Origin of the sequence: Paenibacillus sp. 1-18 (genome assembly GCF_000520755.1) — a bacterium.
Taxonomy (GTDB): Bacteria; Bacillota; Bacilli; order Paenibacillales; family Paenibacillaceae; genus Paenibacillus; species Paenibacillus brasilensis.
In genome coordinates this window covers 1-42,313 of record NZ_ASSB01000308.1, presented here as the reverse complement: position 1 = coordinate 42,313, position 42,313 = coordinate 1, and the positions used below count along the sequence as shown (strand labels likewise).

Genomic DNA, 42,313 nt, shown 5'->3' with positions numbered 1-42,313 from the left:
CTATGCCGATCTATACAATAGCCAGTTTGAACATGCATCCTGAAAATAGCGTAGTCCCTATTTGAAAGCAGGATAGTAGCACTAATAGCATATCAGAGTAAAAGATAGACGTGTCTGGATGATCGCTGCGAAGGGCGATCCAGACACGTTTTTGGTGTGCTCAAAAGCTGTCCGATGTTTGATGAATTAGCTTAGCCTATTTTATAGGGGATATTTGTATTAGGGGGTAAACATCCAAGCACAGGCCACTCCCTCTTAATATGCTGTATTAATTCACCGAAAGGAGTTGCACATTATGAGTCATTGCCCTTACGACCCGATCGTGTGTCCGCCGATCCAATTTGTAAATCATCAATTTTTCCCACAAGTCGTACCTGTGGTTCATCCGATTGAAATTGTTAATCAAACGCACATTGTACCTATACCTCACCACGTATTTCCAGTGAGTGTAAAGGATCCTGGAGATCCCTGCTGTCATACTCGCAGTCTTGGCAAGCGTCCCGTTCGCAGCAGCTCCAAGCGTTAAAAAAGACTAAAAAAAGCAGTCATGCTGTACACATGGCTGCTTTTTCCGAAAAGAAATTGTTACATTTCCAGCTTCTTCAAAATAGATTTTAATTTGTCGCTCAGATGCTGTGGATACAATTGTAAAGGAACATATGGGCGTTGTGCTGCTTTTAACGCTTTATATACATCAATTTGACCATATCCGAAATATTTATCATGTCCTGGTGTGCCTAAATCAATTACGCTACTTCTCATTAAATCCATAACCTCTTTATTGGTTAGATCGGGGTTGATTGACCGAATCAGGGCAGCGAGCGCTGACACATGTGGACTGGCCATCGAAGTGCCCGACAGAGCGGCATATTGATTCCCTGGATACGTGCTGGCTATACTTGCACCTGGAGCCATGACGTCCACATAATCCCCATAATTGGAAAAAGCGGCACGGTGCATGGAGGAATCTGTAGCAGAAACGGCCAGCACTTCTGGGTATGCTGCCGGATAACCGGGACGTTCCGTATTATCATTGCCCGTAGCTGCAACCAGCACGACGTCTTTGTCATAGGCGTATTTGATTGCATCATGCAAAAATTCAGCTTGTGCATAATTGCCCAGACTCAAATTGATGACCTTGGCCCCGTGATCGGCCGCCCATATGATACCTTCTGCTACAGAATAGGTCGTACCGGAGCCGGATTGGTCGAGTACCTTGACCGGCATGACCTTGTTGTACCACGTCATGCCTGCCACCCCCTCGCCATTATTCACGAGTGCAGAAATAATTCCGGCCACATGCGTACCGTGACCAACGTCGTCATAAGGCTTTTCAGACGGTTTGACGACGTTATGGCCTGAAATAATTTGCCCCTTTAGATCGGGATGATCCATATCCACTCCTGTATCCACGACGGCAACGACTACATTCTTGCTGCCTTTGCTTAATCCCCAACCCCGGTTGGTTTCGGTGGCTGGCAGATTCCATTGATACCGTGAAAAGAGCAAATCATTAGGAATATTTCCATCTGAATTGAATAGCTTCTTTTCATTAGTTAGATACATATAGTGAGGTTCTGTATAAAGGGGTTTCCATCTTCTTGAAAAGTATTGCTTTAACTCCTTGTAGCTCATGTTGTCTGAATGAAACACGTAGGTGTAACCAAGCTTGCGACCAGGCTTACAGTGCAAATCTTTTGCGATTTGTCGCAGCTGCTGTTGATCGGGATTGTGACGGAAGCGAACGACGATTTCATTTTCAAAATAATGGCTCGCATTTTCGTTGTCATGGCCGGTTTTTACGGTAACATCGTGCAGGGTGTCGGGATGTACGGATTCGACCTTGTAGCTTCCTTCCTTTGGATAGGGAATCAAACGCAGATTCTTGCGCTGATGCTTCTCCACATCACGCAATACTTGCTGGCTGACCAGGGCGGCGACGCCATAAGTTCCGTCTGTCGATGGTTCGGCCATGACAAAATATTTTCCGCCATCGACCTCGAAAGCAGCGGATTCGTAGGATTTATTTTGCATGACGGAATGACGAGCCGCAGCAAGACTACTTTTGATTTGAGGATGACTCAGCAGACGGGTTTGTGCTTTGCTGCCTGTATAGGTAGTACTTTTCCCGTCACGCGTATGAATCCACTGTAACGTATGAAGATGGTTGTGCGATTGCTGCAGCTTGCGGGTAAAGCGTCTTTTCTGATCAGTGGTTTTGCCATGAAGCTCCCGCATGACGTATTGAATATCCTGTCTTGCATCCATGCGAGTGAGTGAATCCGTAGCGGATACGTCCAAAGCAAGTATTCCCTTTTTGAGTTGTTTCTCTTGCTGTGGTACCATTTTAGTCGAATAACTGGGCTGAGGTGTATGGCGGTGATCACGGGAAGGCAGCATTAGTGTGATGACAAGCACTCCGGCAGCTGCACCGAGCAGGGGCTTTAACCATTTTCGCCGAGACATGGGACCGTCCTCCTTAAGTGTTTATAATTTTATGGTTTAGCGTGAGGAGGTTGGCATGTTTTTATACCTTTCAGTGCTTATTTGTGGTAGGATAAATACTGAAAATTACAGCTCTTTCGGTTAGAAGGGACTATTTTCGGGTAACCAAATTGATGAACAAGCAACAAATAAGGGGGAGCTGCCTTGATGTCAGCAGTCAACGTACAAAAATTATGTGAGTCGGCGCAGGAGAAACTGAAAACTGTCGTGAAACGTGTGGAAACATTCCTCAATGAGCATGCCCTGCCGGAGCTGGCTGTGGATGGAAATGAGGAGTCCGTACTTTTTTATAAAGGCTTTTTGTCGGACCTCCGCTATATCCTTGTTTTTTCCGAAGTATCTTATGAAAAGCTGGGTGTGGCTTTGCGCCGTGCCAACTTTGATGTCGATTTTGCGGAAAAGGCATTGTATAACGTTTACCATGACTGCGTGAACAGCTTTTTTTATCCCAAAAATGAATCTTACGCAGAGGATGGACGCTATGCTTATACGGGACAAGATGCTATTCGCTTCCGTAAAACGCCTGTGCCTTCCGCACGCGAAGTGATCATGGACATCACAAAAAATTTTGAAGAGCTGCGTGATGATTTGACTTATTATGAAAGTGATTATCTGACGCAGCGCCGTATGCAGACTCGCCGTACTCATGCTTAAGCATTTCACGGGTGGGTCGTTTTTAATCGAAAACTAAAACAAGACAAGCAAGCCGTTTTCTCTTGCTTCCTGCCAATTTGGAGGAGGTGAAGAAAGCGGCTTTTTTCGTATGTCACCAACTGCCATATGACAGATACGCATAGGCGCGAGTAAGTGAGGGGAAAATGAATCCGAGGTGATGATCATGAGCCAAGAGGCCAAGCCAATAGTTAAGTGCAGCGTAGCCAATTGCCATTATTGGGGAGAAAACAACTTTTGCAAGGCGGATTTGATCATGATTGAAGTTGATGGTCATGCCGGTAAGAAATTTAAGGAAGAATACGCAGGAGAAAGCTTCAGCTCAGAAGAACGCGATAAAGCTGATACGTCTGCCGCCACTTGTTGCCATACTTTTAAGCCGAAGTCTTTGTAAAAACTCATAACGTCAATCATTCGCATTTGGAGGTGCAGTGTATTATGGAGGATCATAAAACGGAAAAACATCAAAATGAAGAGCATATTAGCCGTGAACGAGTAGATTACCCACGTCATATTGATAAGCACTCCACCAAGCGACGTAAACACAATGAAGAATATGCCGCAGAAGTGGCTCCCGGGTCGGCAGTCGCAACTCGAGATCATGACAAGGGTGAACAGAAGGCTATAAATAACAGTGGTCGTATTTCCGGTTACATTGGTATAGCCGCAGGAATAGCGTCCCTGTTTATGTGGTCTATTGTATTGGGGCCAATTGCTGCAGTTTTAGGTTTTTTTGCTTATGTAAATGGCAGCAAAACGACAGGGATTTGGTCGATTGGACTTGGTGCCCTCGCGACATTGAGTTATTTCGCTTTTATCCCGTTCGTTCGTTGATCCTGTAGAGGTACAAGAAAGGTCTAATTATAAAAGCTCCACTGTCTTTTCGACAGTTCAGGAGCTTTTTTTCGTTAAAAGGTATGGCAGTACATAGCAAAAAGTTGTATCATTAGCAGTAACGACTATTTTGGGATACAACAACTACAGAAAGTTGGGAACACTACATGCAAATTGATCCGCGCGTGTCCAAATCCATGTTAGACATGCAGCTGTTAAATAATATGAGTGCTACAACCCAAACGGGCACAACGGATGCTTTTTCCGGATTGCTGGAGCAAGTAGGTCAGTTGGATACAGATGACGCCGCAACTCGTGAGAATTCTAGCGATGTTACCCGAGATGAAAATGGGTTGCTTTGGCTCCAATTGGGACCTTCGAAGGGAGCGGCTTCTCCTTTCGCGGTATACCCTGCCCCTTCCAGTACAGCAAGCGACGGACCTACAAAGCCTACTGCGTATGACGATTTGATTAACGAGGCTAGCCAAAAATACGGGGTTCCGGTAGCTTTGATTAAAGCGGTTATTGATACGGAATCTTCATTTAATCCATCGGTCACTTCTTCGGCTGGAGCCAAAGGGCTTATGCAGCTTATGGATGCTACAGCTCAAGGTTTGGGAGTTAGTGACCCATATGATCCTGCACAAAACATTGATGCTGGCGTTCGTTATTTGTCTTACCAGATTAAACGTTTTAATGGACAGGAAAATATGGCTTTGGCAGCATATAATGCAGGCCCTGGACGGGTGCAGCGTCTTGGTGTAAGCACTGATGAGCAATTGATGGCTATGCTGGATAAGCTTCCATTAGAAACTCAAAAATATATTACCAAAATACAGAACGCACGTGAAAAATATACGATTTAAGTCCTATAGCTATTAAATAAATGTGCATAATTTCAATTAGATCAGGTCCGCAGACAGGATCAATATGGGGAAAGGGTGTCGCTGGAATATAGCGGTCTTTCCCTGTTTTGGTCTTTTTTTGTTGCAGTAGTTGTAGGAAAGAAAGGGGAGCTCTATGAGATATTTTGATTATGCCGCGACAACTCCGCCTTTTGAAGAGGTAATTACAACAATTACCGAGGTCATGAGACGCCATTATGGCAATCCGTCTTCGATGCATCGTTATGGAGAGGATGCGGATAAGTTGCTTAAGCGCTCACGGGAAGTGTGTGCTATGGCTTTGGGAGTGCGTCCGGCGGAGATTGTATTTACATCCGGGGCAACTGAAAGCAATAATCTGGCCATTAAGGGAGCAGCTATACAATATCAAGCCAGAGGCAAACATATCGTTACTGTATCGACAGAGCATCCGTCTGTATATGAGGCTTGCAAACAGTTGAGGGATCAGGGCTTTGAAGTTACGTACTTGCCCGTTGATGCGGAAGGGCATGTCAGTGCTAAACAGGTATGTGACGCTGTTCGTAAAGATACGATTTTAGTCAGTATCATGCATGTTAATAATGAGACGGGAAGGGTACAACCGTTGCAAGACATCGGGGTTGCACTGAAGAAACAGTTTCCCCGTGTATTATTTCATGTTGACGGTGTACAGGGCTATGGAAAGCTTCCGGTTGATATCCGGGGCTGGCAGGCTGATCTGTACAGTCTCTCTGCGCATAAGCTGCGCGGACCCAAGGGTGCTGGACTGCTGTTCGTTCGGGAAGGTGTAAAGCTTTCGCCACTGCTGAGTGGCGGCTCTCAGGAGCAGGGCTTGCGTGCAGGTACCGAAAATGTACCTCTGCTTGTTGGCATGTCCAAGGCAATACGGCTGGCGGTTGAACGGCAAGCTGAGACAGCTCGTCGTATGACCGAGTGGAGGGATCGGGTAGTCGCAGAAGTGGAGACGATTCCTCAGTTGCGGCTAAACAGTGGGAATGAAGCGCCGCATATTGTCCATTTTTCGTATCCGGGTATGAAGGCTGAGGTGCTGTTGCATACGCTGGAGCAATTGGGCGTGGCGGTATCAACCAAATCGGCCTGTTCCTCGAAATTGGCCGAGCCCAGCCGGGTGCTGCTGGCGATGGGATGCAGTGAGCTGGAAGCATCCGGCGGCATTCGTATCAGCTTCGGAGACGAGCATACGGAACAGGATATCGACGAGCTTATCCTTGCGTTGCGGCAGGCTGTAGCCAAGTTGGAATCCCTTGAAAGGTGGAAACATTAAAATGCATTATGATATGCTGTTACTTCGCTTCGGTGAATTTACATTAAAAGGGAAAAATCGCACCCGTTTTGAAAAGGCGGTATTAAATCACGTGAAGCTGCTGCTCAAGCCGTTTCCTGGTGCTTCTTTGCGGAAGGAATTTGGACGAATTTATGTGGTTCTCGGAGGAGAGCCTTATGAGCAGATCATTCAGGTGTTGAAAAAAGTGTTTGGTATCACTACGATTAGCCCTGTCAAAATGGCTCCTGCCCAGCTTGATGCAATAGTTAAGACTGCTGTAGCTTTGATGCGTGAGCTGAATGTGGCAGAAGGTACAACTTTCAAGGTAAATGCCCGTAGAGTGTGGAAGGAGTTTGCTCATTCTTCCCATGAGATGAACCACATGATTGGTTCCCCTATATTGCGAGAGTTTCCGGCGCTGAAGGTCGATGTGCATCAACCGGATATCGAGCTGCGTGTGGAGGTCAGAGAACAGGCAGCTTATATATTTAGCGATATTATTACGGCGGTAGGGGGCTTTCCGCTAGGTACGAACGGCAAGGCCATGCTGCTCCTGTCCGGTGGAATTGATAGCCCTGTGGCAGGCTGGTCTTCCATGCGCAGAGGTTTGGAAATCGAATGTGTTCATTTTTATAGCTATCCGTTTACAAGTGAGCGCGCGAAAGAAAAGGTTATTGATTTGGCAAGGGTATTGGCTGGCTATGCAGGGCAGATTAAGATCCATCTTGTGCCATTCACGGAGGTGCAGACGGCTTTTACACGCACTGGCCAGGATAATCTAATTATTACTCTCATGAGGCGATCTATGCTGCGAATTGCAACGATGCTGGCTGAGCGTGAAGGGGCGCTGGCACTTGTGACGGGTGACAGTCTGGGTCAAGTAGCCAGCCAAACATTATCCAGCATGAATGTGATTGGCCGTTCAACGGAGCTGCCTTTGTTGCGGCCTCTCGTCATGATGGACAAACAGGAAATTACGGAAATCGCGAAGCAAATTGGTACCTACGATCTATCCATTCTCCCTTATGAGGATTGCTGCACATTGTTTGTTCCCAAATCCCCGACGACCAACCCCAATTTGTGGGTTGTTCAAAAAATTGAAGCCTCAATTCGGGATTTGAATGCTCTGATCGAGCAGGCTGTGGCTGCAACCGAGACGGTCGTTCTTGAGGCAGGTGGGTCTATGGAGGGCCGCAAGGAAGAAGTTGTGCAGGAAGATTGGTTTTAAGGCATAAAAAAGGCAGACCATCAGTGATGCGTGGTCTGCCTTTTTTGATTTGAAATATGAAGGATTTTAATTATTTTAAAACGGCTTTTTCACGGTTGGATATGGCTCTGCGGTTTTGAAGATACCCTGTGAGTAAAATGCCAACCGTAATAAAGGCAATAAACAGGATACGCAACGCAGGGTGCGCAGTAAAGTACGGCTCAAGCTTACGTTCTTCGGTCATCATATTAGAGGCCGTATAACCAAGCACGGCTGATCCCAAATAGATAATCCAAGGGAATTTATTAATAAGCTTGATAAAAAGAGTGCTTCCCCATACAACGATCGGCACGCTGATCAGCAGACCAAGCACCACGAGCACCAAATGCTGCTGGGCAGCGCCAGCAACAGCAATCACGTTGTCCAGACCCATAGCCGCGTCGGCTATAATAATGGTGCGAATAGCACCCCATAAAGTGGTTCCGGCTTTGACCTCGGTGTGATCCTCCTGATCTACCAGCAGCTTATATGCGATCCAGATTAGCATTACACCGCCGATCAATAATAACCACGGTATTTGAAGTAACCAAAGTACTACAATGGTAGCTGCTATGCGAATGAGCAGGGCACCTCCGGTACCATACAGAATCGCTTTTTTTTGCGTTGCAAGCGGTAGCTTCCTGGCGGCAAGTCCAATGACTATTGCATTATCTCCTGCGAGCAGAAGGTCAATGAATACCACATTAAGCAGCAGCCAAAAAAACTGAAATCCGGACATGTCAATTGTTCTCATCTCCCTGATTTGGCATCCCAAAATCATTACTCTGAGTATATTAATACCCGTTTTTCGGAAATACGATTAATTATATTGCTGTTCACTGCCGATTTCAAGGCTTTTACTCAGCAAATTGACAAGCATAGCCTTCTCCTGTTTCGCATACAAGTAGGATGGGGGTGTTTGTACACATGGAGCATATCATTTTGCTGCTAAAAATATTAATGATCAATTTGGTGTTAAGCGGTGATAATGCGGTTGTTATAGCTATGGCGAGCAAAAACTTGCCTGAAAAACAGCGGAGCCAAGCTATATGGTGGGGGGCGATTGGCGCCGTTGGCCTGCGCTGTGTCCTGACTTTTGTAGCTGTCTTATTGCTGCGCATACCCTTTATTCAAGCAGCGGGTGGCCTACTTCTGTTATGGATTGCGTTTAAACTGCTTTACGACAATGAGGATCATGTTGGAATAAGAGCTGAAACCAGCATATGGAAGGCTATACAGGTGATCCTGGTAGCAGATTTTGTAATGAGTCTGGATAACGTATTAGCTATCGCAGCGCTTGCGAATGGAGATATCGCTATTATTGTCATCGGCATTGCGATTAGCATTCCAATTGTCGTCTGGGGCAGCAATATTATTGCGATCTGGCTTCACCGTGTCCCTGTACTTGTTTTGCTTGGGTCTGCAATTTTAGCCTTCACGGCAGGAGAAATGCTGCTGCGTGATTCCAGATTGGGCGTATGGTTAGCGAGTGCAGGGGAAGTTTTACATGCAGGGTTACCGGGACTGTTGGCCGCAGTAGTTATCGTTGTTGGCACCTATCGCCAGTTGCGAGCCCGCCACATTTGAACGTAGTTTTTTTGGAAAACATCGGCTAAACTATACATAGGGTTTTGCAGATGCCGGGGATTTTGCTCGGTTTTTGTAAATACGCTATATTCATAAAAATACACTTAAAAACAATCACATTAAAAAACACAAACAAATTCAGCAAGCAAAGGAGACCGCGATGAATTCCAGAAAAGAGCGTATGATCGGAGTGGGCATTGTTGCCGTAGGACTGATTATTTTGTTGGGAAAACTGGGGGCATTCTCCTTTTTGGGACGAACCTTTTGGCCCTTGCTGATTCTAATCCCAGGAATTGTACTGCATGCGATGTACATGATGCGTAAAGTATCCCCTTTTATGCTGCTGCCGGCAGGAATTTTGACGATTTATGGCCTGTTATTTTCTCTTTGCAACACCTGGGGCTGGCATTTAATGGCCTACCTGTGGCCTTTGTTACTTCTTGGTGTGGCGATCGGATTGTGGGAATACGCCATTAATGATTTATCTCTGTCTCGTAACGTACACACAGGTGGTATCATTTTAGGCTTGGTTTCGGTGATTTTATTGATGATTAGCCTGTTAAGAACAGGCATTATTTATATTATTGCAGTTTTACTGATCGGGGCTGGAGTCTGGCTGGTCGTGAACAACCGTGGCAGACGCAAATAGTAGCACGCCAAGCGGTGCAGATTTCATGGCGGTAAATTACGGAACAGGGAAGAATGTCTTGCTTTATGACATATTTCAACTATAATATAATGGATATGATAAAAGCGTCGGAATGATTTCTGACGCTTATTTTAAGGTTTTCACGCGAATCGGAGAGAGAAGCTGTCTGTATAAGGCCTAAAACATATAGGAGGCTGGCAGAGAGTGGGCCTGAAGAACGATTGTTAGCCTTGAATCAGCATTACTTCAGGATAGAGACACTATTTTGATATACGGAAAGGATATGGATACAAACCATGCATGCAAGAGAAAACATTCGCAATATTGCGATTATTGCCCACGTCGACCACGGTAAAACGACGCTTGTCGACAAGCTGCTTCAACAGTCTGGAACCTTTAGAGAGCACGAGGCTGTTCAGGAGCGCGCCATGGACTCCAACGATCTGGAGCGTGAACGCGGTATTACGATTTTGGCTAAAAATACAGCTATCACTTACAAAGATTATCTGATTAACATTGTAGATACACCGGGACACGCCGACTTTGGCGGTGAAGTGGAACGGATTATGAAAATGGTTGACGGCGTTTTGCTGGTTGTTGATGCTTATGAAGGCTGCATGCCGCAAACGAAATTCGTACTGCGTAAAGCGCTGGAACAAAATCTGACGCCTATCGTTGTCGTGAACAAAATTGACCGTCCAGCAGCTCGCCCAGCAGAAGTCATTGACGAAGTGCTGGATCTGTTCATCGAGCTGGGTGCGAACGACGAGCAGCTGGAATTCCCTGTTGTGTACGCTTCGGCGCTGAACGGAACTTCAAGTCTGGATGCTGAAAAACAAGACGATAACATGCAGGCATTGTACGAAACCGTTGTAGATCATATTCCAGCTCCAACTGAAAAAGTAGATGAGCCTCTTCAATTCCTCGTAACTCTGATGGACTATAACGAATACCTTGGTCGGATTGCCGTAGGTCGTGTAAACCGCGGTATCATCAAGCAGGGACAAGCGGTTACCGTGATGCAGCGTGACGGCAGCAGCAAATCAGCACGTATTGAGAAGCTGTTCGGCTTCCAAGGCCTGAAACGCATCGAAACCGATCAAGCGGGTGCTGGTGACATTGTGGCGATTGCAGGTATTAAGGATATTAATATCGGTGAAACCATCGCTGATCCGAATCATCCCGAAGCGTTGCCTGTACTGAAAATTGATGAGCCTACGCTGCAAATGACCTTCCTGGTTAACAACAGCCCATTCGCAGGTCGCGATGGTAAGTGGATAACATCCCGTAAATTACGTGAACGTCTTCTGAAAGAGCTTGAAACAGATGTCAGCTTGCGTGTGGATGAAACGGACAGCCCGGACGCTTTCATTGTTTCCGGACGTGGTGAGCTGCATCTGGGTATCCTGATTGAAAACATGCGTCGTGAAGGTTACGAACTGCAAGTGTCCAAACCGGAAGTTATCGTTAAGGAAATTGACGGTAAGAAAATGGAGCCAATCGAGCGTCTCCTCATTGATATTCCGGAAGAAAGCATGGGCGCAGTTATGGAAAGCTTGGGTTCCCGTAAAGCTGAAATGGTTAACATGATCAACAATGGTACCGGACAGGTTCGCTTGGAATTCCTGATTCCTGCTCGTGGTCTGATCGGTTACACTACAAACTTCCTGACATTGACTCGTGGTTACGGCGTAATGAACCATGCATTTGATAACTATGGCCCATATGTTGGTGGTCAAGTTGGTGGTCGTCACCAAGGTGTTCTCATTTCTACCGAAAATGGTTCTTCCACATTTTACGGAATGCTGGGTGTAGAGGATCGCGGTATTTTGTTCCTGGAGCCGGGCACTGAAATTTATGAGGGTATGATCGTTGGGGAACACACACGTGATAACGACATTGTCGTTAACATTTGTAAAGAAAAACAATTGACCAACGTTCGCTCTGCAACAAAAGACGATACAGTTAAACTGAAAACACCTCGTATTTTCTCTTTGGAGCAGGCGCTTGAATATCTGAATGATGATGAGTATTGTGAAATTACACCTAATGCCATTCGTTTGCGTAAAAAGATCCTGAACAAAGGTGAGCGCGAGCGTGCGGAAAAACAACGTAAAACAGCACAAGCAAATGCGTAATTAACTGGATTGGTTATGGCCACAGCGGCGACGCCCGGGAATGGGATGCGCCGCTGTATGTTTTTTAGGATTATTAACTCGGAGTATTTCTCAAAACGCAGGAAAAGGTGTTGAAGCATGAGTAATCTTTCGAACGGATTGCCTCCCCGGACACAAAGCGGGAAAAAATCCCCCAAACAGAAAAAAACGAAAAAGAAAAAAAGTTTTTTCAGATCGTTTATGAAGTTTGTCTTGTTTCTGCTCATTATAGGTATCTTGGCAGCAGGTGGTTATACCTACTATATTTATAATCAGGTAGAGGAAGTTTTGGATACGGGGATCAACAGAGAAGTACCCCAAACGGAATTGGCAGAAGCCAAGCCTCTGACCATTTTATTGCTCGGAACCGATTACCGCCCTGATCATCCGACGTATTTGTCAGATGTTATTATGGTAGCCACATTGAATCCCAATACTAAATCGTCTACCATCGTATCCTTGCCGCGTGATACACGTCTGGAAATGGACGGATATAAGCCACGCAAGCTGAATGAATATTATCCGGTATTTAAGGCCAGAGAGAAGGAATCTGGTGAGGTTGCTGAAGAGCAAATGAAGAAGATGATCGGCAAATATTTGAATATTAATATTGATTATGTAACGGTTATTAACTTCCAGGGCTTTAGAGATGTTGTGGACAACTTGGGTGGCGTAGATGTTACGGTTGATAAAAACATGTGTTATCGCGATCGTGCAGATGGTACTGATATTAACCTGACCGTTGGAGCCAAGCACTTGGATGGTAAACAGGCTCTTGATTTTGTGCGTTACCGCAAATCGAATTGTCGTCCGAGAACGGCTGAATCTGACGATTTTGATCGCAACCGTCGACAAAACCAGGTTCTTCATTCCCTGATTGACCAAATGCAATCCTTTAATGCTTTGACCAAATTTAGCGCAATTATTAAATCCGTTGATAAAAATATGACGACAGATATCGAGTCACAGCAAATGAAAAATATCGTACAAACCTATTGGAATATTTCCAAGCAAAATGTGAAATATAATCCGGTAGCGGGAACATGGCGCAGTCCTTATGTATATATTGATGAGCAACAGCTCAATGTGGCCAGACAAGCGTTGCAAGATGAATTGGCAAAAAAATCAAGTGATAATACTGCGACTTCTTCCAATTCCTGAGTATGTATCTTTCTTCCCTCTTATGTTATAATCGCAGCGAGTAAAAGCACTTATATGACATAAGGGGGTTGGAGTATGTCTGAATGTGTTGTGTACCAAGTATGCCGTTTGGATATGGGCAACTGTTTGGAATCAAATATCGTCCCTTGTTTCTGTGTGGAAATGAGAGGAATAAGTTAGGTCCAGTGATGATCACTGGGCCTTTTGTGTTTATCTTGAGGTGTACAGGCTCTGAGACTACGCTGAACTGCAAGCTTTTCGCTGCTTCTTACTCCTGAGGGGGTCTTTTTTCAGGGAATCAGCAAGTATTGGGGCACCTGTGAATAGGTATAGGTATGAAACACGAGATTGTCCACGCCGCTTTGGAGGGGATTTAAATGAAGAAAATTTTTGTGCTGGATACGAATGTGCTATTGCATGATCCGAAAGCCATTTTTACCTTCAAAGAACATGAGGTTGTTATTCCAGCTGTTGTTCTGGAAGAAATCGACTCCAAAAAACGCAACGCGGATGAGATTGGACGTAATGCCCGCAATGTATCACGATTGTTGGACGGGTTGAGAGAAGTAGGTCATCTGCATAGTGGTGTTCCACTTCCCCAAGGTGGAAGGCTTAAGGTGGAGTTAAACCATCGAAGCTTTTTGAAAGTTCAGGAGATGTTTGGGGAAATTTCGAATGATAATCGGATTCTGGCAGTCGCCTTGAACTATCATCTGGAAGAGCAGGAGCAGACTGAACCGCGTTCGGTCGTATTGGTCAGTAAAGACGTACTGGTCAGAATCAAGGCAGATGTGTTGGGACTGCTGACCGAAGATTATTTATCCGATAGAACAGGTGATCTAAGCGAGCTATACCCCGGCTATTCAGCCATCCAGGTGCATCCGTCCATCATAGATGAATTTTACTCCAATCGGTTCTTATCAATCAGATCACTGAATTTACCTTATACGCTGTATCCGCATGAATTTGTGATTCTGAAAGATCAAATGGGAACTGGAAAATCGGCTTTATTGAAAGTGAACCAGGATGCAGAGCGATTGGAGCCTTTGTATTTAAGTAATGAGTCGGTGTGGGGAATTAGCGCGCGTAATGCTCAACAGCGGATGGCGTTGGAGCTTTTACTTAATGACGACATTCCGCTTGTGACGATTACCGGGAAAGCGGGTACAGGCAAAACGTTGCTGGCGCTGGCAGCAGGTTTGCTTAAGGTTGAGGATGAGCATCGTTTCAAGAAACTGCTGATTGCCAGGCCGGTTGTTCCTATGGGCAAGGATATCGGGTATTTACCGGGTGAAAAGGATGAAAAGCTTCGCCCATGGATGCAACCGATCTACGATAATCTGGAGTACCTGTTTGATGCCAAAAAATCAGGCGATATTGATAAGATTTTGATGGGCTTGGGCAGCATTCAGGTAGAGGCGCTCACTTATATTCGCGGGCGTTCAATACCAGGACAATTTATTATTATCGACGAGGCTCAGAACCTATCCCGCCATGAAATCAAGACGATTGTGTCTCGGGTAGGTGAGGGAAGCAAAATCATTTTGATGGGCGATCCGGAGCAGATTGATCACCCATATCTGGATGCTGCCAGTAACGGTTTGACCTATGTGGTAGAACGGTTCAAGCAGGAAGGGATTAGCGGGCATATTATGTTGGAAAAAGGAGAACGCTCCAAGCTCGCACAGCTGGCTGCCGATCTGCTATAAGATTCATAGTGTGATACAACATAAAGACCTCGGGAACATCCCGGGGTCTTCTATTATTTGTCTTACTTAAGGCTTAATTCGAGCTTAACCTCAAGTACTCCCGCTATGGTGCGTACCTCTGTGGCCTTTACATACGAAATGAGTTGCTGCGGATAGAAGCCCAGATCAAAATCCTTTTCCAGCTTGTTACGGGTCGTATCCGGTAGTTCCAGCCCATTAAATACTAGATGATCCACATGAAATAAAATTGCATTTTGCGGTTCATTCTCTACGGTATAGTGTCCTTCTACCTTCAATTTCATCGTTCCCTGTTGGCCTTCTACCACAATACGGTCCTGCTTGAAAGAAAAGTTGAAGTGATTGAATAATTCATTTTCAGACTTCAAAAAACGGTTAAAATCTTCCTCGCGAATATTTATCGTAATGGTTTTGCCGTTCGTTATCATGGCTCCTTGCTGTTGCTGAATAAATTGAGGTAGATCCTGCATAGCCTGAGCCAGTGCTTTAAAGTGTCTATTTACCTCATAGACGCCTACATTCTCCCAGTAAGCTGTCATTTCACTGATCAGCTTGCGTAGAGTATCCGGGTCTTTACTAGCGCTAACACCTTCGTTTACTCGCGACTGAAGCATGACAATACGTTTACGCTGCTCCAGTAAGCTTGTTTTGACCGTCTCCAATTCCAACGAGGCCTGAGTGACCTGTTGTTCTGTTTTCCGCATAGTCTGAACATTGGATTCGTATTCCTGAAGAACATCCTGATCGTGACTAATCAATAACAAGTAGTAATCGTACAGGGAGAGAAGCTGTTTTAGGTTTTTGGCTCCCAGCACTACACTGAGCAGCTTGTCCCGTTCTCCCATATAATAAGAGCGCAACACAGAACCGGCACGGTTTCGTTGCAAGGTCATCTGCTCTTGCTGTGTGATGAGATTACTTCGTAGTTCCTGTTGACGCTGTATAAGAGCTTCTTGTTCCTGGCTGATACGCTCAATTTCATGGTCTATTTCAATAATGGAAAGGCTATCTTGTAAAATCTGATTTGCCTCTTGGGAGGGCGCAGCCAGAATAGGACACACATATGTTGAGGTTAGCATCATAATGATGATCAGCAGGGTACAGCATTTTATTGGTTTGTTCATTTAGTTTCCCCTTTTATGTATTCCCCGAAAGAGACTAATGATAATGTATATGATCCTTTTTCATTCTTTAACATTCATTTATTGTACAGCAGTCGGTGCATGCTTGAAACCCAAAACTGTTTGCGTTCACGTATGAGTTCTTGCAGAAATGGAAATACAATTTAGTATCAAATAGATTCTATGAACTCTACGAGAGGCATAGGAATGAATAAACAGCTTTTATACCCTATTCAAATACCGGCAAGATCGGTTCATGAAGACGGTTATTTCAGGATGTTGTTAGGAGGGCTAGAAGCATGACTGCAATAAGACAAGATGCATGGAGTGCAGAAGATGATTTGATATTGGCGGAGGTGACCTTGCGTCATATCCGGGAAGGCGGTACACAGCTCGCTGCGTTTGAGGAGGTTGGACAAAAAATTGGAAGGACCTCCGCCGCATGCGGCTTCCGTTGGAACAGCTGCGTGCGCAAACGTTATGATGAAGCAATTAGCATTGCCAAGGCTCAGCGCCAAAAACGCAGTTATATCCGCAAGCAGAACCCAGTGGGGGTATCACAGGTGGCGGCCTTTGCCACACTTGAATCGGTCGAAGGGGGATACAGGACGGATGGAACGAATGAGGATACGTTATCCATTGATGCGGTGATTCGCTTTTTGCGTCAATGGAAAGGAACTGTGCAGGAAACTAACCGACAAATTAAAATGCTGGAAAAAGATTTGCGGGAAAAGGAAGAAGAATTGAATCAGCTCCGCTCCATTAATGACCGGCTGTCCAAGGAAGTCAACGAGGTGCAAACCGACTATCGTGTCGTAAATGATGATTATAAAGCCCTGATTCAGATTATGGACCGAGCACGGCGCTTGGCTTTAATCACGGAGGATGAGGATGAGCTTAAATCCAGATTCAAAATGGACGCCAATGGGAATCTGGAGCGCATTGAGTAACAAGATTACAACAGCAAATTTGTATAAACGTCAACTCGTGCTTTGCCGTAGTTGGCGTTTTTTGTATTTCTTTGGAGTGCATATGATATAGTAGAAAAAAAGATGGAAGCGAGACGATACAAACGTGATTGATATTATTGGAGCGGGTTCGCTGGGATTGTTGTTCGCTGGGAGACTGGCTTCTTCAGGTACCGAAGTGAGATTGTGGACACGAACACTTGAACAGGCACGCATGATTGCTTGTGAAGGAATTACTGTGTTTGACAAAAAAGGGCGTACAGCCGTCCATGTGCCTGGAGATAGATTGCAGGTAGCTCCATTGGCAGATTGGCAACGCTTAAATTCGCATACTGCCGTACAATGGATTTTACTAATGACCAAACAGGGGGGTGTTGACGAAGTATTAAAGCAGATTCTGCCTGTGGCTAAGACGGAAAGAGCAACGGGAATTGTTTGTTTACAGAATGGCATAGGACATATAGAACGGATTAGACGGGCTTGGCCCGAGGCTGTGTTATACCCTGCGGTGACGACCGAAGGAGCCAAGAGGCAGGGAGCCGCATCTGTTGTACATGCCGGAGCGGGTATTACTGAAATTGGCTGGCCTGAGGAACAGGAGAAGGCGCAGGACAGGAATTTCAAACAATACGTGCTAAATCGGCTGCTGGCAGCAGGATTTGATGTTTGCTTGTCGAAAGAAATCGAGAATGGTATGTATCGCAAGTTGCTAATTAATGCCGTGATCAATCCACTAACGGCGATATGGCGAATTCGTAATGGCGAGCTGCTTTCGGACCCTGTTCGTTTACATATGATGCGCAAGCTTTATGATGAAGGCATACAAGTGTATGAAGCACACGGTATTCACTGGGAGAGCGGTTGGTGGGATCAAATTATGAATGTGTGCCAGGCAACGGCAGAAAACCATTCATCCATGCTGGCCGATGTGCTTGCACAGTCCATGACAGAAGTTGCTTCTATTAACGGGCAGCTGGTGCAGATGGCAGAGCTGGCTGGGGTTACTGCACCAACTCATGAGGTATTGTGGCAATTAATTGAAGGCATGCGGCTAAAAGAGGAGTGATCAGTTGAGTATTATACAAGGTACCATTAGCACATTCAGTATTCTTCCCTTTTTTCCGTTTCTGATCGTATTTGTGGTTTGTCGCTACATTCTTAAAATGGAAAAGAAGAAATCGTTGCTTTCATCGATGGATATTACCACAGCTTTTCTAATCCTTTCCGTCGCGGCACTTTTTAACGTCATTTTTACATCTCGTTTCGGTTTTTATCTGATTTTACTTCTTTTATTATTGGCGCTGGGTTTAATTGGGGGTGCCCAAAATCGTCTAAAAGGCAAGGTCGATGGTAAAAGATTATGTAGAGCGGTCTGGAGATTAACTTTTATAGCTATGACATTGGCGTATGCTTTGTTGACTGTTGTTGGTATATTTAAGAATATATTCAATACCATGTGATATAATATGACATAAAAAGCTTGAATAATATGAAATAATCATGTTTTTTCGAAAAAAAGCTCAATTTGAAGAAATGTAATGTAGATTTTTTTGACCGCTGGTTGTATAATCTATAAACATATACCACTTTAGAACTAGGGGGAAAACGCTAGATGAAAAGGAAAAGCTTTTTAGTCCTTTTGACAATCGTTCTTGCAGTTGGCGCACTGCTCGCAGGTTGTGGCTCCGCCAAGAACGATACCAATGGTAAGGGCGCACAAGAAAATGCATCAACTACGCCGGCTCCGGCCGACAAACAAAATTTGCGCATTAACCTTTCTTCCGAACCGCCAACCTTCGACCCGGCACAAGCTCAGGATAGTCAAACTAACACGGTTCTGAAAACTTTGTATGAAGGTCTCGTACGTATGGGTCCTGATGGCAAAGAAATCCCTGGCGTAGCTGAGTCTTGGAAAATTTCCGATGACGGCAAAACCTATACGTTCAAGCTTCGTGATAATGCAAAATGGAGCAATGGCGACCCAGTCAAAGCAAGTGACTTCGTATTTGCTTGGCAACGGGTATTGGATCCTTCTACAGCCCCTGCACCTCCATATGCTTACCAATTGTATTATATTAAAAATGCTGAGGGCTACAACCTGAGCACTTCGAAATCCTTTAAAGGCACTAAAATTACAGACTTCAAAGATGTAGGTGTCAAAGCAGTTGATGACCATACATTGCAAGTAGAGCTGGATCACCCAACTCCTTACTTCCTGGGATTGACTTCTTTTTACACCTTCTACCCTGTACATCCTTCTGTTAAAGGAAATGATAAGTGGGCTGTTCAGAAAGATAGCATGATTACTAACGGACCTTTCACATTAACGACTTGGGACAGCGGTCAAAAGATCGAAGTGACCAAGAGCGAAAACTATTGGGGTAAAGACCAAATCAAACTGAACAAAATCACGATGTCCCTGGTAAACAGCGGCGCAACAGAGCTGGCTTCTTACAGAAGTGGACAACTTGATTATGCTGGTTTGCCAAACGGTGAAATTCCTACTGACCAAATTCCGGCTGTGAAAAAAGAATTGCCGAACGAATTTCAGGCAAAAGGGATTGCAAGTACGTATTACTATTTGTTTAATGTAACTGAAAAACCATTTAACAATGTTAAAATCCGTAAAGCGTTTGCGATGGCTATTCAACGCCAACCAATCGTTGAAAGAGTAACATTGGGCGGTCAAATTCCTGCATACGGCTTTGTACCTCCAGGTATCAAAGGAGTATCTCAAGAATTCCGTACTGAGCATAAAGACGATTACTTCAAAGAAGACTTTACTGAAGCGAAAAAATTGCTTCAAGAAGGTATGAAAGAAGAAGGGATAACTTCACTTCCTCCGGTAACTTTTCTGTATAACTCTTTAGAAAGTCACCAAAAGATTGCTTTGGCAATTGCTGACATGTGGAAGAAAAACCTTGGTGTGGACGTTAAAATCCAAAATCAAGAGTGGGGCGTATTTATCCAAACACGTAACAAGTTGAATTTCCAAATCGCTCGTGGTGGTTGGACTGCAGACTATAATGATCCGATGACATTCTTGGATATGTGGACAACAGGCAACACTAACAACAATGCGGGTTACGCTAACCCTGCATACGATGCTTTGATTCAAGCTGCTAAGACAGAAACTGATCCAGCAAAACGCATGGAAGATTTTGCGAAAGCGGAGAAAATTCTGGTTCAAGATGATATGGTAATGCTTCCGATCTACTACTATACAAATCCTTCTTTAACGAAACCGAATGTAAAAGGCATCGCACTTGACTTTAGTGGATCAATTGATTTCACAAGAGCGTATATTACACAGTAACTAAGCTCCATTCTGAAGTTTGATAGTTACTTCGGGATATTTATGTGGACTAGCCATATATATCCCGTTTTTTTTTGTGTCCTAGTCTTTTCCATCATCATGTAACCATGCAAATAAGTAGGTTGGACAGTCCAATTCTATTTCGATAAAAATCGAATGGTGTCGAAAAATTATGGGGGGTGTAAACGGGCAATGACGCGTTATTTGATCAGTAAATTTTTCTACATGCTGCTATCTTTGTTCATTCTGATCTCTGCGACGTTTTTTCTCATGAAAGCAATTCCAGGTAACCCCTTCATGAGTGAAAAAGCGACTTCTCCTGAGATTCAAGCCCGGTTAATGGAGCAATATGGGCTGGATAAGCCTGTATATGTCCAATATTTTAAATACTTAGGTGATATTGCTTCAGGTGATTTTGGTATTTCCATGAAAAAGCTGAATCAAAGTGTAACTGACATTATCGGGCAAACTTTCACGGTTTCGCTTAAATTAGGTTTTGTTGCTATAATCGTGTCGATTATTGTCGGTATCTTGCTAGGTATGCTAGCTGCGCTATACCATCGCAGGCTAATTGATAACATAGCGATGATCTTGGCAATTATGGGGATTGCGGTTCCCAGCTTTGTCCTGGCGTCTCTGATTCAGTATTATTTCGCTCAGAATTTGGGTTGGTTTAATGTTATGGGATTTGATGGTCCACTGGACTATGTCCTGCCTGTAGCTGCGTTGTCAGCTCAGCCGATTGCGTTTATCGCTAGATTGACACGCTCCAGCATGCTTGAAGTGCTTCATGCAGACTACATCAAGACTGCCAAAGCTAAAGGCTTGCAGCCTGTTACGATTATGTTTAAGCATGTAGTGCGGAATGCCATCTTGCCGGTCGTTACCTATGTTGGTCCAATGACTGCAAATATCATTACCGGTTCAGTTGTTATTGAACGGATTTTCGGAATCGGCGGTATTGGTAAGGTTTTTGTGGATAGTATTACAACCCGTGATTATACGATGATTATGGGAGTAACTATTTTTTACGGTATCCTATTGATGGTAGCGCGTTTTATTACAGATATTGCATATGGATTTATTGATCCGCGGATTAAGCTTACTGGCGGGAAGGAGGGATAACTTTATGCCTGTGAAAGATAATGCTGTGAACTTGGAAAAGCTTCAGGTAAAACCGGAAGACTTTCAGAGAATCGGAGCGGATGAAAAGCAGTTTGAAGTTATTCAGCGTGAAAGCTTATCCGCTTGGCGTGATGCTTGGGAACGGCTTCGTAAAAACAAACTGGCAATGACAAGCCTAAGCATTCTGTTTCTTATTGTACTTAGTTCGATAGTTGGTCCGATTCTTTCGCCATACGATGACCACACGAATGATTTGTTGAGCACCAATCTTCCTCCTTCGGCGGAGCATTGGTTCGGAACAGATGATCTGGGTCGTGATATGTTTGTCCGTACTTGGATGGGCGCTCGGATTTCCTTGATTATTGGTTTGGTAGCAGCAATGATTGATTTGCTGATTGGTGTTATTTATGGTGGAATTATGGGTTACTTTGGTGGCCGCGTTGATGAAATCATGAATAAATTTTCTGAAATCTTGTATTCCATTCCTTACTTGCTTGTTACAATCCTGTTGCTCGTTGTGCTAGAGCCAAGTATTACCACCATTATTATTGCGCTCTGTGTAACGGGGTGGATTAACATGTCGTGGATTGTACGCGGTGAGATGCTACAACTTAAAAACCGGGAATTTGTTCTTGCTTCCCGTTCAATGGGTGCTAGTGCAGGCCGCTTGCTGTTCCGTCATTTGCTGCCTAATGCCGTGGGACCAATCATTGTCACATTGACTTTGACAGTTCCAAGTGCTATTTTTTCCGAGGCATTCCTGAGCTTCCTTGGATTAGGGGTACAGGCTCCTCGGGCGTCGCTGGGTTCAATGATTGAAGCAGCTCTGACAGGATGGATGTACTATCCATGGCGTATGCTTTTCCCGGCAGGCTTGATCAGTTTGATTATGCTTGCGTTCAACCTTTTTGGCGACGGCTTGCGGGATGCGCTTGATCCGAAGCTGAAGAAATAGGAGGTGAAATCATGGTGAGTAGCAACAATTTAATTGAGGTTGAAGGTCTTAAAAAGTATTTTAATGTTGGCAAAAACCGTGTGCTCAAAGCGGTGGATAACCTGAATTTCTATATTCGCGAAGGTGAAACACTTGGTATGGTAGGCGAATCCGGTTGTGGTAAATCTACAGCGGGTCGTACCATTCTGCGCTTATATGAACCTACAGCAGGTAGCGTACGTTTTAACGGTACAGATATTTACAAATTATCACCGAGTAAAATGAAAGCCATGCGCCGCGATATGCAAATGATCTTCCAAGATCCATATGCATCCTTGAACCCGCGCTTTACGGTTTCTGATATCATCGGCGAGGCATTGGATATTCATCATATGGCAGGTAGCCGTGCAGAACGTAAAAAACGGATTGAAGAGTTGTTGGATCTGGTTGGTTTGAACCCGGACCATGCAACCCGCTATCCGCATGAGTTCTCTGGTGGACAACGTCAACGGATCGGTATTGCCCGCGCGCTGGCGGTTAATCCGAAATTCATTATTTGTGATGAGCCGATTTCAGCTCTTGACGTGTCCATTCAGGCTCAGGTTGTCAACCTGTTAAAAGAGCTTCAAGAACGTTTGGGTTTGACATACTTGTTTATTGCGCATGATCTGTCGATGGTCAAGCACATCAGTGACCGGGTAGCAGTTATGTACATGGGTAGAATGGTTGAGCTTGCTGAAAGTTCTGAATTGTATGCCAACCCGATTCATCCATATACGAAAATGCTTTTGTCGGCGATTCCACTTCCTGATCCGGAAGTTGAAGCCAACAAAAAACGGATTATTATGCCTGGCGATCAAGCTGGCCCGATTCATGATGCATCTGGCAATAAAACAGGGGCTTATAACTTGGAAAATGCCACGTTGATCGAAGTGTCCAAGGGACATTTTGTAGCTGAGCCTTACGCCTGATCCTGCTTCACACACGAACTGCCGAGTTGCTCGGCGGTTTTTTTATAGGAAGCTTTGACGCGGAGAGGGGCTTTCGGTACAATCAAGCAGTAAGGCTTTGGTGAAGACAGGAGGCAGACCCATGAAAATTATCCCTGAAACGCTTCGCGGAGGGTCGGCTTTAGCAGAGGATTATACACAGGGTACAGGGCGCGCGCGCGATTTGTATGAGTACGATGTTCTGCATGCCGATGCATATGCCCAACGGGCGAAGTGGCTGGATGAGACGGAGCATCTGCGATTAAGCCGTAAGGAAGTCGTAGCATGTCTTCGTATATACAATGAGCAATACAATTCGTATGAGGCAGTTCAGGCTTCATTGGATCGTCTGGAAAATCCAGACGCCTTAGTTGTAGTTGGCGGACAACAGAGCGGACTGTTCACAGGTCCGATGCTGGTCATTTACAAAGCGGTCACGATCATTAAGGCGGCCAGGGAAGCAGAGGAGAAGCTTGGACGTCCGGTAATTCCCGTCTTTTGGGTTGCTGGTGAAGATCATGACTGGGATGAGGTCAATCATACATACGTACTGGCAAATGACCCGCAAGCAGTCAAAATCAAGCTGAAAAAGCAGCCTGTCCGCCGTTCCTCGGTCAGTGACATTAAAGTGGATGCTGTAGAGTGGAAGCAAGTAATGGCGGATATAGAGCAAAACTTGCCTGATTCAGAGCATAAGGCTGATATTTTGCGTATGATTGAGCACGGCTTGACGGATTCATATGGACTAAGTGAGGCCTTTGCTAAGCTGCTGGGCCTTTTATTTGGCCATTATGGATTAGTGCTGCTGGATTCAGCGGATCCTTCGCTGCGCAAGCTGGAAGCATCTGTTTTTCGTCGGTTGGTTCAGCACAATGATGAGCTGGAGCAGGCTTACCAGACGGCCGCTGCGCGAATCGTGGATTACGGCTATCATTTACAAGCGGATGTACACGAAGATGGCGCGAATCTTTTTTATATCCATGAAGATGAACGTTTGCTGCTTTTCAAGCAAGGTGGACTATTCACGGATCGGCGCGGCCTGGTAGCCTTTACAATGGAAGAACTGCTTGAGGAGATAGAACTACACCCGGAACGTTTTAGTAATAATGTACTAACCCGTCCTCTGATGCAGGATTCATTGTTTCCAGTGCTGGCATCTGTGCTGGGCCTAGGAGAAATTGCCTACTGGGCGATTACCCGGGACGCTTTCGGGGTTTTAGAGATGCAGATGCCGATACTGCTGCCCCGAATGTCCTTTACGTTGGTAGAGCCGGGTGTAGAGAAGTATATGGTTAAGCACGAATTAAGTTTTGGACAGGTTAGGGACGGGCTTGAGGAGTCGAAGAAACAATGGCTTGCAGCCCAAGATCAGCTTGGAATTCAGGATCAGTTTTCCGGGGTGAAAGAAGCCTTTGCCCGTCTATACGAGCCGCTTGTACAGCAGACAGGCTTGATTGAAAAAGGTTTGCTTCGGCTTGGAGAAACCAACAGCAGGAAAATTCTGGGGCAGATCGCTTATCTGGAGACAAAAGTCCAGGAGGCGCTCCTTCGACAAAATGAAACGGCACTTCGTCAGTGGGATCGTATCGAGTGGTCGCTTTTTCCATTTGGTCAGCCACAGGAGCGGGTGTACACAGTTTATCATTTTCTTAACCGTCACGGTCTTAGTCTCATTGATACGATTATGAACATACCAACGGATCTGAAGGGTGCGCATCGCGTGATTTATTTATGATTTACGTGTGATTTTTTACGTATCGCATGATTTTACCGTGTTAGCAGATCCAACCTATATTAAGGAGGAAACAACGTAATGACTTCCCATTCCCTGCAAAACAGCATTATTCACGATCTTAAACTGGCCCCTGAAGGCCATCTGAAAATTGATTGGGTGGAAGCCCATATGCCGGTATTGAACCGGATACGTCAACAGTTCGAGCAGGAGCAGCCTTTTGCAGGTTTGAAGGTAACTATCTGCCTGCATCTGGAGGCTAAAACAGCTTATTTGGCTAAAGTAGTACAGGCAGGTGGAGCGCAGGTCACAATTACCGGTAGTAATCCATTGTCCACACAAGATGATGTTTGCGCGGCATTGGTTGAAGATGGGATTACAGTCTTGGCTAAATACAATCCGGAGCCAGAAGAGTTCAAAAGTTTGCAAATTAAGGCGCTCGAAACGAAGCCGGATCTCATTATTGATGATGGTGGTGATCTTGTCACTCTGTTGCAATCCGAACGGCCTGATCTGATTTCTACCATCCGTGGGGGAGCAGAGGAGACAACAACAGGGATTATTCGTTTGAAGGCATTGGAAAAGGAAGGACAGCTTCACTTTCCAATGGTGGCCGTGAATGATGCATACTGCAAATATTTGTTCGACAACCGCTACGGTACAGGACAGTCAGCTTTCGACGGCATTATTCGTACAACGAACCTGGTTGTCGCAGGCAGTACAGTAGTTGTAGTAGGCTATGGCTGGTGTGGCAAAGGGGTTGCAATGCGAGCAAAAGGCCTAGGAGCCAATGTTGTTGTAACTGAAGTTGATCCAATCAAGGCAGTAGAGGCCCATATGGATGGTTTCCATGTATTGCCAATGGTAGAAGCGGCTAAGCTTGGCGACTTCTTTATTACAGTCACTGGAAACAAAGCTGTAATTACAGGGGAGCACTTTGATGTTATGAAAGATGGGGCTGTGCTTTGCAACGCAGGGCATTTTGATGTTGAAGTTAGTAAGCCTGAGCTTGCCAAACGCTCTGAGTCCATTCGGACGGTCCGTCGCAACATTGAGGAGTATCGCTTTAAAGATGGACGGAAAATGTATTTGCTGGCAGAGGGACGTCTAGTGAATTTGGCTGCCGCGGATGGTCACCCTGCAGAGATTATGGATACTACATTTGCGCTTCAGGCGCTTGGCTTGAAATATGTGAATGATCGTTACAACGAGTTGGGCAAAGCTGTTATTAATGTACCTTATGAAATTGATGAGCAAGTTGCCCGCTTCAAGCTCGATAGCTTGGGAATCAAGATTGATGCTTTAACAGAAGAACAAAAAATCTATCTGGACAGCTGGAACGCGTAATTAGAGCATTTGCAGTCGCAATAATGGCTGTAAGGCATTCAGCTTTTAAACCAGATGCTTGTATAGGTTGACATTTGGATTGGAGATTAAGCCCTTTATTTCATGTTGTTTCGAAACCTGATGCATATTGTCGGGGATTCGGCTTCATGGAGTAAGGGGCTTTTTGGCATCTTGTGACAGAGGGCTACAATAACAGACACAATCGTATTGATCTGTCGTTTATCACTTTTTAGTAATGAAAAAGAGGTCTTTGATTTTTTAAAGCGAATCTATTATGCTTAGGTGGTGGAAAGTGGGCCAAAGTGGGAGAATGGGGTAAGGGGTGACGAAACCAATGTTTATGGGGGAGTTCCAACATAGCATTGATGAGAAAGGTCGGCTTACAGTTCCGGCCAAGTTTCGTGAACTTCTCGGCGCCTCGTTCGTGGTTACCCGCGGGCTGGACCAATGCCTCTTCGTGTATCCCATGGACGAGTGGGCTGTCATGGAGAAAAAATTGAAAGCACTGCCTCTGATGAAAGCTGATGCACGGGCATTTACCCGATTTTTTTTCTCGGGAGCGACTGAATGCGAATTGGACAAACAGGGCAGGGTAAATTTACCGGGAAATTTGTGCGAATACGCCAAGCTTACTAAAGAGTGCGTCGTATTGGGAGTGTCCACCCGGGTAGAGATTTGGAGCAAGCACACTTGGGAGCAATATTTCAACCAATCAGAAGAAGCATTTAACGACATTGCTGAGAAATTGGTTGATTTCAACTTTGAATTGTAATTTAGGAGGTCAGTCGTTTGTTTCACCACATTACCGTACTCAAGGAAGAAGCAACACAGGCACTGAACATCAGGCAGGACGGGATCTATGTGGACTGCACGCTGGGAGGGGCAGGACACAGTTCCGTCATTGCGTCACAGCTCGGCCCTGAGGGGAGGCTCATCGCCTTTGATCAGGACGATTGGGCATTGAACAATGCGCGTGAGAAGCTGTCGGCCTATCAAGGAAAGATTTCATTAGTGAAATCCAACTTCCGCCACCTGCAGGACAAGCTGGCCGAACTGGGATTGCCCGAAAAAGACGGCATCCCGCAGGTCCAAGGCATACTATTCGATCTGGGCGTATCCTCTCCACAGTTCGATGAGGGGGAACGGGGATTCAGCTACAACCATGATGCACCACTTGATATGCGGATGGATCAGAGTAGCTCGCTTACGGCTTACGAAATTGTCAATGAATGGCCGGAAGCGGAGATTGCGCGTATCCTGTTTCAATACGGAGAAGAGAAGTTCTCACGGCGGATCGCAAAGATCATGATTGAACGTCGAATGAACAAGCCTATTCATACAACGGGGGAACTTGTCGATATTATCAAAGAAGGAATTCCGGCTGCGGCACGCAGAACCGGGGGACATCCGGCTAAACGCAGCTTTCAGGCTTTGCGGATTGCTGTGAATGATGAGCTCCGTGCACTGGAAGATACTTTGCATCAGGCAATAAAATGTCTGGCTCCAGGGGGCAGAATTTCGGTTATTACGTTTCATTCCTTGGAAGACCGGATATGCAAACATATTTTCAAAGAGTATTTGGCGAAAAGCATCTATCCGTCTGATTTACCCATTTTGGATGACAAAATGGTAGGCGATCTAAAGCTGGTGAATCGTAAGCCGATTGTGGCATCAGAGCAGGAATTGGAGCTTAATCCACGGTCCCGGTCGGCCAAGCTGAGAGTTGCCGAAAAATTGTAAATTTAATGGAGAAGGAGAGGCGACATGGCTTATACACGGGGTAATTTGGCTGTAAAAGAAAGAGCCCGTCAGGAACAGGTTCAGCAACAACGGTATCGTGAGACGACCAAAGTTGTTACACGCCGCAGAGAGCTGCCGATTCGGGAAAAGCTGCTGTATCTGTTGACACTTGTAGCGTCCATTGTCATTGCTGGTATGTTGATCGGCAGGTACGCTCACATTTATCAAATTAATTATGCGATTAATACGGCCAGCAAGGACATCTCCAAATTACAGACCAATATCGCCCAACTGAAGATTCAAAAGGAACGGCTCGAAAATCAGATTGTACCAACTGCAAAGCAACAGGGATATATCGAGCCAACAAAAGAGCCCATTCATGTGGAAAAGCAGGCTGCCAAATAGTTCAGCATTTTGCATAATTTGATTCCCAACGCTCGTAAGTACAATATATAGACGAACTAAACCGTTTCGAGCTATATATTGCTGAATTGAAAACGCACTTGGGATTTATGCAAAATGCTCATTTAAGAGCATAGCATCAAGCTATGCTCTAATGTACATTTTTTGCAGAGAGGTTTGAGCTATGGTTAAGAGAATAAAGCTTCGCACACTGCTGATAGGGGGATGTATTACCCTCTTTTTTCTTGTTCTGCTACTAAAGGTATTTTGGATTCAGGTTGTAAGCGGGGAATATTGGCATAAACAGGTAGTTGAGCAGGTGGAAAAAGATCAGGTGATTCTGCCGAAGCGCGGAACCATTACGGACCGTAAAGGAAACGTATTGGCAACGGATGCACCTGCGTATACGGTAGTGGTCAATCCGAGTATCATTCAGGAATTTGATTTGGAAAATGAGGTTGTAGCCAAGCTGCATCAATTACTTAAAACGCCTGAGGATGAGTTGAGAAAACATCTTTCGGCTAAGGACAGCAAGGGGAACTACTTAGTAAATCGCGAGATCCGTAATGGTGGCTGGAAGGCAGATCCTGAGGTCAAGGCACAGGTGGATACGTTCAAAAAATATTTGAAGGATAAGTATGGAGTGATTGGGGCTGTGGACACGGCTCAGGAGTCCAAACGCTATTATCCCGAAAATAAACTGGCTTCTCATGTCCTGGGCTACCAACGAAAAGACGGTACAGCAGGCATGGGGCTGGAAGCTTATTATAATAAAGAGCTGTCAGGTACGGCTGGCAAGCTTCTTTATCAGCGCGATCTGAAGGGTGTCCCTCTTCAGGGATCGGAAAGTATCTATGATCCGGCACAAAATGGAAAAAATTTGAGGCTGACGATTGATGATACGATTCAGTATTATATAGAGGATGCCATGCAGGAAGCTATTGCAACCTACAATCCGAAAACGATGACTGTTGTAGCGGCAGATCCCCAAACGATGGATGTTCTCGGTATGGCGAGTTATCCTAATTTTAATCCCAATACATATGGGAGTGCACCATTGGAATCTTTTCGTAATAATGCTACTCAATCTATCTACGAGCCGGGTTCTACGTTTAAGATTGTAACCTTGGCTGCTGCGGTTCAAGAAAAGGTATTTAATCCGAATGAAACCTACCAGTCAGGCATAGTTAGGGTCGGAGGCTGGGATATTCGCGACGTGAGTCGTAACTGGGGAACGTTAACCTATCTCCAAGGTGTCAAGCGTTCAAGTAACGTCGGTTTCGTCCATCTGGGGCTGGATAAGCTGGGCGGCGAAAAGCTCAAAAAATATATTAATAACTTTGGATTTGGTGTGAAAACAGGTATTGATCTTCCGAGTGAGTCTGCAGGAGCTATTACATTCCACACCCAATATAAATCCGAAGTCGCAACAGCTTCCTTTGGACATGGACGTGTTCAGGTGACACCAATCCAGCAGGTAGCTGCGATTTCGGCCATTGCTAATGGGGGGAAGCTAATGCAGCCTCATCTAGTGAAGGAAATTGTGAATCCAGATACGGGCGAAGTGCAGACGATTCAACCGAAGGAAGTTCGTCAGGTGATTTCGAAGGAATCGGCAGTCCAGACAAGCAGCTATCTGGAGCAGGTCGTATCTGACCAGGAAATTGGTACAGGACGCCTTGCTTATATTGACGGATACCGTGTGGCTGGTAAAACAGGTACAGCGACGAAAGTCGTCGGCAAAGTATACGACCATTCGAAGGATGTCGTGTCCTTTATTGGATTTGCACCGGTAAATGATCCGAAAATAGCTGTATTGGTCGTTATGGACGAACCCAACAAATCGGTAGGCGGTGGTACGGCAGCGGCGCCTGTATTTAAAAAAATCGTATCCCAGTCACTGCAATATATGGGAGTTCCCAAAACAGGAACCAAAGCGAGTAAATCAGATGGCTCTGCTGTGAGAACGGTCGATTTGCCCACGGTACCACAATTAACCGGTCAGGTGAAAAAGGATGCACAAAACGCATTGCTCAAACAGGGAATTGCCTATGAAACGGTCGGCAAAGGCTCCAAAATCGTTCGCCAGTATCCTGAGGCAGGCGTCAAAATGAAGCCGGGACAGCGCATTTATTTGCTAACCGAGGATAGTGCCAACATGACCATTCCTGACTTTACTGGTGTTTCATTGCGGGACACACTTCAGGTTTTGACGCTTATGAAGGTTGGTGTTCAGGTGAGTGGCGAAGGTTATGTTGTCTCTCAAAAGGCACAAATGGTGAATGGCAAGCGGATCGTCAGTGTGAAGCTCCAGCCGGCCAAGGAAACTGTAACCGGGGTGATCCCGGAGGAAACAGCGGACTCAACCACAGATGTTGCTGCGAACCAATCAGGCAGTGAAGCGAGAACAGATGCCAATCTCAAAACCGACACTGATACGGATACTGCTGCGAATGCAGGTACAAGCGTCAGATCTACCAATGGAGGAATCTCTGCTATAGCAGATGAAAAAAGTGCTGCCGCCATTAAAGGCAAGGATAATTGATAGCTTGTTCTAACGTCCGTTTTTTTGAATATTCATGAGGTAAGACATGTCATGAGTATCTGGAGGAACGGAGGGGAGCACGTTTGAAAAAATCTAACGTGATCATGCGGCGCAGGTTGGTATGGGGGCTGCTGGGATTGCTTGTACTTTTCATCGCCTTGTCGATCCGGCTCGCCTATGTTCAATTGGGTAAAGGAGGCGAGCTCTCGGCCAAGGCTGAGGAATCGTGGCGCCGCAATATTCCTTTTGCCGCCAAGCGTGGCGAAATTTTGGATCGGCAGGGTACGGCACTGACTTATAATGTCAGCTCGCCAACAGTCATGGCGATACCCGTACAAATTAAGGAGCCGGAGGAAACGGCACGCAAGCTGGCGCCCTTGCTGAATATGAGCGAGGATAAAGTGCTCAAGCTGATTACCAAACGAACTGCAAGCCAAAAACTTCAGCCCGGCGGACGGAAAATTACGATGGAGAAAGCGCAGCAAATTCGTGATTTGAAGCTGCCGGGTATCGTTGTTGCTGAAGATAACAAACGATATTATCCTTATGGTGATCTAGCAGCTCATATTCTTGGATTTACGGGAATTGATAATCAAGGACTGACAGGCGTAGAGAAGCAGCAAAACAGCAAGCTTCGGGGGATTGACGGAAGTATTGCGTATTTATCCGATGCAGGTGGACGGTTGATGCCCGGTTCCTCTGAAAAGTACATTGAACCGAAGGATGGTCTGAATTTACAGTTGACCATTGATAAGTCTGTGCAGTCCATTATGGAACGGGAGCTTGACCAGGCCATGGTTAAGTTTCAGGCTAACTCAGCATTATCCATAGCGATGAATCCCAAGACGGGTGAGATTTTGGGCATGGCTGGACGACCAAGCTATGAGCCAGCTCTATACAAGCAATATGCGCCTGAAATTTACAATCGGAATTTGCCGATCTGGATGACGTACGAACCTGGTTCTACATTTAAAATCATAACATTGGCCGCTGCGCTGGAAGAAAAGAAAGTGGATCTCAAAAATGATCGTTTTTTTGATCCGGGATATATTGAAGTCGGCGGAGCGCGTCTGCGCTGTTGGAAAAAAGGCGGTCATGGCAGCGAGACTTTTCTTCAGGTAGTGGAAAATTCCTGCAATCCTGGTTTTGTAACTTTAGGGCAGCGTTTAGGCAAAGAAACACTGTTCAAGTACATTCGCAATTTCGGCTTTGGCAGCAAAACGGGCATCGACATGATTGGGGAGGGGAATGGTATTTTGTTTAAACTTCCCCAGGTTGGGCCGGTAGAGCTGGCGACAACTGCCTTTGGTCAAGGGGTTTCTGTCACTCCGATCCAGCAGGTGACGGCGGTATCCGCCGCCATTAATGGTGGCAACCTTTATAAACCTCACATTACAAAGGGCTGGATTCAGCCAGGAACAGGCAAGGTGCTGGAAAAAGTAGAGCCGGAGCTAGTGCGAAGGGTTGTTTCAGAGGATACCTCCCGACAAGTGAGGGAAGCGCTGGAGAGCGTCGTTGCCAAAGGCACAGGTCGTCCTGCCTTTATTGAGGGCTACCGGGTGGGTGGTAAAACAGGTACAGCGCAGAAGGTAATTAATGGACGTTACTCTTCCTCGGAGCATATTGTATCTTTTATCGGTTTTGCTCCTGCGGATGATCCGCAGATTGTTGTTTACACCGCTGTAGATAACCCGAAAGGCATTCAATTCGGCGGGGTAGTTGCTGCGCCAATTGTACAAAAAATTTTAAAAGATGCGCTGATTGCTTTGAAGGTCCCACCTCGCACCAATCAAATTGCCAAAGAGTACAAGTACGGAGAAAATCCGATTGAAACAGTACCTGATCTGGTAGGTGCCGGCGTGGCTGATTTGTACGAAGATATGAATATGAACTTTATGCTTGTAAAATCCGGGTCAGGCAAGACGGTTGTCAGTCAGGCACCGAAGCCGGGCTCCAGATTGGAACGAGGATCAACGATCCGTATTTATATGGGGGATTGATAGGTTCTTTATTTACCATACTATGAATAACGAGAGAGCAATGGAGGAATGAAAGATGGAGCTTCAACATTTGGCTTCACTGCTGGCTGTCTCACGCATTGTGGGAGACGGTACAGTGGATTGCGGAGGGATCGGGGCGGATTCACGTCGGGTACAGCAGGGAGATCTGTTTCTGTGCTTGCCCGGTTTTACAGTGGACGGACATGACTATGCCGGGCAGGCCATTGCGTCGGGTGCGGCAGCCTTAGTGGTAGAACGGGAGCTGGATGTGCCTGTTCCACAGCTTGTGGTTAAGGATGCCCGTTATGCCATGGCTGTTCTGTCGGATTATATGTTTGATTCACCGAGCCGCCGATTGCGCATGATCGGCATCACCGGAACTAACGGCAAAACCACGATCACTTATCTAATTGAAAAAATTATGAATGATGCAGGAGTGAACACCGGACTGATAGGCACGATTCAAATGCGTTACGGTGGCCAGTCTTACCCTATGTCAGGCACTACGCCCGAAGCAGTAGAACTACAACGTTATCTCGGAAATATGGCAGAGCAAGGTGTCAAATGCTGTGTCATGGAGGTATCTTCGCATGCGTTGGAGCAGGGCCGCGTCAAAGGAACTGATTTTCGTACTGCTATATTTACAAACCTGACGCAGGATCACCTGGATTATCACAATACAATGGAGGAGTACCGTGCTGCCAAAGGACTTTTGTTTTCCAGATTGGGAAATGCCTTCTCGCGGGATGTGTCGGACAGTAAATATGCTGTTCTGAACGCGGATGATCCGGCCACTTCCTACTTCCAGGCTCAAACTGCGGCCCAAGTCATTACATACGGCGTGGAAAAGGAATCGGATGTGCAGGCATCCCGTATCTCGATCGGTGCTAAGGGAACCTCCTTCCATGTATCCACTTTTAAAGGGGATACGGATATTGAGCTTCGAATGGTAGGCAAGTTTAATGTGTACAACGCGTTGGCCGCCATCACGGCTGCTTTACTGGAAGGGATTTCGCTCGCTGATATCAAGCACAGTCTGGAGTCTATAGCAGGCGTAGACGGGCGGGTAGAGCCTGTAGATGCGGGTCAGCCATTTGCTGTCATTGTAGATTATGCTCATACACCGGACGGATTGGAAAATGTCCTTCGTACCGTTAAGGAATTTGCGGTCGGTAAAATATGGTGTGTATTTGGATGTGGCGGAGACCGGGATCGTACCAAACGTCCTTTGATGGGGAAAATTGCTGCGCGATATAGCGATCATTCGTTTATTACTTCCGACAATCCCCGAACAGAGGACCCGGAAGTTATCTTGAAAGACATCGAGCAGGGGCTGATCGACGAAGGAGTAGCTGCAGAACGATACGAGCTGATCGTAGATCGTAGAGCTGCTATTCATAAAGCTATTGAAATGGCAAGCCCTGACGATGTAGTATTGATTGCGGGAAAAGGTCACGAGACCTACCAGTTGATCGGAAAAACGGTGCATGAATTCGATGACCGCATCGTAGCCAAAGAAGCGATAAGGGGTTTATCCAAGTGATGAAAAGAACAATCGGTCAAATTGCCTCCATGTGTGGGGGAACACTTCACAGAGAAGCGGACGCTGAACGGATGGTTGAGGGCGTTTTTACAGATTCGCGCAAGCCGCAAAGCCATGGGCTGTTCATTCCACTTTCCGGTGAGCGATTTGACGGGCATAATTATGTGCAGCAAATCATGAGCGAGGCAGGTGTAGCGGCTTTTTTATGGCAAAAGGATCACGGAGCGCCTCCAGCCGGCAACGCCATTGAAGTAGAGGATACCTTAGAAGCCCTTCAGCAGCTAGCAGCTGCATATTTGCGTGAAACCGGCGTTTCTGTCGTCGGAATCACAGGAAGCAACGGCAAGACGACGACAAAAGATATCGTGACGGCTCTGCTGGGCACGACTTTTAAAGTACACAAAACCGAAGGAAATTATAACAATCATATCGGGTTGCCTTTAACGGTACTGTCCATGCCGCAGGATACAGATATTCTTGTGCTTGAGATGGGCATGAGCGGACGCGGTGAAATCCGCCTGCTGGCTAATATTGCAAAGCCTGATGTTGCCGTCATTACTAATATAGGCGAATCACACTTGCTCCAGCTCGGTTCCCGTGCGGAGATTGCTCGTGCAAAGCTGGAAATCGCCAGTGGCCTCAAGCCTGGTGGCTTGCTGATCTACAATGGTGATGAGCCACTATTGCCACAAGTGCTGGCGGAGCCTGCAACGGTCAAGCCTGAAGGCTTAAAAGGTTTTACGTTCGGGATCTCTAAGGATAATGATGACTATCCAACAGAAATTTCCTCGGATGGAGAAGGCAGTTTATTTACAACAGCCCAATCCGGTAATGAGGCTTTCCGACTTCCTTTACTTGGACAGCACAATGTTGTGAACGGGTTGGCAGCGCTGGCGGTTGCTCGTCATTTCAATGTCGATGCAGACCATATACGCAAAGGGCTGTCGTCTTTGAAGCTGACAGGCATGCGCATTGAGGTTGTGAACTGCTCTGACGGACTTACTGTGCTGAACGATGCTTATAACGCCAGTCCTGCTTCAATGAAGGCTGCACTACAGACATTATCCGGGTACAAAACGGGCGGACGTAAAATTGCCGTGCTTGGTGACATGTTGGAGTTGGGACCAGAGGAAAAGAAATTCCATAAGGAAATCGGTCTTTTTGCAGCTAAGCACGACGTAGAGGAACTGTTTACCTACGGTGAGTTGGGGCTGTCTATTGCGCAGGGAGCTTCAGGACTAATGCCAACTGAACATGTACACGCTTATACGGATAAGGAAAAGCTGATCCAGCATTTGCGGACTTATCTCCATGCCAATGATATTGTACTGGTTAAGGCATCCAGAGGGATGCGATTGGAAGAAATTGTGGATGCGCTGAAAAACGGTCCGCTACAGAACTGATGTTGACGAGAGGAAGACTCCCATGGATATTCAATTATTACTGCTGACGATCGTCGTATCGTTTATACTGGCGGTCATTGCCGCTCCACTGCTTATTCCGCTGCTGCGGCGTATGAAATTCGGCCAGCAGGTCCGGGATGACGGGCCACAAAGCCATCTTAAAAAGATAGGTACGCCTACAATGGGCGGTATCGTGATTTTGCTGGCTTTTACGCTGACCTTTCTTAAGTTTTCAGCTATCAAAAATACAGACTTTTACGTTCTGCTGGTCGCTACGCTCGGTTTTGGGCTGATCGGCTTTTTGGATGACTATATCAAAATTGTATTCAAACGCTCATTAGGTCTGACGGCGCGCCAAAAGCTGTTCGGGCAATTATTGTTTGGCGGGATTATGTGCTGGCTTTTGCTCAGCAATGACCATAGTACTGCCATCGGCATTCCGGGGACCTCATGGTCCTTTGACTGGGGCGGCTGGTTTTACTATCCGTTCATCATTATCATGATGCTGGCGATCAGCAACGCTGTCAATTTCACAGATGGGCTGGACGGGCTGCTGTCCGGTACTAGTGCGATTGCCTTCGCTGCTTATGCCATTGTCGCGATTCAAGCTACCTCGCTCCCGGCTGCGGTATGCTCAGCGGCGATGATTGGTGCTGTGCTTGGTTTTCTTGTGTACAATGCACACCCTGCCAAGGTATTTATGGGTGACACGGGCTCGCTGGGCATCGGCGGTGCGATTGGTGCCATCGCTATCGTTACGAAAAGCGAAATTTTATTCATTATTATTGGTGGCGTATTCGTGATTGAAATGCTGTCCGTGGTTTTGCAGGTAGCCTCCTTTAAAACACGTGGCAAACGCATTTTCAAAATGAGCCCAATTCATCATCATTTCGAGCTGTCCGGCTGGTCCGAATGGCGCGTAGTTATTACATTCTGGGCTGTAGGCCTGCTGCTGGCAGGACTCGGACTTTATCTCAACAAGGGGTTGTAGCAAATGAATCATCCAGACGCATACCGAGATCAGGAAGTTGTCATTATAGGCCTAGCCAAAAGCGGTGTACAGGTTGCAAAGGTGCTGCATCAGGCAGGAGCAAGACTGACAGTCAATGATAAAAAAGACAGGGAACAATGTCCCGAAGCTTCTGAATTAGAGGCTTTGGGAATTTCCGTTTTATGCGGGGGGCACCCGGAGGGACTGATTCATTCTGGTGTGAAGCTGGTTGTCAAAAATCCTGGCATCCCTTATACCGCCCCGCCCGTACAGAAAGCTGTCGAGCTCGGCATTGAGGTTGTAACCGAAGTTGAGGTAGCCTACCATCTATGTAAAGCCCCGATCATCGGAATTACCGGCTCCAATGGAAAGACAACCACGACCACGTGGGTGGGCAAGTTGTTGGAGTCTTCTGGCATGAATCCGATCGTGGCTGGTAATATCGGCACTCCATTATGTGAGGCGGCTGTGGACGCCAAGACGGATGAGTGGATGGTTGTGGAGCTGAGCAGCTTTCAGTTAAAGGGAACAAAGGATTTTAAGCCCGCTGTGGCATGCTTGCTCAATGTAGCTGAGACCCATCTGGACTACCATGGGGGCATGGAGGATTATGTTGCATCCAAGGCACGTCTGTTTGCCAACCAAACATCTACTGATACAGCGGTGGTGAACTGGGATGATCCAGTCTGCCGGGAGCTTGTGCCTTATATTAAGGCAAAGCTGCTTCCGTTCTCGATGACGGAACGCTTGCAGGAAGGGGTGTTTGCTGACCCGCCATACATATCGGATGTGACGGATGACATCAAACGAAGCATCGTATATCGCGATAGCCATGGGGTGGTGCGTCCCATTATAGGTGTAGCCGAGATTGGCCTGCCGGGCCATTTTAACGTGGAAAATGCTCTCGCTGCTTGCGCAATAGCCATTGCCGCAGGTGTAGAGCCTGCGAAGCTGGCAGAACCCTTAAGTGCTTTTCGAGGTGTAGAGCATCGTCTTGAATATGTCTTAGAGCATGCCGGAGCAGCTTATTATAATAATTCCAAAGCAACCAATTCCAAAGCGACCATGATGGCCTTATCTTCCTTCAGGCAACCCATTATACTGATTGCCGGAGGGTTGGATCGCGGCTCAGATTATGCGGAGCTTGTACCATCCCTGCAGGAACGTGTAAAGGCCGTTGTGCTTCTGGGTGAAACACGGCATAAGCTGGCAGATCGGGCCCGTCAGGCCGGAATAGAGTATGTCGAGGTCGTCGATAATGGGGAGGACGCCGCCGCTACGCTCGTGGAGGCTGTGAACAAGGCGGCAGAATTTGCTGAGCCGGGAGATGTGGTATTACTCTCACCCGCTTGCGCCAGCTGGGATATGTTCCGATCCTATGAAGAGCGTGGACGTATTTTTAAAGAGGCGGCGCATAAATTGTAAGTAGGGGGGTTGGATAAGCCCCTACTATTATGCAAGGGGTGGCCTCCTGATGAAGCAATCTCGTCCGGCGCCGGATATATGGCTTTTTGTCTGTATTGTAAGCTTGTTAGCCATCGGCATGGTTATGGTATACAGCGCGGGCGCCGTCCTCGCTTTTCACGAGTACGGGGACTCCTACTATTTTGTAAAACGGCAATTGCTTTTTGCGGGGCTTGGTCTTGTAGCGATGTATTTTACTGCCCGAACGGACTATCGAATCTGGCAGAAATATGCCAAGGTCGTGCTGTTAATCTGTCTCGCGTTGCTGATTGCTGTATTAATTCCCGGCATTGGCGTAGTTAGAGGCGGAGCTCGAAGCTGGCTGGGTATCAGCTCTTTCGGCATTCAGCCTTCCGAGTTTATGAAGCTGGGTATGATCCTTTATCTTTCACAATGGCTTAGTCGTGCGGATTATGACATTAGCTCTTTTACTCGCGGCCTATTGCCCCCGCTTGGACTCATGGGTCTGGCCTTCGGCCTGATTATGCTGCAGCCCGATTTGGGGACAGGTACAGTAATGATGGGGGCGTCCATGCTGATCGTATTTACAGCAGGTGCACGCATGAAGCATCTTGGCCTGCTGGCCTTGTCGGGGGCAGCAGGTTTTGCTGCACTGATCGCAGCTGCACCTTATCGACTCCAGCGAATTACGGCTTTTCTGGACCCTTGGTCTGATCCGCTTGGTGCAGGCTATCAAATTATTCAATCGCTATATGCCATTGGACCAGGTGGGCTGGCGGGTTTGGGGCTTGGTATGAGTCGGCAGAAATACAGTTATGTTCCTGAGCCGCAGACGGATTTTATCTTTTCTATTTTGGCGGAGGAGCTTGGTTTTATCGGTGGAATGACGGTGCTGGGACTCTTTCTGGTACTTGTGTGGAGAGGAATGCGTGTCGCTATTACCATACCGGACACCTATGGCAGCCTGCTTGCGGTAGGCATTGTCGGAATGGTTGCCGTACAGGTTGTCATTAACATTGGTGTCGTCATCGGCTTGATGCCGGTGACAGGAATAACATTGCCCTTAATCAGCTATGGAGGTTCTTCTCTGACGTTGATGCTAACTGCGTTGGGCATTTTACTGAATTTATCACGTTATGCGAGGTGAACGTTTATGCGCGTCGTGTTGAGCGGCGGCGGTACCGGAGGGCATATTTATCCGGCACTGGCCGTAGCCAGACAGTGCGAAGAGATGGATCCGGACGCTGAATTTTTATATATTGGCGGTCAGCGAGGACTCGAAAGCAAGCTGGTTCCTCAGGAGAAAATTCCATTTGAGGCTATTGATATCACAGGATTTCGTCGCAGCTTGTCCTTGGAAAATATAAAAACGATTATGCGTTTTTTCCAAGGGGTTCGAAGATCCAAAGCGTTATTAAAAAAATTCAAGCCAGATATCGTCATAGGCACTGGGGGATATGTATGCGGCCCTGTCGTCTATGCAGCTTCCAAATTAGGCATACCCAGCATGATTCATGAGCAAAATGCGATTCCGGGTCTGACCAATGCATTTCTGAGCCGCTATGTGGATACGGTGGCTGTTAGCTTTGAAGGCTCCGAAGGTGCTTTCCCCAAAGCTAAAAATGTATTGTATACCGGGAATCCACGCGCTACGACAGTTCGTTTGGCTAACCGGGATCGTGGCTTTGCTACCATTGGGGTTCCCATGAACAGCTCGGTTGTACTTGTGGTAGGTGGCAGCAGGGGAGCGAAAGCAATCAATGACGCTATGATTGCCATGGCCCCGCAACTTTCGCAACTGAAAGACGTCCATTTTGTATATGTGACTGGTGAATCTTATTATGAACAGACGTTGGACAGCATAAGGAATCAGATTGGCTCATTGCCCAACCATCTTCACGTGCTCCCCTATATTCATAATATGCCGGAGGTGCTGGCTTGTACCTCTTTAATCGTTAATCGCGCAGGTGCGTCTTTTTTGGCCGAGATTACATCCTTGGGTATTCCGTCCATTTTGATTCCATCACCTAATGTGACGAATAATCATCAGGAGGCCAATGCCCGTACGCTTGAAAAGGCAGGCGCTTCGGTAATGATCGTGGAAAAGGATTTGAGCGGTTCTTCTCTGTTTCACTCCATTGCGAGAATTATGGAGGATGACGCATTGCGTAACCGGATGTCAGAGTCAGCGTCTGCACTTGGCAAGCCTGACTCGGCAGATATTTTAGTAAAAGAAATGGAGCGCCTTGCCCGTAAAAGGTAGTCCGCAGCGCAGTTTGGGCGGTTGTCACACACTGGACGGTATTGACATAGGATACCCTATAGATTGTGACCATCACTCAGGCTGCCGGTTGTCAGGTGAGAGCCTCATAACTATGCGGGGGCAAGCAACAAGGAGGTTTCAGTACAATGCAGCAATGGATGCCATTATTAGCGGAGCATGATATCGGAAAAGTGCTGGAGCATGAGCCGCTGTCCAAATATACGACATGGAAGATTGGAGGCCCTGCGGATGCTCTTGTCATCCCGGATACCAAGGAGCAGCTGGCAAGGGTTTTACGGCTGGCTCGTGAGCATGGTATCCCCTGGATGCAGTTGGGGAGGGGCTCCAACATGCTCGTTTCCGACAAAGGAATACGAGGGCTTGTGATCAAACTGGGGCCGGGATTTGATTATGTCCATTTTGGGGATGAACGGATCATCGCTGGCGGAGGCGTGTCACTGGTCAAACTGTGTGTTATGGCTAGTAAGCAGGGGCTGTCCGGCCTTGAATTTGCGGGAGGCATCCCGGGATCAGTCGGTGGGGCTGTCTACATGAACGCCGGTGCCCATGGGTCTGATGTGTCACAAATATTCCAGTCCGCTGAGATTGTGCTGGATACAGGGAAATTGGCTGTGTACGATGCCGAGGATATGCGTTTCAGCTATCGCCACTCTGTGCTGCATGAGCAGCGTGGAATGGTGACAGAGGCAGTATTTCAGATGAAGCGGGGCGACCGCGAGGAAATTTCAGCGGCGCTTGCGGCTTTTAAAGACCGCCGTAGGCTGACTCAGCCGTTACAGCTAGCTTGTGCAGGAAGCGTGTTTCGTAATCCGCCAGGTGACTATGCTGCCCGGCTTATTGAAAGCGCAGGTCTGAAGGGCTTGAAGGCGGGAGGCGCTGAAGTATCTGTACAGCATGCCAATTTTATTGTAAATACCGGTCAAGCGACAGCAGAGGACGTGCTTACCCTAATGAAGCATATTCAAAGTACAATATCATCTCAAACCGGCATCAAGCTAGTTCCGGAGGTTTTCGTAGTGGGTGAGCGGTAAACTCGGAGGTGATACATTGGACAAATTGGTGATTGAGGGAGGCCGTCCCCTGTCAGGCACCATACGTATCCATGGAGCAAAAAATGCGGCACTGCCTATTCTTGCAGCAAGCTTGCTTGCGCAAGGTAAGGTGGAAATTCGGAATGTGCCCCATCTATTAGACATTAAGGTCATGCTGCACATCCTTGAAAGACTCGGCTGTATATGCCGACATGAAGAGGAAACGGTATATGTGGATACGTCGTCCGTCCGATCGTTCCAAATTCCGGAAGATTTGATGAAGCAAATGCGTTCATCTATCTTTCTCATGGGACCCCTGCTCGCCAGATATGGTGAAGTTTCTATTTATCAGCCCGGAGGCTGCGCCATAGGCGAGCGTAAAATTGATCTTCACCTGGAGGGCTTAAAGGCTCTTGGAGCAGAGATCGAGGAAAAAGACGAGCAAATAACGTTCCGTGCCCGCAAGCTGATCGGCTCGGACATCCATATGGATTTTCCGAGCGTAGGGGCAACGGAAAATATTATGATGGCTGCCGTGTTGGCTGAAGGACGAACAACGATTACCAACGCAGCGAGGGAGCCGGAGATTCAGGATCTTCAAAACTTCCTGAATGCCATGGGGGCCCATATTATCGGTGCAGGAACAGACACGATTACAATTACAGGGGTCAGTAGCCTGAATCCGTGTACGTATGAGGTCATTCCTGATCG

General features: G+C 46.5%; 37 protein-coding genes. 34 read left to right on the top strand and 3 right to left on the bottom strand.

All coding sequences use genetic code 11. The features are described 5' to 3' along the window. The first annotated feature begins 295 nt into the window (after positions 1–295). On the top strand, positions 296–526 hold the full coding sequence (locus L693_RS29435) for a hypothetical protein (protein WP_081752169.1): 231 nt from the start codon (positions 296–298) through the stop codon (positions 524–526). A 59-nt stretch (positions 527–585) separates the two neighbouring features. Here the strand turns inward: L693_RS29435 and L693_RS0119415 are convergent, their stop codons facing one another. Then, positions 586–2,466 carry a S8 family peptidase gene (locus tag L693_RS0119415; protein WP_025719233.1) on the bottom strand — a complete coding sequence of 627 codons (1,881 nt, stop codon included), beginning with the start codon at positions 2,464–2,466 and terminating at the stop codon, positions 586–588. Between the two features lie 186 nt (positions 2,467–2,652). On the opposite strand from L693_RS0119415, the gene L693_RS0119410 reads away from it, so the two are divergent. From L693_RS0119410 to thiI, 6 genes are all read left to right on the top strand, one after another. Next, complete coding sequence (locus L693_RS0119410; protein WP_025719231.1) at positions 2,653–3,159, top strand: YpuI family protein; 507 nt, start codon at positions 2,653–2,655, stop codon at positions 3,157–3,159. Between the two features lie 184 nt (positions 3,160–3,343). Next, positions 3,344–3,571, top strand: a complete 228-nt coding sequence (locus L693_RS0119405; RefSeq protein WP_025719229.1) for a DUF1540 domain-containing protein — start codon at positions 3,344–3,346, stop codon at positions 3,569–3,571. A gap of 44 nt (positions 3,572–3,615) precedes the next feature. Beyond that, positions 3,616–4,011, top strand: coding sequence for a hypothetical protein (locus tag L693_RS0119400; RefSeq protein WP_025719227.1), 396 nt, complete (start codon positions 3,616–3,618; stop codon positions 4,009–4,011). Positions 4,012–4,178: 167 nt separating this feature from the next. Continuing rightward, entirely contained in the window at positions 4,179–4,877 is a 699-nt protein-coding gene (locus L693_RS0119395; protein ID WP_025719226.1) for a lytic transglycosylase domain-containing protein, read from the top strand. Between the two features lie 154 nt (positions 4,878–5,031). Next, the gene (locus L693_RS0119390; protein ID WP_025719224.1) at positions 5,032–6,180 is read left to right on the top strand and encodes a cysteine desulfurase family protein; all 1,149 of its coding nucleotides are present in this window, start codon (positions 5,032–5,034) and stop codon (positions 6,178–6,180) included. 1 nt (position 6,181) lies between these two features. Beyond that, entirely contained in the window at positions 6,182–7,408 is a 1,227-nt protein-coding gene (gene thiI / locus L693_RS0119385) for a tRNA uracil 4-sulfurtransferase ThiI (protein ID WP_025719222.1), read from the top strand. 70 nt (positions 7,409–7,478) lie between these two features. On the opposite strand, the gene L693_RS0119380 is transcribed toward thiI, so the two are convergent. Then, positions 7,479–8,180, bottom strand: coding sequence for a TerC family protein (locus L693_RS0119380; protein ID WP_049825219.1), 702 nt, complete (start codon positions 8,178–8,180; stop codon positions 7,479–7,481). 173 nt (positions 8,181–8,353) lie between these two features. Between L693_RS0119380 and L693_RS0119375 the strand changes: the two genes are divergently transcribed. From L693_RS0119375 to L693_RS0119355, 5 genes are all read left to right on the top strand, one after another. Then, entirely contained in the window at positions 8,354–9,013 is a 660-nt protein-coding gene (locus L693_RS0119375; RefSeq protein WP_025719218.1) for a TerC family protein, read from the top strand. A gap of 160 nt (positions 9,014–9,173) precedes the next feature. After that, complete coding sequence (locus tag L693_RS0119370; protein ID WP_025719216.1) at positions 9,174–9,662, top strand: hypothetical protein; 489 nt, start codon at positions 9,174–9,176, stop codon at positions 9,660–9,662. A 296-nt stretch (positions 9,663–9,958) separates the two neighbouring features. Next, positions 9,959–11,800, top strand: a complete 1,842-nt coding sequence (typA, locus tag L693_RS0119365) for a translational GTPase TypA (RefSeq protein ID WP_025719214.1) — start codon at positions 9,959–9,961, stop codon at positions 11,798–11,800. Between the two features lie 117 nt (positions 11,801–11,917). Continuing rightward, on the top strand, positions 11,918–12,979 hold the full coding sequence (locus L693_RS0119360; RefSeq protein ID WP_025719212.1) for an LCP family protein: 1,062 nt from the start codon (positions 11,918–11,920) through the stop codon (positions 12,977–12,979). A gap of 377 nt (positions 12,980–13,356) precedes the next feature. Continuing rightward, positions 13,357–14,688, top strand: a complete 1,332-nt coding sequence (locus L693_RS0119355; protein ID WP_025719210.1) for a PhoH family protein — start codon at positions 13,357–13,359, stop codon at positions 14,686–14,688. A 62-nt stretch (positions 14,689–14,750) separates the two neighbouring features. Here the strand turns inward: L693_RS0119355 and L693_RS0119350 are convergent, their stop codons facing one another. Continuing rightward, on the bottom strand, positions 14,751–15,830 hold the full coding sequence (locus tag L693_RS0119350; protein WP_025719208.1) for a coiled-coil domain-containing protein: 1,080 nt from the start codon (positions 15,828–15,830) through the stop codon (positions 14,751–14,753). Between the two features lie 296 nt (positions 15,831–16,126). Here L693_RS0119350 and L693_RS0119345 point away from each other — a divergent pair, with 296 nt between their 5' ends. The 22 genes from L693_RS0119345 to L693_RS0119240 all read left to right on the top strand — a co-directional run. Beyond that, positions 16,127–16,777: an RsfA family transcriptional regulator gene (locus tag L693_RS0119345; protein ID WP_025719206.1), complete on the top strand. Its 651-nt coding sequence runs from the start codon at positions 16,127–16,129 to the stop codon at positions 16,775–16,777. Between the two features lie 124 nt (positions 16,778–16,901). Next, the gene (locus L693_RS0119340; RefSeq protein WP_049825218.1) at positions 16,902–17,861 is read left to right on the top strand and encodes a ketopantoate reductase family protein; all 960 of its coding nucleotides are present in this window, start codon (positions 16,902–16,904) and stop codon (positions 17,859–17,861) included. Between the two features lie 4 nt (positions 17,862–17,865). Continuing rightward, entirely contained in the window at positions 17,866–18,255 is a 390-nt protein-coding gene (locus L693_RS0119335; RefSeq protein ID WP_025719204.1) for a DUF3397 domain-containing protein, read from the top strand. A gap of 152 nt (positions 18,256–18,407) precedes the next feature. Then, complete coding sequence (locus tag L693_RS0119330) at positions 18,408–20,111, top strand: peptide ABC transporter substrate-binding protein (RefSeq protein ID WP_025719202.1); 1,704 nt, start codon at positions 18,408–18,410, stop codon at positions 20,109–20,111. 192 nt (positions 20,112–20,303) lie between these two features. Continuing rightward, positions 20,304–21,236, top strand: coding sequence for an ABC transporter permease (locus L693_RS0119325; RefSeq protein WP_025719200.1), 933 nt, complete (start codon positions 20,304–20,306; stop codon positions 21,234–21,236). A gap of 4 nt (positions 21,237–21,240) precedes the next feature. Further along, positions 21,241–22,191, top strand: a complete 951-nt coding sequence (locus L693_RS0119320) for an ABC transporter permease (protein ID WP_025719199.1) — start codon at positions 21,241–21,243, stop codon at positions 22,189–22,191. 11 nt (positions 22,192–22,202) lie between these two features. Next, positions 22,203–23,141: an ABC transporter ATP-binding protein gene (locus L693_RS0119315; protein WP_025719197.1), complete on the top strand. Its 939-nt coding sequence runs from the start codon at positions 22,203–22,205 to the stop codon at positions 23,139–23,141. 121 nt (positions 23,142–23,262) lie between these two features. Continuing rightward, a complete protein-coding gene (gene bshC / locus L693_RS0119310) occupies positions 23,263–24,894 on the top strand; it encodes a bacillithiol biosynthesis cysteine-adding enzyme BshC (RefSeq protein ID WP_025719195.1) in 1,632 nt (543 codons plus the stop codon). 78 nt (positions 24,895–24,972) lie between these two features. Further along, complete coding sequence (locus L693_RS0119305) at positions 24,973–26,238, top strand: adenosylhomocysteinase (RefSeq protein ID WP_025719193.1); 1,266 nt, start codon at positions 24,973–24,975, stop codon at positions 26,236–26,238. 334 nt (positions 26,239–26,572) lie between these two features. Beyond that, complete coding sequence (gene mraZ / locus L693_RS0119300) at positions 26,573–27,010, top strand: division/cell wall cluster transcriptional repressor MraZ (RefSeq protein ID WP_013311099.1); 438 nt, start codon at positions 26,573–26,575, stop codon at positions 27,008–27,010. A gap of 17 nt (positions 27,011–27,027) precedes the next feature. Beyond that, positions 27,028–27,978: a 16S rRNA (cytosine(1402)-N(4))-methyltransferase RsmH gene (rsmH, locus tag L693_RS0119295; RefSeq protein ID WP_025719191.1), complete on the top strand. Its 951-nt coding sequence runs from the start codon at positions 27,028–27,030 to the stop codon at positions 27,976–27,978. 24 nt (positions 27,979–28,002) lie between these two features. Further along, on the top strand, positions 28,003–28,383 hold the full coding sequence (locus L693_RS0119290) for a hypothetical protein (protein WP_025719190.1): 381 nt from the start codon (positions 28,003–28,005) through the stop codon (positions 28,381–28,383). A gap of 181 nt (positions 28,384–28,564) precedes the next feature. After that, positions 28,565–30,925: a penicillin-binding transpeptidase domain-containing protein gene (locus tag L693_RS0119285; protein WP_025719188.1), complete on the top strand. Its 2,361-nt coding sequence runs from the start codon at positions 28,565–28,567 to the stop codon at positions 30,923–30,925. An 83-nt stretch (positions 30,926–31,008) separates the two neighbouring features. After that, positions 31,009–32,925, top strand: coding sequence for a stage V sporulation protein D (locus L693_RS0119280; protein WP_025719185.1), 1,917 nt, complete (start codon positions 31,009–31,011; stop codon positions 32,923–32,925). Positions 32,926–32,980: 55 nt separating this feature from the next. Further along, complete coding sequence (locus L693_RS0119275) at positions 32,981–34,468, top strand: UDP-N-acetylmuramoyl-L-alanyl-D-glutamate--2,6-diaminopimelate ligase (protein WP_025719184.1); 1,488 nt, start codon at positions 32,981–32,983, stop codon at positions 34,466–34,468. Next, a complete protein-coding gene (locus L693_RS0119270; RefSeq protein ID WP_025719182.1) occupies positions 34,468–35,871 on the top strand; it encodes a UDP-N-acetylmuramoyl-tripeptide--D-alanyl-D-alanine ligase in 1,404 nt (467 codons plus the stop codon). The genes L693_RS0119275 and L693_RS0119270 overlap by 1 nt, the downstream gene beginning before the upstream one ends. Positions 35,872–35,893: 22 nt before the next feature. Continuing rightward, positions 35,894–36,862, top strand: a complete 969-nt coding sequence (gene mraY, locus L693_RS0119265) for a phospho-N-acetylmuramoyl-pentapeptide-transferase (protein ID WP_025719180.1) — start codon at positions 35,894–35,896, stop codon at positions 36,860–36,862. A 3-nt stretch (positions 36,863–36,865) separates the two neighbouring features. Then, the gene (murD, locus tag L693_RS0119260) at positions 36,866–38,287 is read left to right on the top strand and encodes a UDP-N-acetylmuramoyl-L-alanine--D-glutamate ligase (protein WP_025719178.1); all 1,422 of its coding nucleotides are present in this window, start codon (positions 36,866–36,868) and stop codon (positions 38,285–38,287) included. 49 nt (positions 38,288–38,336) lie between these two features. Then, positions 38,337–39,434 (top strand): stage V sporulation protein E, encoded by a 1,098-nt coding sequence (gene spoVE / locus L693_RS0119255; RefSeq protein WP_025719176.1) that lies wholly within the window; start codon positions 38,337–38,339, stop codon positions 39,432–39,434. Positions 39,435–39,440: 6 nt separating this feature from the next. Continuing rightward, complete coding sequence (gene murG / locus L693_RS0119250; RefSeq protein WP_025719174.1) at positions 39,441–40,550, top strand: undecaprenyldiphospho-muramoylpentapeptide beta-N-acetylglucosaminyltransferase; 1,110 nt, start codon at positions 39,441–39,443, stop codon at positions 40,548–40,550. Positions 40,551–40,696: 146 nt separating this feature from the next. Next, entirely contained in the window at positions 40,697–41,602 is a 906-nt protein-coding gene (gene murB, locus L693_RS0119245; protein WP_025719173.1) for a UDP-N-acetylmuramate dehydrogenase, read from the top strand. Continuing rightward, positions 41,592–42,313, top strand: a 722-nt coding sequence (locus tag L693_RS0119240; protein WP_155983880.1) for a UDP-N-acetylglucosamine 1-carboxyvinyltransferase, incomplete at its 3' end; no start/stop codon positions are given. The genes murB and L693_RS0119240, both read left to right, overlap by 11 nt.

Bases quoted from the DNA above. Each gene is read 5' to 3' on its own strand.
- L693_RS29435 (WP_081752169.1), top strand. From the start codon at position 296: ATGAGTCATTGCCCTTACGACCCGATCGTGTGTCCGCCGATCCAATTT.
- L693_RS0119415 (WP_025719233.1), bottom strand. From the start codon at position 2,466: ATGTCTCGGCGAAAATGGTTAAAGCCCCTGCTCGGTGCAGCTGCCGGA.
- L693_RS0119410 (WP_025719231.1), top strand. From the start codon at position 2,653: ATGTCAGCAGTCAACGTACAAAAATTATGTGAGTCGGCGCAGGAGAAA.
- L693_RS0119405 (WP_025719229.1), top strand. From the start codon at position 3,344: ATGAGCCAAGAGGCCAAGCCAATAGTTAAGTGCAGCGTAGCCAATTGC.
- L693_RS0119400 (WP_025719227.1), top strand. From the start codon at position 3,616: ATGGAGGATCATAAAACGGAAAAACATCAAAATGAAGAGCATATTAGC.
- L693_RS0119395 (WP_025719226.1), top strand. From the start codon at position 4,179: ATGCAAATTGATCCGCGCGTGTCCAAATCCATGTTAGACATGCAGCTG.
- L693_RS0119390 (WP_025719224.1), top strand. From the start codon at position 5,032: ATGAGATATTTTGATTATGCCGCGACAACTCCGCCTTTTGAAGAGGTA.
- thiI (WP_025719222.1), top strand. From the start codon at position 6,182: ATGCATTATGATATGCTGTTACTTCGCTTCGGTGAATTTACATTAAAA.
- L693_RS0119380 (WP_049825219.1), bottom strand. From the start codon at position 8,180: ATGAGAACAATTGACATGTCCGGATTTCAGTTTTTTTGGCTGCTGCTT.
- L693_RS0119375 (WP_025719218.1), top strand. From the start codon at position 8,354: ATGGAGCATATCATTTTGCTGCTAAAAATATTAATGATCAATTTGGTG.
- L693_RS0119370 (WP_025719216.1), top strand. From the start codon at position 9,174: ATGAATTCCAGAAAAGAGCGTATGATCGGAGTGGGCATTGTTGCCGTA.
- typA (WP_025719214.1), top strand. From the start codon at position 9,959: ATGCATGCAAGAGAAAACATTCGCAATATTGCGATTATTGCCCACGTC.
- L693_RS0119360 (WP_025719212.1), top strand. From the start codon at position 11,918: ATGAGTAATCTTTCGAACGGATTGCCTCCCCGGACACAAAGCGGGAAA.
- L693_RS0119355 (WP_025719210.1), top strand. From the start codon at position 13,357: ATGAAGAAAATTTTTGTGCTGGATACGAATGTGCTATTGCATGATCCG.
- L693_RS0119350 (WP_025719208.1), bottom strand. From the start codon at position 15,830: ATGAACAAACCAATAAAATGCTGTACCCTGCTGATCATCATTATGATG.
- L693_RS0119345 (WP_025719206.1), top strand. From the start codon at position 16,127: ATGACTGCAATAAGACAAGATGCATGGAGTGCAGAAGATGATTTGATA.
- L693_RS0119330 (WP_025719202.1), top strand. From the start codon at position 18,408: ATGAAAAGGAAAAGCTTTTTAGTCCTTTTGACAATCGTTCTTGCAGTT.
- L693_RS0119325 (WP_025719200.1), top strand. From the start codon at position 20,304: ATGACGCGTTATTTGATCAGTAAATTTTTCTACATGCTGCTATCTTTG.
- L693_RS0119320 (WP_025719199.1), top strand. From the start codon at position 21,241: ATGCCTGTGAAAGATAATGCTGTGAACTTGGAAAAGCTTCAGGTAAAA.
- L693_RS0119315 (WP_025719197.1), top strand. From the start codon at position 22,203: ATGGTGAGTAGCAACAATTTAATTGAGGTTGAAGGTCTTAAAAAGTAT.
- bshC (WP_025719195.1), top strand. From the start codon at position 23,263: ATGAAAATTATCCCTGAAACGCTTCGCGGAGGGTCGGCTTTAGCAGAG.
- L693_RS0119305 (WP_025719193.1), top strand. From the start codon at position 24,973: ATGACTTCCCATTCCCTGCAAAACAGCATTATTCACGATCTTAAACTG.
- mraZ (WP_013311099.1), top strand. From the start codon at position 26,573: ATGTTTATGGGGGAGTTCCAACATAGCATTGATGAGAAAGGTCGGCTT.
- L693_RS0119290 (WP_025719190.1), top strand. From the start codon at position 28,003: ATGGCTTATACACGGGGTAATTTGGCTGTAAAAGAAAGAGCCCGTCAG.
- L693_RS0119285 (WP_025719188.1), top strand. From the start codon at position 28,565: ATGGTTAAGAGAATAAAGCTTCGCACACTGCTGATAGGGGGATGTATT.
- L693_RS0119275 (WP_025719184.1), top strand. From the start codon at position 32,981: ATGGAGCTTCAACATTTGGCTTCACTGCTGGCTGTCTCACGCATTGTG.
- L693_RS0119270 (WP_025719182.1), top strand. From the start codon at position 34,468: ATGAAAAGAACAATCGGTCAAATTGCCTCCATGTGTGGGGGAACACTT.
- mraY (WP_025719180.1), top strand. From the start codon at position 35,894: ATGGATATTCAATTATTACTGCTGACGATCGTCGTATCGTTTATACTG.
- murD (WP_025719178.1), top strand. From the start codon at position 36,866: ATGAATCATCCAGACGCATACCGAGATCAGGAAGTTGTCATTATAGGC.
- spoVE (WP_025719176.1), top strand. From the start codon at position 38,337: ATGAAGCAATCTCGTCCGGCGCCGGATATATGGCTTTTTGTCTGTATT.
- murG (WP_025719174.1), top strand. From the start codon at position 39,441: ATGCGCGTCGTGTTGAGCGGCGGCGGTACCGGAGGGCATATTTATCCG.
- murB (WP_025719173.1), top strand. From the start codon at position 40,697: ATGCAGCAATGGATGCCATTATTAGCGGAGCATGATATCGGAAAAGTG.